This window comes from Fulvimarina uroteuthidis, assembly GCF_034321785.1.
Taxonomy (GTDB): Bacteria; Pseudomonadota; Alphaproteobacteria; order Rhizobiales; family Rhizobiaceae; genus Fulvimarina; species Fulvimarina uroteuthidis.
In genome coordinates this window covers 57,672-113,571 of the sequence record NZ_JAXLPB010000005.1, presented here as the reverse complement: position 1 = coordinate 113,571, position 55,900 = coordinate 57,672, and the positions used below count along the sequence as shown (strand labels likewise).

Annotated in this window: 59 protein-coding genes and 1 tRNA gene (2 of these 60 only partly in view); 32 read left to right on the top strand and 28 right to left on the bottom strand. The window is 63.8% G+C overall.

All coding sequences use genetic code 11. The features are described 5' to 3' along the window. Positions 1-43: the final stretch of a propionyl-CoA synthetase gene (locus tag U0C82_RS14855; protein ID WP_322188019.1), read on the top strand. The gene continues 1,859 nt to the left of window position 1, outside the view; the window shows 43 of its 1,902 coding nt (coding positions 1,860-1,902); its start codon lies off the left edge, out of view; it ends in the stop codon at positions 41-43. Positions 44-94: 51 nt separating this feature from the next. Here U0C82_RS14855 and U0C82_RS14850 read toward each other — a convergent pair whose 3' ends face one another. Beyond that, a complete protein-coding gene (locus tag U0C82_RS14850) occupies positions 95-691 on the bottom strand; it encodes a histidine phosphatase family protein (RefSeq protein WP_322188018.1) in 597 nt (198 codons plus the stop codon). 206 nt (positions 692-897) lie between these two features. Here U0C82_RS14850 and argB point away from each other — a divergent pair, with 206 nt between their 5' ends. Together argB and U0C82_RS14840 are read left to right on the top strand one after the other, a co-directional pair. Beyond that, a complete protein-coding gene (gene argB / locus U0C82_RS14845; RefSeq protein WP_322188016.1) occupies positions 898-1,800 on the top strand; it encodes an acetylglutamate kinase in 903 nt (300 codons plus the stop codon). A gap of 144 nt (positions 1,801-1,944) precedes the next feature. After that, positions 1,945-3,222 (top strand): OprO/OprP family phosphate-selective porin, encoded by a 1,278-nt coding sequence (locus U0C82_RS14840; protein ID WP_322188014.1) that lies wholly within the window; start codon positions 1,945-1,947, stop codon positions 3,220-3,222. A gap of 76 nt (positions 3,223-3,298) precedes the next feature. Here U0C82_RS14840 and U0C82_RS14835 read toward each other — a convergent pair whose 3' ends face one another. Next, complete coding sequence (locus U0C82_RS14835) at positions 3,299-4,195, bottom strand: DMT family transporter (RefSeq protein WP_322188012.1); 897 nt, start codon at positions 4,193-4,195, stop codon at positions 3,299-3,301. Positions 4,196-4,266: 71 nt separating this feature from the next. Between U0C82_RS14835 and U0C82_RS14830 the strand changes: the two genes are divergently transcribed. Then, complete coding sequence (locus tag U0C82_RS14830) at positions 4,267-4,986, top strand: pyrimidine 5'-nucleotidase (RefSeq protein WP_416186696.1); 720 nt, start codon at positions 4,267-4,269, stop codon at positions 4,984-4,986. A gap of 91 nt (positions 4,987-5,077) precedes the next feature. Here U0C82_RS14830 and U0C82_RS14825 read toward each other — a convergent pair whose 3' ends face one another. The 4 genes from U0C82_RS14825 to U0C82_RS14810 form a co-directional block, all read right to left on the bottom strand. Then, a complete protein-coding gene (locus tag U0C82_RS14825) occupies positions 5,078-5,392 on the bottom strand; it encodes a hypothetical protein (RefSeq protein ID WP_322188010.1) in 315 nt (104 codons plus the stop codon). A 236-nt stretch (positions 5,393-5,628) separates the two neighbouring features. After that, positions 5,629-7,152: a serine protease gene (locus U0C82_RS14820; RefSeq protein ID WP_322188008.1), complete on the bottom strand. Its 1,524-nt coding sequence runs from the start codon at positions 7,150-7,152 to the stop codon at positions 5,629-5,631. Positions 7,153-7,353: 201 nt separating this feature from the next. After that, positions 7,354-8,517 (bottom strand): DNA recombination protein RmuC, encoded by a 1,164-nt coding sequence (locus tag U0C82_RS14815; protein WP_322188006.1) that lies wholly within the window; start codon positions 8,515-8,517, stop codon positions 7,354-7,356. 136 nt (positions 8,518-8,653) lie between these two features. Beyond that, the gene (locus U0C82_RS14810; RefSeq protein ID WP_322188004.1) at positions 8,654-9,067 is read right to left on the bottom strand and encodes an MAPEG family protein; all 414 of its coding nucleotides are present in this window, start codon (positions 9,065-9,067) and stop codon (positions 8,654-8,656) included. A gap of 265 nt (positions 9,068-9,332) precedes the next feature. On the opposite strand from U0C82_RS14810, the gene U0C82_RS14805 reads away from it, so the two are divergent. The 12 genes from U0C82_RS14805 (at position 9,333) to U0C82_RS14750 (ending at position 21,867) form a co-directional block, all read left to right on the top strand. Beyond that, positions 9,333-9,908, top strand: a complete 576-nt coding sequence (locus U0C82_RS14805) for an NnrU family protein (protein ID WP_322188002.1) — start codon at positions 9,333-9,335, stop codon at positions 9,906-9,908. A gap of 107 nt (positions 9,909-10,015) precedes the next feature. Beyond that, on the top strand, positions 10,016-11,008 hold the full coding sequence (locus tag U0C82_RS14800; protein WP_322188000.1) for a tetratricopeptide repeat protein: 993 nt from the start codon (positions 10,016-10,018) through the stop codon (positions 11,006-11,008). A gap of 48 nt (positions 11,009-11,056) precedes the next feature. After that, a complete protein-coding gene (gene der, locus U0C82_RS14795; RefSeq protein ID WP_322187998.1) occupies positions 11,057-12,469 on the top strand; it encodes a ribosome biogenesis GTPase Der in 1,413 nt (470 codons plus the stop codon). Positions 12,470-12,684: 215 nt separating this feature from the next. Beyond that, positions 12,685-13,743, top strand: a complete 1,059-nt coding sequence (locus tag U0C82_RS14790) for a cell wall hydrolase (RefSeq protein ID WP_322187996.1) — start codon at positions 12,685-12,687, stop codon at positions 13,741-13,743. Positions 13,744-13,922: 179 nt separating this feature from the next. Further along, positions 13,923-14,558, top strand: a complete 636-nt coding sequence (locus U0C82_RS14785) for a 2-dehydro-3-deoxy-phosphogluconate aldolase (protein ID WP_322187994.1) — start codon at positions 13,923-13,925, stop codon at positions 14,556-14,558. Between the two features lie 69 nt (positions 14,559-14,627). Then, positions 14,628-14,702 (top strand) — tRNA-Gly (locus U0C82_RS14780). Between the two features lie 310 nt (positions 14,703-15,012). Beyond that, positions 15,013-16,122 carry an S-(hydroxymethyl)glutathione dehydrogenase/class III alcohol dehydrogenase gene (locus U0C82_RS14775; protein ID WP_322187992.1) on the top strand — a complete coding sequence of 370 codons (1,110 nt, stop codon included), beginning with the start codon at positions 15,013-15,015 and terminating at the stop codon, positions 16,120-16,122. 2 nt (positions 16,123-16,124) lie between these two features. Then, entirely contained in the window at positions 16,125-16,625 is a 501-nt protein-coding gene (locus U0C82_RS14770) for a GNAT family N-acetyltransferase (protein WP_322187990.1), read from the top strand. 154 nt (positions 16,626-16,779) lie between these two features. After that, positions 16,780-17,616 carry an S-formylglutathione hydrolase gene (fghA, locus tag U0C82_RS14765; protein ID WP_322187988.1) on the top strand — a complete coding sequence of 279 codons (837 nt, stop codon included), beginning with the start codon at positions 16,780-16,782 and terminating at the stop codon, positions 17,614-17,616. A gap of 162 nt (positions 17,617-17,778) precedes the next feature. Next, the gene (locus U0C82_RS14760; protein WP_322187987.1) at positions 17,779-20,106 is read left to right on the top strand and encodes a Tex family protein; all 2,328 of its coding nucleotides are present in this window, start codon (positions 17,779-17,781) and stop codon (positions 20,104-20,106) included. A gap of 283 nt (positions 20,107-20,389) precedes the next feature. Further along, the gene (locus U0C82_RS14755) at positions 20,390-20,635 is read left to right on the top strand and encodes a hypothetical protein (protein ID WP_322187985.1); all 246 of its coding nucleotides are present in this window, start codon (positions 20,390-20,392) and stop codon (positions 20,633-20,635) included. 878 nt (positions 20,636-21,513) lie between these two features. Beyond that, the gene (locus U0C82_RS14750) at positions 21,514-21,867 is read left to right on the top strand and encodes a helix-turn-helix domain-containing protein (protein ID WP_322187983.1); all 354 of its coding nucleotides are present in this window, start codon (positions 21,514-21,516) and stop codon (positions 21,865-21,867) included. 202 nt (positions 21,868-22,069) lie between these two features. On the opposite strand, the gene U0C82_RS14745 is transcribed toward U0C82_RS14750, so the two are convergent. The 6 genes from U0C82_RS14745 to U0C82_RS14720 form a co-directional block, all read right to left on the bottom strand. Beyond that, a complete protein-coding gene (locus tag U0C82_RS14745; protein WP_322187981.1) occupies positions 22,070-23,698 on the bottom strand; it encodes a molybdopterin-binding/glycosyltransferase family 2 protein in 1,629 nt (542 codons plus the stop codon). Beyond that, the gene (locus U0C82_RS14740) at positions 23,695-24,411 is read right to left on the bottom strand and encodes an XdhC family protein (protein WP_322187979.1); all 717 of its coding nucleotides are present in this window, start codon (positions 24,409-24,411) and stop codon (positions 23,695-23,697) included. Before U0C82_RS14740 ends, U0C82_RS14745 begins: the two co-directional genes overlap by 4 nt. Continuing rightward, positions 24,408-24,770 carry an XdhC family protein gene (locus U0C82_RS14735; RefSeq protein ID WP_322187978.1) on the bottom strand — a complete coding sequence of 121 codons (363 nt, stop codon included), beginning with the start codon at positions 24,768-24,770 and terminating at the stop codon, positions 24,408-24,410. Before U0C82_RS14735 ends, U0C82_RS14740 begins: the two co-directional genes overlap by 4 nt. A 108-nt stretch (positions 24,771-24,878) precedes the next feature. Then, positions 24,879-26,153 carry a vWA domain-containing protein gene (locus U0C82_RS14730; RefSeq protein ID WP_322187976.1) on the bottom strand — a complete coding sequence of 425 codons (1,275 nt, stop codon included), beginning with the start codon at positions 26,151-26,153 and terminating at the stop codon, positions 24,879-24,881. A gap of 4 nt (positions 26,154-26,157) precedes the next feature. After that, positions 26,158-27,039: an AAA family ATPase gene (locus tag U0C82_RS14725; RefSeq protein WP_322188498.1), complete on the bottom strand. Its 882-nt coding sequence runs from the start codon at positions 27,037-27,039 to the stop codon at positions 26,158-26,160. A gap of 79 nt (positions 27,040-27,118) precedes the next feature. After that, positions 27,119-27,568, bottom strand: a complete 450-nt coding sequence (locus U0C82_RS14720) for a flavin reductase family protein (RefSeq protein ID WP_322188496.1) — start codon at positions 27,566-27,568, stop codon at positions 27,119-27,121. 382 nt (positions 27,569-27,950) lie between these two features. On the opposite strand from U0C82_RS14720, the gene U0C82_RS14715 reads away from it, so the two are divergent. From U0C82_RS14715 to U0C82_RS14705, 3 genes are all read left to right on the top strand, one after another. After that, complete coding sequence (locus U0C82_RS14715) at positions 27,951-29,345, top strand: circularly permuted type 2 ATP-grasp protein (RefSeq protein WP_322188494.1); 1,395 nt, start codon at positions 27,951-27,953, stop codon at positions 29,343-29,345. 118 nt (positions 29,346-29,463) lie between these two features. After that, positions 29,464-30,456 (top strand): alpha-E domain-containing protein, encoded by a 993-nt coding sequence (locus tag U0C82_RS14710; protein ID WP_322187974.1) that lies wholly within the window; start codon positions 29,464-29,466, stop codon positions 30,454-30,456. 126 nt (positions 30,457-30,582) lie between these two features. After that, positions 30,583-31,341, top strand: a complete 759-nt coding sequence (locus tag U0C82_RS14705; RefSeq protein WP_322187972.1) for a proteasome-type protease — start codon at positions 30,583-30,585, stop codon at positions 31,339-31,341. A 161-nt stretch (positions 31,342-31,502) separates the two neighbouring features. On the opposite strand, the gene U0C82_RS14700 is transcribed toward U0C82_RS14705, so the two are convergent. Together U0C82_RS14700 and U0C82_RS14695 are read right to left on the bottom strand one after the other, a co-directional pair. Then, positions 31,503-32,246, bottom strand: coding sequence for a PspA/IM30 family protein (locus tag U0C82_RS14700; RefSeq protein WP_322187970.1), 744 nt, complete (start codon positions 32,244-32,246; stop codon positions 31,503-31,505). After that, positions 32,243-32,674 carry a YjfI family protein gene (locus tag U0C82_RS14695; RefSeq protein ID WP_322187968.1) on the bottom strand — a complete coding sequence of 144 codons (432 nt, stop codon included), beginning with the start codon at positions 32,672-32,674 and terminating at the stop codon, positions 32,243-32,245. Before U0C82_RS14695 ends, U0C82_RS14700 begins: the two co-directional genes overlap by 4 nt. A gap of 147 nt (positions 32,675-32,821) precedes the next feature. Here U0C82_RS14695 and U0C82_RS14690 point away from each other — a divergent pair, with 147 nt between their 5' ends. From U0C82_RS14690 to U0C82_RS14670, 5 genes are all read left to right on the top strand, one after another. Continuing rightward, on the top strand, positions 32,822-33,880 hold the full coding sequence (locus tag U0C82_RS14690) for a potassium channel family protein (RefSeq protein ID WP_416186695.1): 1,059 nt from the start codon (positions 32,822-32,824) through the stop codon (positions 33,878-33,880). Beyond that, positions 33,877-34,539, top strand: coding sequence for a DUF2491 family protein (locus U0C82_RS14685; protein ID WP_322187964.1), 663 nt, complete (start codon positions 33,877-33,879; stop codon positions 34,537-34,539). Before U0C82_RS14690 ends, U0C82_RS14685 begins: the two co-directional genes overlap by 4 nt. Positions 34,540-34,603: 64 nt before the next feature. After that, positions 34,604-35,005, top strand: coding sequence for a DUF350 domain-containing protein (locus U0C82_RS14680; protein ID WP_322187962.1), 402 nt, complete (start codon positions 34,604-34,606; stop codon positions 35,003-35,005). A gap of 13 nt (positions 35,006-35,018) precedes the next feature. Then, positions 35,019-35,600, top strand: coding sequence for a DUF1190 domain-containing protein (locus U0C82_RS14675; RefSeq protein WP_322187960.1), 582 nt, complete (start codon positions 35,019-35,021; stop codon positions 35,598-35,600). Positions 35,601-35,604: 4 nt separating this feature from the next. Next, on the top strand, positions 35,605-36,762 hold the full coding sequence (locus U0C82_RS14670; protein ID WP_322187958.1) for a glutathionylspermidine synthase family protein: 1,158 nt from the start codon (positions 35,605-35,607) through the stop codon (positions 36,760-36,762). 103 nt (positions 36,763-36,865) lie between these two features. Here the strand turns inward: U0C82_RS14670 and U0C82_RS14665 are convergent, their stop codons facing one another. The 13 genes from U0C82_RS14665 to U0C82_RS14605 all read right to left on the bottom strand — a co-directional run bounded on the left by U0C82_RS14665 (position 36,866) and on the right by U0C82_RS14605 (position 49,909). Then, entirely contained in the window at positions 36,866-38,092 is a 1,227-nt protein-coding gene (locus U0C82_RS14665) for a pyridoxal-phosphate-dependent aminotransferase family protein (RefSeq protein ID WP_322187957.1), read from the bottom strand. Positions 38,093-38,277: 185 nt separating this feature from the next. Continuing rightward, positions 38,278-39,129 carry a haloacid dehalogenase-like hydrolase gene (locus tag U0C82_RS14660; protein ID WP_322187955.1) on the bottom strand — a complete coding sequence of 284 codons (852 nt, stop codon included), beginning with the start codon at positions 39,127-39,129 and terminating at the stop codon, positions 38,278-38,280. Between the two features lie 105 nt (positions 39,130-39,234). Then, positions 39,235-40,206 carry a dipeptide ABC transporter ATP-binding protein gene (locus U0C82_RS14655; RefSeq protein ID WP_322187953.1) on the bottom strand — a complete coding sequence of 324 codons (972 nt, stop codon included), beginning with the start codon at positions 40,204-40,206 and terminating at the stop codon, positions 39,235-39,237. Continuing rightward, entirely contained in the window at positions 40,203-41,177 is a 975-nt protein-coding gene (locus U0C82_RS14650; RefSeq protein ID WP_322187951.1) for an ABC transporter ATP-binding protein, read from the bottom strand. Before U0C82_RS14650 ends, U0C82_RS14655 begins: the two co-directional genes overlap by 4 nt. A gap of 7 nt (positions 41,178-41,184) precedes the next feature. Then, the gene (locus U0C82_RS14645; protein ID WP_322187949.1) at positions 41,185-42,126 is read right to left on the bottom strand and encodes an ABC transporter permease subunit; all 942 of its coding nucleotides are present in this window, start codon (positions 42,124-42,126) and stop codon (positions 41,185-41,187) included. Between the two features lie 14 nt (positions 42,127-42,140). Next, positions 42,141-43,148, bottom strand: a complete 1,008-nt coding sequence (locus U0C82_RS14640; protein ID WP_322187947.1) for an ABC transporter permease subunit — start codon at positions 43,146-43,148, stop codon at positions 42,141-42,143. A gap of 152 nt (positions 43,149-43,300) precedes the next feature. Next, positions 43,301-44,896: an ABC transporter substrate-binding protein gene (locus U0C82_RS14635; RefSeq protein ID WP_322187945.1), complete on the bottom strand. Its 1,596-nt coding sequence runs from the start codon at positions 44,894-44,896 to the stop codon at positions 43,301-43,303. 111 nt (positions 44,897-45,007) lie between these two features. Next, a complete protein-coding gene (locus U0C82_RS14630) occupies positions 45,008-46,159 on the bottom strand; it encodes an Mrp/NBP35 family ATP-binding protein (RefSeq protein ID WP_322187943.1) in 1,152 nt (383 codons plus the stop codon). Positions 46,160-46,450: 291 nt separating this feature from the next. Further along, the gene (locus tag U0C82_RS14625; protein ID WP_322187941.1) at positions 46,451-46,747 is read right to left on the bottom strand and encodes a hypothetical protein; all 297 of its coding nucleotides are present in this window, start codon (positions 46,745-46,747) and stop codon (positions 46,451-46,453) included. A gap of 156 nt (positions 46,748-46,903) precedes the next feature. Then, on the bottom strand, positions 46,904-47,185 hold the full coding sequence (locus U0C82_RS14620; protein WP_322187939.1) for a glycine zipper 2TM domain-containing protein: 282 nt from the start codon (positions 47,183-47,185) through the stop codon (positions 46,904-46,906). Positions 47,186-47,420: 235 nt separating this feature from the next. Further along, positions 47,421-47,564, bottom strand: coding sequence for a hypothetical protein (locus tag U0C82_RS14615; protein ID WP_322187937.1), 144 nt, complete (start codon positions 47,562-47,564; stop codon positions 47,421-47,423). Between the two features lie 478 nt (positions 47,565-48,042). Further along, positions 48,043-48,978: an HWE histidine kinase domain-containing protein gene (locus tag U0C82_RS14610; RefSeq protein WP_322187935.1), complete on the bottom strand. Its 936-nt coding sequence runs from the start codon at positions 48,976-48,978 to the stop codon at positions 48,043-48,045. 136 nt (positions 48,979-49,114) lie between these two features. After that, positions 49,115-49,909 carry a response regulator gene (locus U0C82_RS14605; protein WP_322187933.1) on the bottom strand — a complete coding sequence of 265 codons (795 nt, stop codon included), beginning with the start codon at positions 49,907-49,909 and terminating at the stop codon, positions 49,115-49,117. Positions 49,910-50,227: 318 nt separating this feature from the next. Between U0C82_RS14605 and U0C82_RS14600 the strand changes: the two genes are divergently transcribed. From U0C82_RS14600 to U0C82_RS14570, 7 genes are all read left to right on the top strand, one after another. Further along, the gene (locus U0C82_RS14600; RefSeq protein ID WP_322187932.1) at positions 50,228-50,524 is read left to right on the top strand and encodes a NepR family anti-sigma factor; all 297 of its coding nucleotides are present in this window, start codon (positions 50,228-50,230) and stop codon (positions 50,522-50,524) included. Continuing rightward, positions 50,521-51,072, top strand: coding sequence for a sigma-70 family RNA polymerase sigma factor (locus tag U0C82_RS14595; RefSeq protein WP_322187930.1), 552 nt, complete (start codon positions 50,521-50,523; stop codon positions 51,070-51,072). Before U0C82_RS14600 ends, U0C82_RS14595 begins: the two co-directional genes overlap by 4 nt. 242 nt (positions 51,073-51,314) lie before the next feature. Next, positions 51,315-51,722 (top strand): ElaB/YgaM/YqjD family protein, encoded by a 408-nt coding sequence (locus U0C82_RS14590; RefSeq protein ID WP_322187928.1) that lies wholly within the window; start codon positions 51,315-51,317, stop codon positions 51,720-51,722. A 6-nt stretch (positions 51,723-51,728) separates the two neighbouring features. Further along, positions 51,729-52,163 (top strand): hypothetical protein, encoded by a 435-nt coding sequence (locus tag U0C82_RS14585; RefSeq protein WP_322187927.1) that lies wholly within the window; start codon positions 51,729-51,731, stop codon positions 52,161-52,163. Between the two features lie 79 nt (positions 52,164-52,242). After that, positions 52,243-52,695 carry a host attachment family protein gene (locus tag U0C82_RS14580; RefSeq protein WP_322187926.1) on the top strand — a complete coding sequence of 151 codons (453 nt, stop codon included), beginning with the start codon at positions 52,243-52,245 and terminating at the stop codon, positions 52,693-52,695. A 263-nt stretch (positions 52,696-52,958) separates the two neighbouring features. Beyond that, the gene (locus tag U0C82_RS14575; RefSeq protein ID WP_322187924.1) at positions 52,959-53,357 is read left to right on the top strand and encodes a hypothetical protein; all 399 of its coding nucleotides are present in this window, start codon (positions 52,959-52,961) and stop codon (positions 53,355-53,357) included. A 32-nt stretch (positions 53,358-53,389) separates the two neighbouring features. Further along, entirely contained in the window at positions 53,390-53,662 is a 273-nt protein-coding gene (locus U0C82_RS14570) for a DUF7218 family protein (RefSeq protein WP_322187922.1), read from the top strand. A gap of 227 nt (positions 53,663-53,889) precedes the next feature. Here the strand turns inward: U0C82_RS14570 and U0C82_RS14565 are convergent, their stop codons facing one another. Further along, entirely contained in the window at positions 53,890-55,434 is a 1,545-nt protein-coding gene (locus U0C82_RS14565; RefSeq protein ID WP_322187920.1) for an NAD(P)H-hydrate dehydratase, read from the bottom strand. 249 nt (positions 55,435-55,683) lie between these two features. Between U0C82_RS14565 and U0C82_RS14560 the strand changes: the two genes are divergently transcribed. Continuing rightward, positions 55,684-55,900, top strand: the 5' portion of a protein-coding gene (locus tag U0C82_RS14560; protein ID WP_322187918.1) for a P-II family nitrogen regulator. Its footprint extends 122 nt past the window's final position; the window shows 217 of its 339 coding nt (coding positions 1-217); its start codon is at positions 55,684-55,686; its stop codon lies beyond the right edge, outside the window.

Here is a 55,900-nt window from a genome sequence, read left to right as displayed (position 1 = left end):
CGCGTCCGCGATCGAGGCGATCGAGAAGGCCGTCAGGCGATAGAGCGCACGGTTCTGCGGTGCCGAACGACGGCGGCTGCCCAATGGGCGTCAGTCATTCGCCAATCGAGCCATGGGTTTCGATCCCGCCATCCTCGCCGATCGCGACGAGCACGATTTCGCCCGAGGACGGGTAGACGCCGGTCAGGCCGGTCACGTTGACCTGATGGGTGACGAACAACGCTTTCCTGCCCTGCGCGGTCAGTTCGCGCAGCCGCGCGACGGCCGCCTGTCGCTGCGCATCGGCCTTGTCCCGGTTCCGAAAGAACGAGTTGAGAAACGGCGCGTCCTCGACCGGGCCGACATCCATCAGCTCGGCCGTCTCGCGGCAGCGGCACCATTGGCTTGTCAGCACGACATCGATCCGGACGCCGGCTTTCCTCAGCCTCTCGCCGATCGCCCGTGCCTGTTCACGGCCTTCGTCGGACAGGACCCGCTGGGTCGCGCAGTCGCCGATCCGGAAACTTGCGGGATCGCCGGTTCCCGGCGCGATCGCGTGGCGCATGACCAGATGGACGCCCTCCCGCTGCGCGTCCGCAAGCGGTTCGGCCTCAGCCGCCGCGCCCGGCGCACAGAGAAGCGCCAGGGCAACGAACGAGGCGGTGGCCAGCCGTTTGAACGCCGATCGCCCGTTCCATCCATTGTCGCGCATGCCGCCCTCGCCGGTTCCCTCACTCGTGCGGACTATGCCGCCGAACGGCCGGGGGCGCCACCGCGAAGTCGCACAATGGAAGCCGACGGCCCGGCCGTGACTTCTGTTGTCCATCATTACGCTCTAGAAGTGCGGCGGGAACCCGGCGGCCGCGCGGTGCGGCAGGCCAGATCGGGTTAAATCGACGCACGATCAGCGAGACCATGATGACCGACGACAACGCCACGCGCGACACGGCCGAAATCCAGGCGCAGCTCCTTTCGGCAGCCCTGCCCTATATGCAGGCCTACGAGAACAAGAACGTCATCGTGAAATATGGCGGGCATGCCATGGGCGACACGCATCTCGGACAGGCCTTCGCCCGCGATATCGCGCTTCTCAAGCAGTCCGGCGTCAATCCGGTGGTCGTGCATGGCGGCGGTCCGCAGATCGGACGAATGCTCACCCAGATGGGCATCGAATCCAGGTTCGAGGGCGGTTTGCGCGTGACGGATGCCGAAACCGTCCGGATCGTCGAGATGGTGCTGGCAGGCTCGATCAACAAGGAAATCGTCGCCATGATCAATGCCGAGGGCGAGTGGGCCATCGGTCTTTGCGGCAAGGATGGCAACCTGGTCTTCGCCGAGAAGGCCACCAAGACGGTGATCGATCCGGATTCCAACATCGAGCGGGTTCTGGATCTCGGATTCGTCGGCGAACCGGTCGAGGTGGACCGGACATTGCTGGACCTTCTTGCACGGTCCGAGATGATCCCGGTCATCGCGCCCGTCGCACCGGGTCGCGACGGCGCGACCTACAACATCAACGCCGATACGTTCGCCGGCGCGATCGCGGGCGCGCTCAAGGCGGCCCGCCTCCTGTTCCTCACCGACGTGCCGGGCGTGCTCGACGATTCGAAGACGCTGATCAAGGAATTGTCCGTCAGCGAAGCGAAGGCTTTGATCCGCAGGGGCACGATTTCCGGCGGCATGATTCCGAAAGTCGAAACCTGCATCGACGCCCTGGAAAAAGGCGTCGAGGGCGTCGTGATCCTCAATGGAAAGACGCGCCATGCCGTTCTTCTGGAATTGTTGACCGAGCATGGTGCCGGCACGCTTATCGTCCCGTAACGAAAGCGCTTTTTCCATACACGCGCAAATCGCGCGCCGTTGCCGGCCTGCTACAGCCGCGGCCGGCCCCACGCCTTTAGATGACGCTCGACGAGGACACTGTCGGTTGCGATCCTGCACCCGGCTTCGGCAGGGGACGGCTGGATGCACATCGAAAACAAGGCTCGTATCGCGATTTTGCGCAGCGCGGCGGCGGCCAGGCTGGTCGCCGCCGCGCTCGCTGGCACGGCATGGCTGCCGTCGCTCGCGGCGGCCCAGTCCGCGACGAACGATGCCGGGCTGTTTTCCGAAAACGAGCGCTTCCTCCGGTTCGGATCGTCCGACCGCAACATCACGCTGGCACCCTTCATTCAGCTCGACGGCGGCTACACCGATTTCACCCCCGGCAAGGATTTCTGGGATACGTCCGACAATCTCCTGCGCCTCTATGTCTACGGCACCTACGATCAGTTCGGCGGCACCTTCGCCTATGATTTCCAGAACCGGACCTTTCCGGTTCGCTACGCATTCGTCAACTATTCCCCCACGGACCGCCTGACGTTCCAGGTCGGGCAGCAGGACGAACCGTTCTCGCTCCAGGATTATTCCGGCAGCCGGTTCCTGCCGTTCGCAACGTCAGGACAGAGCGCGGCCCTCATTCCCGGCGACAATGTCGGCGGCGTGGTGAAATATGGCGGCGACGCTTACTCGCTCGCCGGCGGCATTTTCGGCGGGGACGTCAACACCGGCGTCGATTCCGAAGGACTGGCCTTCACCGGTCGTGCCACCTGGGCCCCGGTCTACGCGCAAAGCGAGATCACGCGCGGCGGAGACGCGTCCGGCGATGGCGTCGGCACCCAGCGCGTCGACAGGCTCCTCCATCTGGGAGCGGCGATCTCGACACGGTTCGACATCGATCATTCCTTCGGGTTCTCCGGCGGAACGAACTCCACCTTGACATCGCGTTCGATCGCGGCCGGACCGAGCTTCGACGATGCCGACCAGTTGCTGCGCGGCAATCTCGAAGCCTCCATTGTGCTGGGCTCCCTGTCGATCCAGGGCGAGTTGACCGGTGCCCGGGTCGAAGGATCGTTCGACAGCGGAACCGCCCATGGCGGCTACCTCTATTCGACGTACTTCCTGACCGGTGAAACCCGCGGCTACAGCCGTTCCTCGGGCACGTTCGGCCGTGTCGTTCCGAAGAACCCGATCGACGAAGGTGGTTTCGGCGCGTTCGAGATCGGCGCACGGATCGATTATCTGGATCTCACGGATCTCTGTCCAGATGGCGGCGCCCAATTCGGCGCCTCGGCGGTCGCGAACCTCTACCTCACCAAGCGGGTGACGCTGACCAGCGATTATTCCTACACGGTCGGCACCGCCGGGCCGAACGACGGGTTGACCGTGCATGCGCTGACCGGCCGGATCCAGTTCGCGTACTGAGCGCCGGACGCGATCTCAAACACCGAGGCGGGACACGCATGCCCCCGCGCGTTGCGACCCAGCAGGCCATCCGCCATCACGAGCCGGACCGGATCAGGATCAGGACCGCGAGGATCACCAAAGCGCAGCCGAGGAGCTCCTTGCGGGAGATCGATTCCCGAAACCACCAGATCGAGGCCAGATAGGCGAAGACGAGCTCGATCTGTCCGACGGTCTTGACGAGGGCGACGGGTTGCAGAGCCATGGCGGTGAACCAGCCGATGGACGCGGCAGCCCCGCAGAACCCGGTGGCCAACGCGACTTTCCAGACCCGGAGGATCGCACGGAAGGTCGCGACTTCGACCAGAACGATGAAGACGACCATCAGGACGGTCTGCAGTGCGATGACGCAGACGAGCGTCAGGGCCGCCTGTGCGACCGGATCGGCCGTGCCGAGCGAAAGCGCCGCGCCGCGGACCGCGATCCCCGAGATGGCGAACCCGACGCCGGACGACAGGCCGATCGCAGCGGATGGCAGGGAGGACGACCGCACCATTTGCCGCAGCGTTCCACGATCACCGATCGACATTGCGGCAACGCCGAGAAGACCCACGCCGATCGCGACGAGACCGGGCAACGCCAGCGTGTCGCCGAGGATCAGAAATCCGAACAGCGCCGCAACGATCGGTTCGGTCTTGGAATAGACGGTCGCCGCCATGAAGTTGCGATAGGAAAAGGCGAGAACGAGCAGAGCCGTTCCCGCGATCTGCGACAAGGATGCCAGAAGCACGTACCAGAGAAAGGTTTCGTCGGGTGCCGGGATCGCGTAATCGACAGAGTGGAGAAGAAGAAGGTACAGACCGGCAAAGGGCAAGCCGAAGCCGAAGCGAACGAATGTCGCTCCGGTGGTGGAAAGATCGGAAGTCAGTCGCTTTTGCAGGGCGGATCGAAAATTCTGCATGAACGCTGCGGCGACCGTGATTTCAATCCACATTCTCCGTGAACCTTTCCATCGTAGCATTCAGGTTCGACGCTGCGAAATCGATGAAGCGAATTGGCCGACCCATGAGCATGACCGCCGATACCCTGCCGACAGACGCCGCAAAACCAGAAGACTTCTCGCATGTCCGCGACTGGATCTTCGATCTCGACAACACGCTTTATCCACGGCACACTGATCTGTTTTCGCAGATCGATCAGCGGATGACGACCTTCGTCGCCGATCTCCTGTCGCTGCCAAGGGACGAGGCACGCCTGGTCCAGAAGGATCTCTACCGGCGGCACGGCACGACCCTCAAGGGCCTGATGGAAGAGCGTGACATCGATCCCGACGCGTTTTTGAACTTCGTTCACGACATCGACTATTCCTGGCTCGAGCCGAACCCGGACCTCGGACTTGCGATCAAGGCCCTGCCCGGTCGCAAATTCATCTTCACGAACGGGGATCGCGGCCACGCGGAACGGGCGGCACGCCAGATGGGCCTTTCCGACCATTTCGAGGATATCTTCGACATCGTCGCATCCGATCTGGTGCCGAAACCGGCGGCCGCGACCTACGACAAATTCGTCGGCCTACACGGCATCGATCCCACGAAGGCCGTGATGTTCGAGGATCTGTCGAAGAACCTGACGGTTCCCAAAGCGCTCGGCATGAAGACCGTGCTGATCGTCCCGCGCAATTTCGAGACGACGTTCGGCGAATATTGGGAGCATGAGGGACGCGACGCCAGCCACATCGATTACGTGTCCGACGACCTGACGCGCTTTCTCCAGTCGATCCTGTAAAGGGATACGACCTGCGTTACGCTGGCCGACACGAAAACGCCGCCCCGGCAAGGCGAGGCGGCGTGAAGCAGGCCGATGCGGCGCGTCTCGGTCAGTCGCCCAGACGCGAACGGCCTTTGCTTGCGAGGCCGGCCTCGCCTTTTCGGGCAGTCTCTTCGGCCGTCCGGTTTTCGGACCCGGGCGCGGCGGGCGTGGCGCCGGCCTTGTTCTCCTCGAAGATCGCGTCCATCTGCTCGGTTTCGTAATTCGCTCGACCGGTTTTCGACAGCTCCCGATCGCGGCCGCTCTCTGCGTCGGCATCCTTGCGCGGCGTCTTGTTCCGCGTTTCGTCCTCGGCAATGTCGGCGCGCGTGTCCTTGTCCTGCTGCGAGCGCATCATCTTCGGTTCGGTGCTGAGATCGGCCATGGGTCCCTCGATGTTTTGGATCTTCTCGATAGGAGGAACCGGCGAGAGGGGTGGTTGTTCCGCACGTTCCACCGGCGTCTGGCGGAACGCCCCATTAGGGGCGGGTCGACACGGCCGCATGCGCAAGGACCCGCTCGTTGGCCGGCGCCCATCCCAGATTTCTCATCGGTGGCGGAAACGATCTCGCAGTCTGATGACGGACCGCCCGTCGGTACCGGCGAAAGGCGAGAGGATGCCTACTCGTCGAGACACAGGACGGGCACGATCGACGATTTTACGCTTTCGACCGCATCGGGGACGCTCTGCAGCCCGCCGTTTGCATCGGCGGTAACATATTCGATGTCGCTCGCGTCGAGGAAGGTGGAAACCGCGTTCGGCTGGATCGCGAAATTGATCGACTGGGGAATATCACCTGTCGCGTCGGCGATCGCCACCGCGTTGAGTTTGGCGGTCACGACACCGACGACCCGGCCCGACAGATCGACGAGCGGCCCACCCGAATTGCCCGGCTGGACCGGTGCGGAAATCTGCATGTAGCGGGGATCGTTCATCAGGCCGAGCAGCGACGACACGTTGCCGCGCGTGACGTTCAGCGAATCGGCCAGGATCGAACGCAGCGGGAACCCCAGCGCGAGAATGTCCTCGCCGAGACGCGGCTTGCCGGTCGAGATCTTCAACGGCTCCTCGAAACGTCCCTCGACTTTCACCAGAGCCAGATCGTTGTCGGCATCGACAATACGATCGACCGCCCGTCCATAGCCGCTGACGAAGACCGCATTGCAGGCGTTGACGACATGGGCGTTCGTCAGGACCCAACCATCCTTCGAAACGGCAAAGCCCGAGCCCGCCATGTCGAACGCCACGTCCGACGGATCGAGTTCCATCGCGTCGACGTCGGACGGTTCGGGCGGCATTGCGAACATGTTGGGCTGCGAGGGATCGGCATGGGCCAGTGCGAAGCGACCGTCGCGCTCGTGTGACCCCGCGCGCTGGTTCCGCATCATGGTCGTGAACGGCCGGTCGTCGCGGCTGACGAGCAGCGGCTGGCTCGGATCGGAGGCAAAGGGCTCGAAAAGCTCGGACGCGACGGACAGGAACGGTTCGACCTCGTCCTCGATCGCCGGATCGTAGGAAACCGAAAATCCTCGCAGGTCGGTCGCGTCGGTCTTGCCGACCTCGAACCGCATCAGATATTCGCGGCCCGCATCCTTGCCGAAGACCTTGAACCATTCTCCACCGAACTCAGAGCCCGTGACCGAACGCGTGTCCGTCTCGGTCAGCAGTACGTCGTAGAGGCCCTTGAGGGTCTGTCCCGATCCGGCGACGCGCACGGTCTCGACTTCGAGGCGGCCATCTTCCGACCGCCAGAGATTCCCGACATCCGTGCGCCCGCTGTCGACAACGCGGTTGAACGGAATCAGCATGCGCGACCCGCTCTTCTCATCCTCCGCGAACGCGACACCGAGGCCGTTCTGGATGGAATCGGAGAGGCCGACGAGACGTGTCAACATTTCGTCGGTGATCACGCCGTTCGGATCCATACCGTGGCGTGCCTGGAAGTCGCGGATGGCCCGCAGGGTACGCGGGCCGACGATGCCGTCGAACGGGCCGACATAGTCTCCCGCCCATGCCAGACGGATCTGCAGGCCCTGACGGAAGTCGATTTCGGTCTGGGAATTGTAGGCTTCGGCAAGACCCATGGCCTGCGCATTGACAGCGCTCAGCGAGACCGGCATCACGGCCAGACTCACCACCGTCATCAATGTCCGTGCCGCGCGCCTCATCTCGTCCCCCTGACGATCGAACTAACCTGTCCAGACAACGTGGCCGACCGGGTTTCGATCCGAGACATTTTAACCGTTTGGTAACGATACGCTTAATTATTATCAGTGAACAGCGATCCAAGGCCCGGAAATCGTTGAGTTGCGTCAGCACCTTGGGTGATGTTCACATAAGCGTGACTATAGGAGTGCAGATCGCGTCGGACCTGTCTCCTCGTCACGCAGGGGCAGGTCGCTGATCGTTTCCGCGCGCCGGGTAATCTTGGCCGTCGTGATCAGGATCTGGTCGATGTCGCGCGCCGACTGCCCGAAATGATTTCTGAGGGCACCGACCCGTTCGTCGAGACGCGCTATGTCCTCGGCGAGATGGCGGGTCTCGGCCTGAATCCGGCCCGCCTCCTCCCGGACCCGCGCATCCTTGAGGAGATTCTGGATGACCTGCACGGAAAGCATCAGCAAGGTCGGGGAGACGATCACCACCCGGGCCCTGAACGCCTTCTGGACGATATCGGGGAAGCGTTCGCCAAGGAATGCGAAGATCGTTTCGGACGGCACGAACATCAGCGCCGTATCGAGGGTCTCGCCGGCAATCAGATATTTCGAGGCGATGGCGCGAATGTGCACGTCCATGTCCCGCCGCATGCGGCTGGCGGCGAACTGCTTCTGTTCCGGGGTCTTGGCAGATGCCATCGCGGCGTAGGCATCGAGGGGAAACTTGGAATCGATCACCAGCGGGGGCGAGCCGTTCGGCATCTGGATCAGACAATCCGGTCGCTTGCCGTTCGAGAGCGCGGCCTGCATGCGATAGCCGCTGGCCGGCAGGGCGTCGGCGATGATGGTCTGCATGCGCAATTCGCCGAATGCACCACGCGACTGCTTGTCTCCCAGAACGTCCTGCAGTTTCGAGATGCCGCTTGCCAGTTCGCCGATCCGGTTCTGGGCCTCGTCGATGACCGCGAGGCGCTCACCGAGTGCCGACAGCGAGTCCTTCGTCTGCGACGTCGTCGCCATGATCGAACGGCCGACCGTGTGGGACAAGCCGTCGAACCGGCCGGAAAGGGTCGAGGCCAGTTCGCTCTGACGGCTGCCGAGCACGTCCGTCATCGTCTGGAGCCGGCCCGCAAGTTCGGCCTGCGCCTTCAGGACGGCTTCAACCCCCGGCCCCGCGCCGCCCGCCTCGTCCAGCCGGGTTCTCAGCCGCCGCGTCTGGCCGCGCGAGCGGCGCCAAAGGCCGAAGAACAACAGGGCGGACGCACCCAGCACGACGGCGAGCCCCGATACCGGGATGCCTGCAAGGGCGACATGGTCATCGGCAAGCCAGAGCGTGATTCGGTCCCAATCCATGGCTGCAGATTAGCGCGAAAAGCTTAAGGAAAGAGATCAAATCAGGAACGATTTCGCTGCGGCCTTGGCACGGAGATTCCTGGCTGCCGGCAAATTTTTTCGATCGCAGATGATTCTCCGACGGATCGCCGCGCGGTCAGGCCATGGCGACAAGGCCGAGATAGAACGCCGAGATCGCGGAGCCGATCATGGCCAGCATCGACAAGGCGAAGCCCGCCATGCGCTGCCATATGGGCGCGTTCGTCCGGGTGAAATGGTAGCCGTGCAGGAAACGGCCGATGGTCAGGGTCAGGCCGAGTGCATGCACCAGCAGCACGGGGGCGCCCAGAAGCGCCGCCAGGATGAGCGCCACGAGCGTCATCGGCATGATCTCGATCGCATTGGCATGGCCGCGCATCGCCTTTGCCAGACGATCGTTGCCGCCGGCCCCGATCAGGATCCGCTCGCGCCGGCGGATCAGGCCGATCGCCACGGTGATCCAGACGAGAATTGCGATGTTGAGGCTGCAATAGAGTGCGGCTGCGCCGAGGGCCGGCATGTCGGGCATCATGGAATTTCATCCTTTCAACAGCTGCAAAACGCCGCAAGCCGGTCGCAGCGGGGTCGGCGCGGTCCAGCTTTTCCGGCGGGTCGGGCGATCTCCGGTCCTGATCGGCGCGAGGAGAGCTGAGCTGGGCCTATCGACACAGTATCAGACCGTCTTCCGTGCATGATACACTGTCATTCCGACGAGCGGAGAAAACGTTTCGCGTGTCCTGTGCCTCGATCGCGAATGTTCGACACGTCTTTCAATGTCCGTTCAAGGAACCATCGCCATGACATGGCTCATCGCCGGTCTCGTCATCTTCATCGGAATGCATTCGATCCGCATCGTCGGCGAGGCACCGCGCGCCGCGCTCATCCGGCGGATCGGCGAACTTGCGTACAAGGGAACCTACGGGCTCATCTCACTGCTGGGGCTGATCCTGATCGGACAGGGTTATCGCGAGGCCCAGATCGCCGGCGGCGTACTCTATACGCCTCCCGCTGGCCTCACGGCGGTGACGCTCATCCTGGTGCCCGTATCGCTCGTTCTCCTGTTCGCAGCCTACATGCCCGCAGGTCACATCAAGCGGGCGGTTCGCCATCCCATGGTCCTCGCCGTAGCCTTGTGGGCGATGGGCCACCTGCTGGCGAACGGGATGGTGGCCGACGTGGTCCTGTTCGGCGCGTTCCTCGCCTGGGCGATACTCGACTATCTGGCGGCGCTCAGGCGCGCGCCCCGGCCGGTCGCGCCCGGCATTGCATCGTGGCAGGGCGACGTGATCGCGATCCTCGCCGGTCTCGGCACCACGATCCTCCTGGTCGTATGGCTTCACGAATGGCTGTTCGGCGTCGCGCCGGTCGGTTGAACGTCGATAGCCCTTCCTTGTGCGCCAAAACTTGTTAGAAGTCGCCTCAAACCGCCGGGCTGGCGTCGTGCGTGCAGTCCGCGACAATCATTTGAAAGCGTGGGGCGATGAGCGACGAAGGTTTCTTTCGCGAGGTCAGCGAAGAGTTGCGGCAGGATCGGCTGAAGTCGATCTGGACGCGTTTTGGAACGGTGATCATCGCTGGCATCGTGGTGGTCATCGTGGGCACGGCCTCCTATGTGGGCTACCAGCGTTACGCCGTGGCGCAGGCCAACAGTTCCGGCGATCGGTATCTGGCGGCGCAGGATCTCGTCGCACAGGGTGACGTCGAGGGCGCGATCGCGGCGTTCGAGAACCTGGCCGCCGACGGTTGGGGCGCCTATCCCGAGCTCGCCCGTCTGTCGATCGCCAATGCCCACGCGGCCGATGGGCGATTCGACGAGGCCATCGCCGCCTATGCGGATGTCGCATCCGACGGTTCCGTGCCCGAGGCCCTGCGCGAGATGGCGGACCTTCGGGCGGCCTATCTGCTGGTCGACCACGGCACCCTCGCCGAGGTCCGCGCCCGGGCCGAGCGCCTGACCGGCGACGACAATCCCTTGCGCTATGCGGCGCGGGACGCGATCGGCCTTGCCGCCTGGAAGGCCGGTGAGGTCGAGACCGCGCGCGATCTTTATCAATCGATCGTCGATGCGGGCGACGCCCCTGGCGGCATCACCCAGCGCGCCAGTCTCATCCTCGGCCTGATGACGGCCGGCTCCGACGGGGCCGGCGCGGTCTCTGCCCCGGCAGAACCGGCAGCACCGGCTCCGGCCGAAGACGCGGCGGCCACACCGGACCAGAGCGCGACGCCTGCACCGGTCGCACCGCCAGCCTCCGATGCGGGTGCGGCTGCCGATGCCGCACTGCCGGAGGGTGCGATCGCCGAGCCTGCCGCCCCGAACGCCGCAGACCCAGTCGCAGCGCCATCCGGCGACGGCACGACGACGGAACCGACACCGGCGCCCGCTGCGGACACGCCGGACACCGCGCCGGACGCGTCCCGGACGGGGGCACCGGCCACGCCTGACGCGGACCAGACCTCAGCACCCGCGAACTAGAACCGCTTCGTCCGATCCTTTTGCGCGGGCGAACGAAGGATAAGCCTCATGGTTTCCATCGCCATCATCGGCCGCCCCAATGTCGGCAAGTCGACCCTGTTCAACCGGCTGGTCGGACGACGCCTCGCCTTGGTCGACGATCAGCCGGGCGTGACCCGCGACCGGCGTCCCGGCGAAGCCCGCCTGCTCGATATTTCGTTCGAGATCGTCGATACGGCCGGCCTCGAGAACGCCCACAGCGAGAGTCTCAGCGCGCGCATGCGCGAACAGACCGAGGAGGCGATCCGGATTTCCGATCTGTCCCTGTTCATGGTCGATGTCAAAACAGGCATCACCCCCGAGGACAAGGATTTCGCCGAGGTCGCCAGGCGATCGGGGGCAAAGATCATTCTCGTCGCCAACAAGTCCGAAGCCCGTGGGTCCGACAGCGGTTATCTCGACGCCTACTCGCTCGGACTGGGCGATCCGGTGGCGATCTCCGCCGAGCACGGCGAAGGTATGGGCGATCTGCGCGATGCCATCGTCGAAGCCCTGGGCCTCGACCGGCTCCGCGGATATGAGCGCGAAGAGGACGAGGCGATCACCGACGTTCCGGTGTCCGAAGACGATGACGGACCGCTTCCCTACGACGACAGCAAACCGCTTCGCATGGCGATCGTCGGACGACCGAACGCGGGCAAGTCGACGCTCATCAACACGATGCTCGGCCAGGAACGCATGCTGACCGGCCCGGAGGCCGGCATCACCCGCGATTCGATTTCCGTGGATTGGGAATGGAAGGACCGAAAGTTCAAGATTTTCGATACGGCCGGTCTCAGGCGCAAGGCGCGCGTCCAGGAAAAGCTGGAAAAGCTCTCGGTCGCGGACGCCCTGAGGGCGCTCAAGTTCGCCGAAGTCGTGGTGATCGTTCTCGACGTGACGATCCCGTTCGAGCGGCAGGACCTGACGATCGTCGATCTGATCGCCCGCGAAGGCCGTGCGCCGGTCATCGCCTTCAACAAATGGGATCTGGCGGAGGATCGCCAGGAACTGACCAAGGAGCTTCGGGAGAAGACCGAACGGCTGCTGCCGCAGGTCAGGGGCATCAAGACGGTCATGCTGTCGGGCGAGACCGGCGAAGGCGTCGATCGGCTGATGCAGGCCGTCGTCGAAACGCACCGCATCTGGAACAGCCGCGTGTCGACCGCCAAGCTGAATCAGTGGCTCGATCGGACCACAGCGCACCATCCGCCCCCGGCCGTTGCCGGTCGGCGCGTGACGATAAAATACATGACGCAGGTTAAGACCCGCCCGCCGACCTTCATGCTTTCCACGACTCGGCCCGAAGCGATCGGCGCTTCCTATTCACGCTATCTTATCAATGGGTTGCGCGATGTCTTCGGCCTGAAGGGCATCCCGATCCGCCTCGGATTACGCAAGCCTCACAACCCGTACGCCTCGAAAAAGAAGCGCTCGTCCTGAAAATCGCCACGTTCTGTTAACCAAAGAACAAGATGAGTGGGGGATGTTGGAAAACATCCGGTAATGTGTAACTGCAATGTGACGGGGGCTTAATGGCATTTGGGGGCGTGGAAGGCACGCGGAACGTTCGGGGGAACGTTTCGCTCATGTCCAAGACCGCGATGTTCGCTGTTGCTTCGGTAACTGCAATGTTGGCGGCACCGGGAACAGCCGGATTGCAGGACGTTTCGGCCATCAAGGGCGGGACTGTCGAGGGATCGGGTTGGCACGCGGTTCTCGCCGACGCGCCCGTCACGGCCGGTACCGCATTCGGCATCGGCCTCGTCGCCTCGTCCAGTGTCGGAGCCACGGTCGCCGATCCGATGCGCCTCGCCAAGGAAGCGATCGCGCAGGAACTGGCGCTTCTCAGCGACAGCGACCGCATCGAAACTTCCGGCAAGTCCGGCCGCGTCTTCGAGGAATCGGTTCGCGACGTCTATCTCGCCACCGTCGCCAGATCCGGCAGCCTCGCCGACGAGCCCGTCATGGGATCCCGCGTTGCCGGCGGCACGGCCCGCATCCGCACCGCCTTTGCCAAACCAACTCAGACACCGGACGAAGCGTTCCGTGTCGCTGCAAATTTTCAGTTGAGCGGGCCGCCGAAGTTTCCTGATGGCGGCACCACCAACGACAAGCTGCTTCTCGCATCGCTTCAGCCGAGCCAGGGCCTGGCGCTTGGATATGCCTCCACCGAAGCCGGTCCGGACGGCGGCCGCGCGGCCTCCCTCTTCGAGAAGGTCCTGAAGGATCAGCCCGAAGCCTTCGTTCCGCCGATCGCGGACGACGATCATGCCTGGGCCGCCAAGACCCTTCCGCGGTCGTCCTTCTCCGCCAAGGAGCAGGAATGCCTCGCCAACGGCATCTATTTCGAGGCTCGCGGCGAGATCACCGAAGGCCAGGCCGCGGTTGCGCAGGTCATCCTGAACCGGGTCCGCAACCCGTCCTACCCGAACACGATCTGCGGCGTCGTCTATCAGAATCAGCATTGGCGCAACCGCTGCCAGTTCTCGTTCGCCTGCGACGGCATCAAGGACCGGATTTCGGACCGCAAATCCTTCGTTCGCGCCGAAAAGGTCGCGAAGGACGTGACCTACGGCAAGACCTGGCTGACGGCCGTTGGATCCTCGACCCATTACCACGCCAACTACGTCAATCCGCGTTGGGCGAGCGCGATGGAAAAGGTCGATCAGATCGGCAAGCACATCTTCTACCGCACCTTCAACGGCGGCTGGTAAGCCGTTCCGGCGCCAGGACCGCCAGCGCCGGTAAAGAACCGACCCGGTCGCTCGCGCGGCCGGTTTTTTTTTGGATCGATCCTGTCGGCCGGACAGCGCGCCACCCGGGGAACTTGCCATCCGAAGGCGTTGGCGCGCATAAGCTTTCGCGAACCCGATTCCCGATTTCGAGAGCCAAGATGCAGAACATCGATCGTCTCCTGCCGATTTTGACCGGACAGCCCGTGATCCCGGTCGTTGCCGTCGATACCGCCGACGAAGGGGTCAATCTCGCCCGGGCGCTCGCCGCAGGGGGATTGAGGGCCATCGAGGTCACCATGCGCACGCCGGCCGCGCTGGACGCGATCGCGGCGATCGTCGCCGATGTGCCGGACGCGATCTGCGGCGCGGGCACGATCCTCAATCCCGATCACTACAAGGCCGCCGTCAAAGCCGGCTCGAAGTTCATCGTCTCGCCGGGCGCCACGGTCGAACTTCTCGATACGGCACGCGACAGCGAGATTCCGTTTCTCCCCGGATCGGCAACCCCGAGCGAACTCCTGGCGATGATGCAGGAGGGCTATGAGATCCTGAAATTCTTCCCGGCCGAGCAAAGCGGTGGTCTTGCCTATCTCAAGGCGCTCGCACCGGTGTTGCAGGGGTTGAAGTTCTGCCCGACGGGCGGTGTGTCGCCTGACAATGCAAAGGATTATCTCGCTTTGCCGAACGTGATCTGCGTCGGCGGCTCCTGGGTCGCGCCGAAAGCGCTGATCAAGGCGGGCAGATGGGACGAGATCACCGCGCTTGCGGCAAACGCCGCAGGCATGGGCGCCTGACGCGCTGGCGCACCGATCGGCAAATCTCTTCTTGACGCTCGCGCGACAAAGCGCGAGTGTCGGCGCGTTGCGGGCGTAGTTCAGCGGTAGAACGCAAGCTTCCCAAGCTTGATGTCGTGGGTTCGATCCCCATCGCCCGCTCCAACCTCGAAAGACGGGTCGGCGCCGTGCCTCCTGGCTGGCCAAACGGCCTTACGGAGCCCGCATGGGTCCGACGACGCCTTCTCCCTCGCCCCCTTTGCCCTGCCTGCCCCTTCGATCAGCGCACCGAGCGAGCCGGACCGACGCGCCGCGTTCGAGCGTCGACCGTCGACCCGCGGGCGCGGACATGAGCGCTCCGGTGCGGATCACGCGCGTTCGGTGAGGCATCGAACACCCGAACGGGGATGTTCAAGCTGCCCCGAAACGGCTAGCAAGCGCCAACACCATTGCAGAGTTGAGGATACCGACTGCCATGAAAACAAGAGCCGCCGTCGCCTTCGAAGCGAAGAAGCCGCTGGAGATCGTCGAACTGGATCTCGAAGGTCCGAAAGATGGCGAGGTCCTCGTCGAGATCATGGCGACGGGCATCTGCCACACCGACGCCTACACGCTGGACGGTCTCGATTCGGAAGGCCTGTTCCCATCCGTGCTCGGGCACGAGGGCGCCGGCATCGTGCGCGAAGTCGGAAAGGGCGTCACCTATGTGAAGCCGGGCGACCACGTCATCCCGCTCTACACGCCGGAATGCCGGCAGTGTAAGTCCTGCCTGTCGGGCAAGACCAATCTCTGCACCGCGATTCGCGCCACCCAGGGCAAGGGGCTGATGCCGGACGGCACCTCGCGCTTCTCCTACAAGGGCCAGCCGATCTTCCACTATATGGGCTGCTCGACCTTCTCGAACTTCACGGTCCTGCCGGAGATCGCAGTCGCCAAAATCCGCACCGACGCGCCGTTCAAGACCGCGTGCTATTGCGGCTGCGGCGTGACGACGGGCGTCGGCGCCGTCGTCAACACGGCCAAGGTCGAACCCGGCGCCAACGTCGTCGTCTTCGGTCTCGGCGGCATTGGCCTCAACGTCATCCAGGGCGCCCGGATGGTCGGGGCGAACAAGATCATCGGTGTCGATCTCAACAATGACAAGAAGGAATGGGGCTCGCGCTTCGGCATGACGCATTTCGTCAATCCGAAAGAGATCGAGGGCGATATCGTCGCCCATCTGGTGGACCTTACCGACGGCGGCGCCGACTACACCTTCGATTGCACCGGCAATACGATGGTGATGCGCCAGGCGCTGGAAGCCTGCCATCGCGGCTGGGGCGTTTCGGTCGTCATCGGCGTTGCCGAGGCCGGCAAGGAGATTTCGACGCGCCCGTTCCAGCTCGTCACCGGCCGCGTCTGGAAAGGCTCGGCGTTCGGCGGCGCGCGCGGACGCACGGACACGCCGAAGATCGTCGACTGGTACATGGACGGCAAGATCCAGATCGATCCGATGATCACGCACACGCTGTCCCTCGACGAGATCAACAAGGGATTCGACATGATGCATGCCGGCGAATCGATCCGGTCCGTCGTCGTCTATTGAGCATGATGCCTGACGACGAAGCGGGCGAGCCGATCGAGCACGATGCGACGTCGCTCGCGTTCCGGTGGAGCGCGTTCGACGAGATGTCGGGCCGGGAGGTCCACGACCTCCTGCGGCTTCGCAATCTCGTCTTCGTCGTCGAGCAGGCCTGCGCCTTTGCCGAGATCGACGGGCACGATCCGGACGCCATCCATCTTCGCCAGTTCGTCGGCGAGACCCTCACGGGCTGCCTGCGCATGGCCGAGGATGGCACGGCGGTTCGGATCGGCCGGATCGTGACGGCAAGCCATGCGCGCGGCAAGGGCCATGGACACGATCTGATGGCGGAAGCGCTGCGCTATGCGGCAAGGCGTTTCGCGGACCGGGACCTTGTCCTTTCGGCGCAGGCTCATCTTGGCGGCTTCTACGAACGCCACGGGTTCGTGGCCGTCTCCGATCCCTACGACGAAGACGGCATTTCGCACATCGCGATGCACCGGGCCGCGACGCATGGAGCGCGGTGACACGGGCGAACGCCCCGTACGGCCCTATCCCGCTCGATGAACCGGACCGTCGGGACGCCGGGCCCCAAGTCATCGCCAGCGGCCCTCGCACACGGTTCACGGCAGCAGCCGGATCGTTCGCCAGACACTTTTTTCAAGGAGGAGAGACAGCAGAATGGAAACCGTTTCGACCAATGTCGCCCATGGCGGCACGCAGGGCGTCTACAAGCACGCCTCGAAGGAAACCGGCACGGAGATGACCTTCTCGGTGTTCGTGCCGCCCCATGCCGAGGGCGCGAAACTGCCGGTGGTCTGGTACCTGTCCGGCCTCACCTGCACCCATGCCAACGTCACGGAGAAAGGCGAGTATCGCCGTCTCTGCGCCGAACTCGGCCTGATCTTCGTCGCCCCCGACACCAGCCCGCGCGGCGAAGGCGTGGCGGACGATGCCGAGAAGGCGTATGATTTCGGGCTGGGCGCCGGCTTCTACGTCGATGCGACCGAGGCGCCTTTCGCGAAGAACTATCGCATGTGGAGCTATGTGACGCAGGCGCTTCCCGCGCTCGTTGCCGAACGTTTTCCCGCCGACATGCAACGCCAGTCGATCATGGGCCACTCCATGGGCGGACATGGCGCGCTGACGATCGGCCTGACCTTTCCCGATCGCTTCAAGGCCGTCTCGGCGTTCGCGCCCATCGTCGCGCCGAGCCAGGTTCCATGGGGACACAAGGCGCTGCCCGGCTATCTCGGCGACGACAAGGCGGCGTGGCGCAAGCATGATGCCGTCGCGCTGATCGAGGACGGCGCGAAGGTCGACGGACTTCTCGTCGACCAGGGCGAAGCCGACAATTTCCTGGCCGAGCAGCTGAAGCCGCAGCTTCTGGAAAAGGCCTGCGCGGACGCGGGTATTCCCCTTACCCTGCGCCTGCAGCCGGGCTACGATCACAGCTATTACTTCATCTCGAGTTTCATGGAAGACCATCTGCGCTGGCACGCCGAACGGCTCGGCTGAGGCGCGGGACGCGGGATGCGACCGGACGGCGGCGCCTTCGCGGATGCCGCCGTTCCGCGTCGTGCCGCCTGTGCGCGCCGTAGGGGGTTCGCCGCCAAACTGGCCGCGGGCGATGCGTCGTCGTATGAACGAATGCCAGACAATGAGACCGGGACTTTCGAGATGAGCGCCAGCAGACCGTCGATCGAAACCACGATCGCCAAGGACATCGGCGCCCGGCCGGAGCAGGTCGCTGCCGCCGTCGCCCTTCTCGACGAAGGCGCGACCGTTCCCTTTGTCGCGCGCTATCGCAAGGAGGCGACCGGCGGTCTCGACGATGTTCAACTGCGCGCGCTCGAGAGCCGCCTGACCTATCTGCGCGACCTGGAGTCCCGCCGTCAGGCCATCCTCAAATCCATCCGCGATCAGGACAAGCTGACCGACGCGCTGGCCGGTGCGGTCATGAAGGCGGCTACCCGCGTGGAACTGGAAGACATCTACCTTCCCTACCGGCCCAAGCGTCGAAACCGCGCCGAAGCTGCCCGCGAACGGGGGCTTGCGCGGCTCGCCGAGACGATTCTCGCCGACCGGTCCGTCGATCCGGACAGGCTCGCCGCCGGCTTCGTCACCAAGGAGGTTCCCGATATCAAGGCTGCGCTCGAGGGCGCGCGCGATATCGTCGCCGAAGGCCTTGCCGACAATCCAGCCCTGATCGGCGAGATCCGCCGCTATCTGATGGCAAAGGCCGTCCTGCGCGCCCGCGTCGTCAAGGGCAAGGAGGAGACCGGCGCCAAATTCTCGGACTATTTCGACCATGAGGAGAAATGGGCCACGGCCCCCAGCCACCGGGTGCTGGCCCTCCTGCGCGCGCAATCGGAAGGTGTCGTCGGCGTCGATATCGAGGTCGATGCGGACGATGTCTCGCCGGTCAAGCCGGTCGAGGCGACGGTCGCCCGGCACGCCGGCATCCGCACCTTTGGCGGAGGCGCGGCCGACGAGTGGCTGATGGGCGTCGTGCGCTGGGCATGGCGCTCCAAGATCCGGCCTCACCTGGCGACCCAGTTGATGAGCTCTTTGAGGGAGAACGCCGAGGGCGAGGCGATCCGGGTCTTTTCCCGGAACCTCAAGGATCTTCTGCTCGCCGCCCCGGCAGGCGCCAAGGCGACCATGGGTCTCGATCCCGGCATCCGCACCGGTGTCAAGGTCGCCGTCATCGACGCCACGGGTCGCCATGTGGACAGTGCGACGGTCTACCCGTTCCAGCCGCGCAACGATGTCGCCGGCGCGTCGGCGACCCTCACCAGGCTCATCGCCAAACACGGCGTCGAATTGATCGCCATCGGCAACGGCACCGCGAGCCGCGAAACCGAGCAGCTCGCCACCTCCATCATCGCCGCCCTTCCCGGCAAGAAGCCGGTGAAGGCGGTCGTCAGCGAGGCCGGGGCCTCGATCTATTCGGCCTCGGAACTTGCTTCGAAGGAAATGCCCGAGGTGGACGTTTCCATCCGCGGCGCGGTCTCCATCGCCCGGCGCCTGCAGGACCCGCTCGCCGAACTCATCAAGGTCGATCCGAAGGCGATCGGCGTCGGCCAGTACCAGCACGATGTCGATCAGGCAAAGCTCTCCAAGGCGCTCGACGGCGTCGTCGAGGATGCGGTCAACGCTGTCGGTGTCGATCTCAACACCGCTTCGACCGCGCTGCTCTCGCGCGTTGCCGGGCTTGGACCGTCGCTTGCCGAAGCGATCGTCGCGCACCGCGACCGCGACGGTTCCTTCGCCTCCCGGCGCACGCTTCTCAAGGTTCCCCGCCTCGGCCCCAAGGCGTTCGAGCAGTGCGCGGGGTTCCTTCGGATCAACAATGGCAAGGAGCCGCTCGATGCCTCGGCCGTCCATCCTGAAGCCTATCCGCTGGCCCGCAAGATCGTCGCCGCCGTCGGCAAGGACGTCGCTTCGGTGATGCGCGATCCGACCGCGATGAAAGCGATCGACGCGGAGCGCTTCGTCGGCGACGGCTTCGGGCTGATGACCGTGCGCGACGTGATCGCCGAACTCGAAAAGCCGGGACGCGATCCCCGACCTGCCTTCAGAACGGCCGCCTTCCTCGAAGGCGTCAACGAAATGTCCGATCTGCAACCCGGCATGATGCTGGAGGGGACTGTCACCAATGTCACGGCCTTCGGCGCATTCGTGGATATCGGCGTCCATCAGGACGGGCTCGTCCACATATCGCAACTCGCCGACACGTTCGTGAAGGACCCATCCGACGTCGTGAAGGCGGGCCAGGTGGTGATGGTTCGCGTCGTGGAGGTCGACACCAAGCGCAAGCGCATCGCGCTCTCCATGAAGAAGAACGCGGGCGAGGCACCGGCCGAACGCGCGCCGCGCGAGCGCGGTGCGCCACCTGCGGCTTCGAACCCGCCGCCTGCCCGCGACGCAAGCCGCGGGGCCGGCGGAAAGGAACAACGCGGCGCCCTCGGTTCGGCGCTCGCCGACGCGTTGAAACGCCGCTGAAAGCGCCCTCGCCCGCGTCCCGGCCGGCGCGATCGCACCTGTGCGAAGGGCGCCGGCGCCGCCCGGCTGCCGATTCGCGAGCCTCGATGGAACGCGGCGGCGAAGCCTTTCGGGCCGTTCCCGAACCGAGAGCCTTGCATTCTGTCGCCAAACTTGAACGTGGTGATGATATCAGCCGGGTTCGGAACAGCGATCGCGCCCTCCCGATCGCTTCGTCGCCGAACCCCGTCCGAACGGGCCCCGCGGCTCGGTTTGGACCCCTGCCACCGATGCGAGCGTATGAATGACCGAGAAGACCTATTTCATCGTCCAGGCGTTCGAGAAAAAGGGTCGGCGGCTGGTCGCCGCCCAACCCACGCAATGCCGGTCCGAGGCCGAGGCGATCGGCCGGGCGGAACGCGACGCCAGACGATTTACCGGCGTCGTCGCATTTCGACAGGTGGCGGACGACGAAACGGGAGAGGTGGTCGACGAACCGGTCTTCCTCGCCCGATATGGCGATTTGCCTCAGGAACTCAGCGACGAGTGAGGGCCGCCTTCCGACCGGCTCCCCTTCATCGGTCCGATCGGCCATTCCGGCATAAGCCGCGGGGCCGCCGGGACGGCGCGATGGTGTTCGACTGTCGCCGGGTTGTTCGGGTCGTAAAAACCAGTGAGTATACCGTGGCTTAACTTGCGGACAGGTCGGAAAGATCAATGCAGGGATTTGTACTTCAAATATCGAACGTAAAAGTGGGATTTTTCGACGAATGACGTCGATTCTGTGTTTTTCGTGGTGTGGGGAAGCTTGAAATACGCGCCGTCGATTGCCTGTCTCCCCTGCGTGCATTTCTTTTGATCAACTGAACGTTACCAGATGATCGTTCCCCATGCGCTGTTTCCCGCATGGCAATCGGTCCTTGCGTGAAAACCAAGGCTGCCCACAGCTCCTTCGGACGGTCCCATCTTCGCCGGAATCGGCTCGTCACGGGTCGTTCCGCAACGCGTCGGAAAATCCAGCTGCTGTGCCGGAAAGCACGCCGCCCCCGTATGACGGGAAAATTTCCTCTATATTGCAATGGGTTCCAGGACTGCTGCCAGTGCGATGGGTTCGGGCGGTCGCTTGGCGGGATGCGAGATGCGAAGCCGGCACCGGAAACCGGGTCGATGGAGATGAAGGCGGCCCCCACCGTTGCAGGGTCCATGCTGCATTACATCCTAAACAATGTTATGATCTAAACAAAAGCTTCCGATGTCGCTGCGGCTACTTTAAACAGGCATCAGATCGCGGTAGCGGTGCTACTCTATTGCACCTAACTATGGTAGCGTAAGTCCTGCATACCGATCATGCGGCTCTGCCGGTTCCAGGGGGGCGATTGGCTGACGCCGAGCCATCGTGCGGACCGTAATAAGAAAAAGGAATAAACCATGTACGACACCAAAGCGGCATCGCATATCGACAAGAGCGTGGGCGCAAAGATCAAGCTTGGCCGGCTGATGGCCGGCCTGTCGCGGGAGAAGCTCGGGGTGCAGCTGGGGATCAGTTGGCAACAGATCCAGAAGTACGAATCGGGCGCCAACCGCGTGTCCGCCGGTCGATTGCACCAGATCGCCCATATCTTGAGCCGCGAGATCCAGTGGTTCTTCGACGAGGCGGACAACGATCCGAGCGATATCGGTCCGAGCCCCCGCGACATCGGCATGGCGCGCAAGTTCAACAAGCTTGCGACGGATCGCAAGAAGGCGCTCGAAGCGCTGATCGACGAGATGGCGCGCCCGTAATCGGCTTGCGCCTTCGGCGGACCCCTTTGCGCGACGCAGCCCTTGCGTCGCCAGATGGGCCGCGACCCTATCCGGTCACAGCGCAACGTCGTGACCCGTGCATCGCTTTCGCGAGACGAGCGGGCATGACGAAGGCTGCGGCCGGATCGTCCGAGACGGGTGCGCGCGGACATCTTCGATCGGCACGCCCGGCAGCAAGACGTCAGGCGTCGTGCCCCGTTCCCGCAAGACGCATCTGCGCCCTGTGGAACTGGTCCGGCGTATCCGTATCGAAACTTGCCCGTTCTCCCAGATCCACCATCCTGATCTGGGCGGACAGTCTGGCCAGAAGCGGTGCGGCACCCGTATCGCCGTCCAGTCGTGCGATCTCCTCGGCAAACCGCGCCGGAATGATCACCGGGTTGCGGCGCTTGTCTCCATCGCACGCGGCGACGATCGAGCGTCCCTCATCGCGTTCGAACGCGGCGATCAGCTGATCGAGGTCGTCGCCGGTCACAAGCGGCTGATCGGCGAGCAGGACCAGAATCCCGTCCGCAGCACCGGCTGCCTCGAACCCTGCCTTGAGCGAGCTCGACAGCCCCTCCGCATATCCGGCGTTCACCACGGGCTCGAAGGCGAGGCCTGCGAGCGCGGCTTCGACATCGTCCCGTCGATGCCCGAGGACGACATGGACCTTCGATGCCCGGGAGGCCGACAGGGCGGCGGTAACCGCGTGCCGGACGAGCGGCACGCCGGGACGGATGTCGGACAGGAGCTTGTTGTTGCCTTCCCCCATCCGCCGCGAGCGTCCGGCCGCCAGAACGACGATGTCGACGGCAACCGGGCGGGTCCCCTGCGATGCCTGACGCGGCCGCGGCCGCATCTCGATTTCGGCCAGCAGACCGCCGACGCCGAACCCCTGAAGCGTGGCCGCGTTCACGGTCTCGCCGGCGAGCAGACGGTCGAGGACCCAGTCGAAGCCGTTCTCCTTCGGGCTGCGCGCGCAGCCGGGCGCTCCGATGATCGGCCGGCCGGCGAAATGTCCCAGCAGCAGCAGATTGCCGGGATCGACCGGCATGCCGAAATAGTCGATCTCGCCGCCGGCCATCTCGATCGCGCTTGGAATGACGTCCCGGCGGTCGATCACGGCCGACGCGCCGAACACGAGGATGAGATCACTCGCCCGGGCCCCGGAAATGGCTTCGGCGAGAGCATCGACCCGGTGCGGAACCCGCAATTCGTGCGCGAGTTCCGAACCCGACTTGGCAAGACGCTCTTTGGTGACGCGAACGGTCTTGTCGAGCATCTTGACCGACGTGGCGGGAAGCACCGTCTGGATCAGCGTGACGCTCCGCGCGGCGAACGGCGCGACGGACATCGCCGCAGACAAGGCCAGCAATGCCAGCACCCGCTCGATCGACGATCCGGCCACCGCCAGCGGAATGATCTTGATGGTCGCGATCATCTGGCGTTCGCGGACCGCCGCGCCGTCGGGCAGGGTGGCAAGCGTGATGCCGGGATCGACCCCGTTGAGCGCGTCGACCAGGGCGCGATCCGGCCGGAAGATGCCGGCGCATGTCGCATGGATATTGACGCGGCCCGTGGCGGCCAGGCCGACGTGAAGGTTCGGCCCGGCAAGCGCGTCGGCAATGCGTTGCGCGGCCGCATCCTCGCCGACATCGCCGTCGTCGAGCCGGGCGGCAACGATGCGTTCGATCCCTGCGGCCCGCAATTTTCGGACATCGCCCGCTTCGAGGCGCGCGCCCTTCTTCAGATCGATCGTGCCGTGCCGTGTCGCATGGGCGAGGATCGCGCCTTCGGCATCCTCAACGTCGATTTCCCCGAAGATCATGAGGCCGGCTGCTCACCGCGGCGCGCCGCGAACATCTTTCGCTTGCGGAACGCCTCGATGATCGCCGCCATGATGGCGACCGCGATCTCGCCCGGCGTGGCGGCTCCGATATCGGCACCGATCGGCGCGTCGATCCTCGCGAGCATCGCGTCCGTGAACCCCGCCTCCTTCATGCGCTCGATCCGGCGCGCATGGGTCTTTCGGCTGCCGAGCGCGCCGATGTAGAAACAGCCTGCATTGAGCGCTTCGATCAGCGGGCCGTCGTCGATCTTCGGATCATGGGTGATCAGGGCGATCGCAGTGTAGGCATCCAGGGGCCGCTCTTTCAGAATCTTGTCCGGCCATTCGGCGCTCAGATCGATGCCCACAAAACGCTCCGGCGTGGCGAAAGCGGTCCTCGGATCGATGATTTCCACGTCGTAGCCGGCAAGCCGAGCCATCGGCGCGAGCGCCTGACTGATGTGGACCGCACCGATCAGGACGATCCGCGCAGGTGGCAGATAGACATTGATGAACGCCTCGCCGCTCGCCGTCACCGCCATGCCGGACTTGCCCGATCGAAATGCCTTCTCGATGATGTCCGCCAGCGGATCGGCGCCGATGTCCGATTCCGCGACCAGCCGTTGGGCGCCCGAGCCGAGTTCCGTGACCGTCACGACGGCGCGGCGTTCGGCGCGTGCCGCGTTGATCCCTTCGACGATTTCTTTTCTCATGCGGTCACCGGCTCGACATAGACGCGTATCCGGCCGCCGCAGGACAGGCCGACGCGCCATGCGGTCTCGTCGGCGACGCCGAACTCGAGCATCTTCGCCTTTCCGCTCCCGATCACGTCCATCGCCTCGGAGATCACCGCTCCTTCCACGCACCCGCCGGAGACGGAACCCTCGAAATTGCCCTCGGCATCGATAACGAGGTGGCTGCCCGTGGGCCGCGGCGCCGAACCCCAGGTCTCGAATACGGTCGCGAGTGCGATCCTGCGCCCCTCGCCCACCCAATCGGCGGCCGTCCGCAGAACGTCCAGAGGTCCCGGTGCCCGCGCCTTGCTGTCGGCCATTTCCGTGTCGGCATTCATGGCACCACCTCGCCTCGATCGATCGTTCCGGCATGCGCGCATCGCATGCCCTCATCCGCACCATCTAGGTTCGCGCGCGCGTTTTTGGAATGGCGGCCGTGTCCGCAATCAGGCGGTGCCGCCGGCCGGTACCGCGCGCAGCCAGGCTTTCGGATCGTTCTCCGGCCGGTGGGCGTTCGACAGAACCGCACAGAGTTCGGCCATCGCATCGATCGAATGCACGGCACGAAATTCGTCGACGTGCTCAAGCATGGTTCGCACGCCTTTCGCGCGTGCGGAGAAGCCCTCGAACCGCAGCAGGGGATTGAGCCAGATCAGTCGCTTGCAGCTCAGATGCAGCCGCTGCATCTCCGTGCCGAGATCCTGTGCGCTGTCGCGCTCCAGCCCGTCGGTGATCAAGAGCACGATCGCGCCCTGCCCCAGCACACGGCGGGACCAGTCCCGGTTGAAATGGTGCAGCGCCTCGGCGATCCGCGTGCCGCCCGACCAGTCCTTCACCTGATCGGCGCAATCGGCAAAGGCCTGGTCCGGGTCCTTCCGCCGCAGCTGCCGCGTGACGTTGGTGAGACGGGTTCCGAACAGAAAGGCATGGACACGTCGGCGCTGCTCCATGATCGCATGCAGGAAATGCAGAAAGATGCGACTGTACTGGCTCATCGACCCGGAAATATCGGCAAGCACGATCAGCGGCGGATGCACGCGCCGCGGCGTCCGGTAGCGCGGCAGGAGAAGATCGCCTCCGGTGCGCATGGCGCTTCGCATGGTCGCGCGCGCATCGATCGTCGCGCCTCGCATGTCCGGCTTGAACCTGCGGGTCCGGATCGTGTCCTCAGGCAATCTCAGCGCGGCAATCGCCTTTTGCGCGGAGCGAAGTTCGGCCGCCGACATCTGCGCGAAGTCCATGTCGCGCAGAACCTCGTTGCCCGAGAACGTCATCGAGGCATCGATCTCCAGTTCGGGCTTGTCCTGCTGCGTCGTCCGCTCGTCCTGTCCTTCAAACAGGGAATCGGCCGCGCGCTGCGCGCCGGCCCTCGGCTTTTGGCGGTCGGACTGACGCGGCGGCGCCTTGGGCGAGAACATGGCGATCATCTTCTCGATCAGTTCGCGCGAACGCCAGAACAGCCGGAAGGCCTCGTCGAACACGGCGCTGTCTTCGCGCCGCGTGACGAGGGTCGCGTGGAGCGTCCAGTAGAAATCCTCGCGCGAAGCAAAGCCGCACGCCTTCGCGGCCGCGATCGCGTCCAGGGTGGCCGAAGGACCGAGCTTCAGGCCGGCTCGACGCAGGGCCCGCGCGAAATAAGCGATATTGTCGGCGAGCCGCCCGTCGGGATCGGCCTCGAGAAGCAGGGGCGCGTCGGGCGTTCCGTTCGTCTCCCGGCCCATCGCGCTAGGCCCTCGTCGCGAGGTCGCGCTTGACCGCGTCGAGAATGCGGGCGCTTTCGCCCTGCTGCAGGCGCTGGATGTCGTCCTGATATTTGAGGATGACGCCGAGCGTGTCGGAGACGTGGCGCGGATCGAGGGCGATCGCGTTGAGTTCGGTCAGGGCGTTCGCCCAGTCGATGGTCTCGGCGACCCCGGGTGCCTTGAACAGATCCGTCTCGCGCAGTCTCTGCACGAAGGCGACCAGCTCCCGCGCCAGGTCCGCGTTCGCGTTTGGCGCCTTGCGGCGGACGATCTCCAGCTCCCGCTCCGCCTCCGGGTAATCGACCCAGTGATAGAGGCACCGACGCTTGAGGGCATCGTGGATTTCCCGCGTACGGTTCGTGGTGATGACCACGATCGGCGGCTCCGGCGCACGAATCGTGCCGAGTTCGGGGATGGTCACCTGATTGTCCGCGAGAACTTCGAGGAGGAAGGCCTCGAACGCCTCGTCGGTCCGATCGAGTTCGTCGATCAGGAGAACCGGAGCCCGTCCCGGCTCGCCCTCCATCGCCTGGAGGATCGGGCGGCGGATGAGGAATTCGTTCGAGAAGATCTCCGATCGCGCGGCGTCCCGGGAGGTGTCGCCCGAGGCCTCGCGCAGGCGGATCTCGATCATCTGGGCGGCATAGTTCCACTCGTAGAGGGCCGAGGAGATGTCCAGGCCCTCGTAGCACTGCAGGCGGATCAGCGGCCGGTCGAGGCCCTTGGCGAGCACCTTCGCGATCTCCGTCTTGCCGACGCCGGCCTCGCCTTCGAGAAAAAGCGGCCGCCCCATCTTCAGCGCCAGGAACAGCACCGTGGCGAGCGGACGATCCGCGACATAACCCTCGCCCTCGAGCAGGGTCATCGTCGCATCGATCGAGTCCGGCAGTGATTTCGTCACGGTCAGTCCGCCCTTGGGGTTGGTTTACGGGTGCTCGCCGAGGCTAGAGGGAATGCCAGTTCCGGTCGAGATAGATCAGCGACGTGGTGCCGATCTCCTTGGCGATGCCGACCACTTCGCCGATGATGATGCGGTGGGTCGCGACGATCTTCGTCTCGATCAGCCGGCAATCGAAGGCCGCCGACGCGCTGTTCAGGATCGGCGCACCCGTCTCGACGGTCGACCAGTCGTCCATCGCGAACCGGGCATCGGCATCGAGACCGCCCTCGCCCGCGAACGCCCGCGCCAGCTTCTGGTTCTCGGCGCTCAGCACGTTGAGCGCGAAACAGCCATTGGCTTCGAAGCGCTCGTTGAGCGGGCTCGACATGTTGAGACAGACGAGCAGCGTCGGCGGATCGGCCGAAACCGAACAGGACGAGGTCACCGTTACGCCGCGCCGTCCGGCGGCGCCATCGGTCGTCACAAGGCAGACTCCGGCCGCGAAACGGCGCATGGCGGCGCGGAAATCCGTCGGATCGATGAGTGATGTCGCTTCCAGCAACAGGAGAGACCCCGTGATCTGAGTTCAGTGTCGAGACCGCGCAAATAAGGCTTTCCTTCGCAAAAAGCACCGGTCGCAGACATAGAATTTCGCACAGCCGCCACATCGCCGGGCGCTCGGCCCCGTTCGGTCCTGCGCTGGAGCGCGGGAGACGCGCGGCCCGACGCAAGCGGGACGGGAGCCTCACGGCTCATTCGAGCGGCAAAAAACGGCATCCTTGTCACTTGTGGGAAAAAAAGGAGCAGGCCTCGGCCTTGTTCGTTCGCGCATACGCTTTCTATAACGGATTATGAACCAACGACCCATGGAGCCCGCTGTGCCACCGTTCGACGAGATGCTGCTGCCGAAGGACGATGTCCGCCAGCCCTACGAACGCTTCAATCGTTGGTTCAAGGAACAGGACACCCACGAACTCGCATCCAAGGCGACCGAGGCGGAAACCTTCTTCCGTCGCACCGGCATCACGTTCAACGTCTACGGCCAGCAGGAAGCGGCCGAACGGCTCATTCCCTTCGACATGGTTCCGCGCATCATGTCGAAGGGCGAGTGGGACGTTCTGGCCGCCGGAATCGAGCAGCGCGTGGAGGCGCTCAATCTGTTCCTCCACGACATCTATCACGACCAGGAGGTGGTGAAGGCCGGCATCCTGCCGGCTCGGCTCCTCGAAAACAACGAAGCCTTCCTGCCGGAGATGATCGGCTTCACGCCGCCCGGCAACGTCTACACCCACATCATCGGCACCGACATCGTCCGCACGAGCGAGGACCAGTTCTACGTTCTCGAAGACAATGCACGCACCCCCTCCGGCGTGTCGTACATGATCGAGAACCGCGAAACGATGATGCAGATGTTTCCCGAACTGTTCGCGCAGAACCGGGTCAGGCCCGTGGAGACCTATCCGCACCATCTGCGCCGTTCGCTCGAAGCCGTCGCGCCGCCGGCCTGCACGGGCAAACCGCGTGTCGCCGTCCTCACGCCCGGCAGCTTCAACTCGGCCTATTTCGAGCACTCGTTCCTCGCCGACCAGATGGGCGTCGAACTGATCGAGGGATCGGACGTCGCGGAGATCGATGGCCGTATCCAGATGAGGACCACCGAAGGCTATGTTCCGATCGACGTGATCTACCGCCGCATCGACGACGCCTTTCTCGATCCCAGAGCCTTCAATCCAGATTCGATGCTGGGCATTCCCGGCATCATGGACGCCTACAAGCGCGGCGCGATCACCATCGCCAACGCCCCCGGGACCGGAATTTCCGACGATAAGGCGATCTACTCCTACATGCCGGAAATCGTCGAATTCTTCACCGGAAGGCCGGCTCTTCTCGAGAACGTGCCCACCTGGCGCTGCGCCGAGGAAGACAGCCTCAAATATGTCCTCGACAATCTGAAGGATCTCGTCGTCAAGGAGGTTCACGGGTCCGGCGGCTACGGCATGCTGGTCGGGCCGACCTCGACCAAGGCGGAATGTGAAGCGTTCGCCCGCAAACTGCGCGACGACCCGCACAACTATATCGCCCAGCCGACGCTGGCCCTGTCGACGGTTCCGATCCTCGAGAACGACAGGCTGGCACCGCGCCACGTCGATCTTCGCCCGTTCGTTCTGGTGTCGGACAAGATCCGGATCATTCCGGGCGGGCTGACGCGGGTCGCCCTCAAGGAGGGCTCGCTCGTCGTCAATTCCAGTCAGGGCGGCGGCACCAAGGATACCTGGGTTCTTCGCGACTAGGGCCTGCCGATGCGAGGCCGGTCTCCGGCCCCTTCCGGCAGGCGCTTTGAAAGACAATGCTCAGAGACGGCGGTCGACAGCTTTTCACCAGGCGCCGCGAGATAAGGAAAGACACCCTATGGCACTTCTCGGACGCACCGCGAACGGTCTCTTCTGGATGTTCCGTTATATCGAACGCGCCGAAAACATGGCGCGTCTCGTCGATGCGGGCTCGCGAATTTCCATGACCAACCTGTCGGCGGAAACCGACGAGTGGGAATCGATCCTCGTCTCGGCCGGCGTCGAAGGGTCCTACAAGGCCAAGCACGGTGCGCCCGACGAAGCCAAGATCATCGACTTCCTGATCCGCGATCAGGACAATCCGTCCTCCATCCGATCCTCGATCGACACCGCGCGCATGAACGGGCGCATGGTCCGCACCGCGATCACCCGCGAAGTCTGGGAAGCGGTCAACGACACCTATCTCACCATCAAGAACGCCCTCGCCTCACCCATCAACCAGCGTTCGCTGCCGCAAATTCTTGACCTGGTGAAGACGCGGTGCGCGCTGATCCGCGGCGCGTTCTTCGGCACCATGCTGCGCACCGAAACGTTCGATTTCTGCCGTCTGGGGGCCTATCTCGAGCGCGCCGACAACACGGCCCGGATCCTCGACGTCAAGTACTGGATGCTCCTGCCCGAGCACTCGTCCATCGGCTCGGCTCTCGACAACTATCAGTGGGCGTCGATCCTGCGCTCGGTCTCGGCGCATCGCTCCTATGCCTGGGAATACGATGCCAACTACACCGCGCCCAACATCATCGATTTCCTGATGCTGAACAAGCGCATGCCGCGTTCGCTCGGCCACTGCTACCACATGCTGCGCGAGGCCATGTCCTACCTCGATCAGAACACCGATGCGCGCAATCCTAGCGCCAAGCGGGTCAACGAGATCTACGATCGCCTGTCGGCCCTGACCGTACGCGAAGTGCTCGACAGCGGCCTGCACGAGTTTCTCGAAGCGTTCATCATCGACAACAACTCCGTCGCCGCCCTGATCGCCGAGAACTACCGGTTCTATCCGGATGTGTTCCCGAACACCGCGTCGCAATCGCAGATCCAGACCGTCTGACGCTGGTAACGAGAATGTTATCAGAACATATCGACAGCGTGGCAGCGCCGTAATTGCAGGGGTTGCAACGCTCCGCGTAAGGATCTTCCGCCAAGGTCAGGCGGAATCGTTTGGCGGAGAAACAACATGACTTACTGCGTCGGCCTTCTCGTGGACTCCGGTCTCGTCTTCATGTCCGACACACGCACCAATGCCGGCATCGACAACATATCGACCGTGCTGAAGATGAAGACCTGGGAAGTGCCCGGCGAACGGTTTCTCTGCCTTCTCTCGGCAGGCAACCTTGCGACCACCCAGGCCACCATCTCGCTTCTCGACGAACGCACTCTCGCCCCGTCCGAACGCGAACCGGCCATTCTGACCCAGCCCAGCATGTTCCAGACCGCCAAGCTGATCGGCGAGACCCTGCGCGAGGTGATCACCGGCTCGTCAGGCCCGCAATGCGCCTCGCCGATGTTCTCCGGGTCGTTCATTCTCGGCGGCCAGATCAAGGGCACGCCGCCGCGGCTGTTCAACATCTATTCCGAAGGCAATTTCGTCGAGGCCGGCGAGGACAATCCGTTCTTCCAGATCGGCGAGCATAAGTATGGGAGACCGATCATCATCCGAACTTATGAGCGGACGATGTCGCTTCCCGAATGCGCCAAGCTTCTCATGGTGTCGTTCGATTCGACCCTTCGGTCCAATCTGTCGGTTGGCCTTCCGCTCGACCTGCAGTTCTACGAGCGGGACAGTTTCGCATCCGGACTTCGCACGCGCATCACCGACAAGGATCCGTACTACAAGACCGTGTCGGAAGGCTGGTCGGATGCGCTCAAGACCGCGTTCGATGCGCTTCCCGATTTCGTCCCGGAGGCCTGGGCCGAACATACGGAAGCTGCCTAGAGCAGCGGTCCGAAGACCGATATCGATCTTCGGAAAGCCCAATGCGTGACATCAAAGAGATCGCCAGGGGACCCATGCGTGTCAACGGACGCACGGGTGCTCCGGCCAGACCCGCCGCGCCGCGCCGGACACAGATCGCCCGACGCATGGTCGGGGCAATCTCAATCGGGCTTGCGATCGATCGCCAGCGGATCGCGCGATTGGCCGATGGCGGGTTTGGAGTCGCCCATCAGCTGCGCCAGAACATCGTCGGCCGACGAAGACCCCTTGCCGCCGATGCCGGCCGCGGCAAGCTGGCGGTCGAGATCCGACCCGGATTCGAGTGCCGCGAGTTCCTCGCCCGCTTCGATCCGGCCCCGCGTCTCGTCCTGCCGCTTGCGGATCCGTTCGAGCGAATCCATCGCATTGCCGAGCTTGGAGTTCACGCCGGACTGGGAATGGGCGATCGCCGACTGCGCCTTGATGAGCGATTCGTTGGCCTTCACATTCTCGACTTCGCGGCGCATCTGCTGAAGCCGATGCTCCGTATCCTGGATCGCGCGCATCATCTGGGTCTGGCTGACCTGCATGCGCTCCAGTTCGCCCTCGTCGCGGTGGATTTCCTGACGCACGGTGGCGATCCGATCGGCCAGGCCGCGCGCGAGATCTTCGCGTCCGGCCTGCAGCGCGGCGCGGGCACTGTCCGTATCGCGCTGCTCCTTCTCGCGCGCTTCCTCGATCTTGCGCGAGAGGCGCTTGTTGGACGCCATGATTCCCGCAAGGTCGGAACGGGCCCTGCGCAGCGAATTGTCGGCGTCGCGGATCTCCTGATCCAGGATGCGAAGCGCCTGCTTGTCGGCGACCTGCTCGGCCGCTTCGTTGGCTCCGCCGCGAACCGCCGTGAATAGTTTACCCCAAACGCTCATCGGCCGAACTCCCCGTTCTTCCACTCTTCGATCATGTTGGCTGCATCGACCGCGTTCTCGGCGAGCACGGCGACCTCTTCGATCATCGCATGGGCGCTGGAGCGCGCCGACAGCGACCCGAACAATTCGTACCATTCGTCGCCGTCGAAGGACGCGATGCCGAAAGTCGAGAGCGGAACGAGCTTGTGCGTCGAAAGGATCATCCGGTCGAATTCCTCGCGCCGCGGCACGTCCGCGACCTTCACCAGGATGACGCTCGCAAGCACCTGGTCGCCGCTGGCCGTGACGAGGACGTCGAGATCGCCCTTCTCCTTGAGGGTCACCCGCATCACGTCGGTGCCCTCGACGATGGAGACGTCGACGTCCCCGAGTTCGTCCGGGTCGGAGGCGAAAAGTTCGGTGAGACTGGCGAGATTCCAGGGTTCCAAGATGAAAGAGCCTTCCTTGCAATCGGTTTGACGTCGGTTTTACATCAGCACCCGGGGCTTCATCAATCGAGGCCCGCAGAAAACGGACGCCGCAGCCCCGGAAGAGCCGCTCCGGGCAAGATGGGGTGGCGCACCAAAGGAAACGAGATGCCGCTTTTCATGAAGTTTGCGCGACACGCCTATGTGGCGCTCGCAGAACTCACATGGGCCGCGGTTCTGTTCCTCTTCATCGCCCATCTGGCTTTGTCCTACGGCCTTCTGCGTCTTGCGGGAGAGACCGGTCTTACCGGTGACGTTTTCACCTACATCTACTATTACGGTGTGACCGCGACGACCGTCGGTTACGGTGACCTGTCGCCCGGCGGAATGCCCGGCCGCATGCTGGCGACATTCTTCGTCATCCCGGGGGCGATCGCGATCTTCACGGCGGTCCTCGGAAAGCTGCTGACGGGCATAAGCGGGGTCTGGAGGAAACGAATGCAGGGTGCGGGCGATTATTCCGCGAGAACCGGCCACATGCTTGTGCTGGGCTGGCAGGAGGGCATGACGCGCCAGCTCATGACCATGCTGGCGAGCGAGCGGACGGACGCCGAGCCCCTGCCTGTGCTGCTTGCCCGCAGCCTCGAGGAAAACCCGATGTCGGAGACGATCGATTTCGTCAGGTCCGAACGCCTGGCCGACCCGGAGGCGCTCGAGCGCGGCGGCATCATGGGCGCGCGCGGCGTGATCGTGCGCGGCGAGAACGACGACGAGACGCTGGCCGCGGCGCTCGTCGCCGCCACGCTCAATCCCGCCGCCCACGTGGTGGCCCATTTCGAATTTCAGCGCACCGCGGACATCGCCGCAAGGCAGGCCTCGAAGATCGAGACGATCACCTCGCTCTCGCCCGAGTTGCTGGTGCGCGCCGCTCGCGACCCCGGCTCGTCGCAGGTCGCCAAGCTGCTGCTGTCGGCCGGCACCGCCGACACGGCCTTTTCCATGGACATGCCGGAAGGCCTCGCGCCGCTCAGCTACGGCAAAGCGTTGATCGGCCTTCGGGCCCGGTGCAACGCGACCCTCGTGGGGATCGGCCGCAACGGCAAGGTGGATCTCAACTGCCCGGACGATGCGGCGATCGGCTTCGGTGACACGATCTACTATATCAGCGACCATAGGCTCGATGCCGGGTCGATCGACTGGAACGCGATGGAAGGCGGCGGACGATGATCTTTTCCCTGTTCGGCAAGAAGACCCCCGAGACGGAACTGCCGGCCGAAGTCGGCCCCCTGGGCATCCCGATCGGCGGTGCCCTGGAGCTCGATCTCCTGTCCCTGGAAGCCGACGCGTCCGCGTCGCAGCCGGGCATGGCGCTCCCGCATGGCGGGACCTTCGTCTGCGTGGCCTATGGCGAGGCGCGGCTCGATGCGAACACGGTGCTGTCGCGCTACTATGACGATGACGACCGGCTGCTGCAGGTCCTGTCCGCCAGCGGCCGCTTCGGCGATGCGATCGACGATATCAGCATCTACCATCCGTGGGACAGCGTCGTTCCCGCCGGACAAAGCGAGTGGGACCGCTGGGTGGGCGCGAGCGGCATGGTCGGCGAGGCCCGCTACGATGCCGACGGCGTCGTGTTCGACCGGTTCTGGGGCGAGGGCGAGGAACGCGCCGATCTCGTCGAGTTCGTCGAGGACATCGACGACGGCCGGCAGAAGCGCGCGATCCACCAGACCTGCATGCTCTATTCGCGTCCGCTCGGGCGGACGCGCGAGATGCTGCTGATCAATGTCGAGCGCGAGCTCTCCGCCGGCTCGGCCCGCCAAGGTGGCTCGATCGAATTTCTGCTCGGCTATGGTCTTGGCGCCGCCGATGTGAGACGCGTTTGAAACGAGACAATGAGGATCGCGCGCGCCACGGATGCGCGGCGACCGTGAAAGCACTGGAGAGACGATGTTCGGTTACGTTGCGGGCCTGCCCAGTTTCCTGGCCTATTTCATTCTTGGCCTGGTTCTCTACGGCTTGTTTGCCGCCGTCTACACGGCCCTGACCCCGCACAAGGAGATCACCCTCATCCGCGAGGGCAACATGGCGGCGATCCTCGCCTATCTCGGCGCGATCATCGGCTTCGGGATCGTGCTCTCCTCGGCGGCCGAGAACTCGGTCGCGATCGTCGATTTCATCATCTGGGCCATCGTCGGCGTCCTGGCGCAAATTCTCGCCTTCTTCGTCGCATCGCTGACCATGACCAAGCTGCACGAGCGGATCACCAGGGGCGAGCTGGCCGCAGGCGTGTGGAGCGCCGGCAATTCCATCGCCATCGGCCTGCTCAACGCGGCTTGCATGACCTACTAAAAGAGGATTGAAGATGCGCAAGCGCAAGATCGGCTCACATCCCCCTCTCCTCGCCCTCGGCACGATCGCCGCGACCGGCCTAGTGCTCTCGGGCTGCGGAGAGGAACCGGCGACTGACGCCGTGTTCAACACCCCCACGGAATGCGCCTCGTCGGGCGTCGATCTGGAAATCTGCGAGGCGGAGTACCAGCAGGCCCTGCAGCAGCACCTGTCGAACGCCCCGCGTTTCGACGGCCAGGCAGCCTGCGAAGCCGAATATGGCGAAGGCCGCTGCCTCGATGCGGGGCAGGTCGCCGACCAGCAGGGGGCCAACAATGGCGGAAGCGGATCGTTCTTCATCCCGTTCATGACGGGCTATCTCGTCTCTTCCGCGATCGGCAATCTGGCGAGCTACGCCGCGTACCGGAACTATCGTTCGTCGCCTTCGTACAACTATTCCTCGCCGATCTACACCAATCGCGCCGGGCAGACCGTGACGAGCGCCGTTCGGGACGGGCAGCGGATCTCGCGTCCGGTGAACGTCAACACGCGCACCGTCTCGCGCTCGGGCTTCGGTGGGCGCTCGACCTCGCGCGGCGGCTTCTTCGGCGGATGATCGATTGAAAAGGATCACCCTTCCCGAACGTGAGGACTGGCGCGCGAAAGCCGAGGCCGTCGGCTTCGGCTTTCACGAAATGTATGGCGAACCCTACTGGCTCGACGATGCGGCCTATGTGTTCTCGCTGGCCGAGATCGCGGAGGCGATCGAGGATCCGAGCGCCGAACTGCACGTCATGTGCATGGAAGTCGCCGCCGACGTCATCCGCGATCCGGCGATGATGACGAAGCTTGCCATCCCCGAGCCGATGCAGGAACTCGTCCGGACCTCGTTCGAGACCGAGGAGCGCCACCTCTACGGCCGTTTCGACCTCGCCTATGACGGCACGGGACCGGCCAAGCTTCTCGAATACAATGCGGACACGCCGACCTCGATCTTCGAATCGGCCTATTTCCAGTACAACTGGCTCACCGACAACATCGCGCTCGGCTCGCTTCCGGAAGACGCCGACCAGTTCAATACCATCCAGGAAACGTTGGTCGAGGCGTTTCGCGCCTTTTCCAACGAGCCGATCTTCCACTTCGCCGCCTATACCGAAAGCGACGAGGACCGGGGAACGGCCGCCTATCTGATGGACTGCGCCATCCAGGCCGGCCACCGCACCGAACTTCTCGACATTCGCGAGATCGGCATCGATGCGGAAGAACGCTTCACCGATCTGCAGGACCGGACGATCGAACTCTGCTTCAAGCTCTACCCGTGGGAGGACATGCTGCGCGAACCGTTCGCCGAGCATCTCGGCCGCTCGGGCACCCAGTTCGTCGAGCCGCCATGGAAGACGATCCTGTCCAACAAGGGTCTCCTTCCGCTCCTGTGGGACCGGTTTCCCGGCCACCCGAACCTTCTGCCCGCCTTCTTCTCCGATGATCCGCGCGCCGACGCGTTGCAGAACGCGGTGCGCAAGCCGCTTCATTCGCGCGAGGGCGAGAACGTGACCTTCATCGAGGCCGGTCTCGTCACCGAACGGTCGGACGGCGATTATGGCGACGGCGGTTTCATCGTCCAGGAGATGACGAAGCTGTTCGAAAGCGAGGGAAACCACGCGGTCCTCGGCACCTGGATCGTCGGCAACACCGCCTGCGGCCTCGGCATGCGCGAAGACCGGAGCCGGATCACGCGCAATCTCTCGCGCTTCGTGCCGCACGCGATCATCGGCTGAGGGTCGTCGCCGACCGTCCCCGGCGACCTCCACCCGTGGAACGCACGAAGCCGGCGCCCCCGAGGGACGCCGGCTCTCGTCATATCTCGTTTTGTCGCGCTGCTTACTTCAGGTTGCTCTTCAGTTCGGCGACGGCTGCGTCGACATCGGTCTTGTGGTCGTAACGGTTCAGCATATCGCCGAAGCGCGTCACGATCTCGGTCAGTTCGCTCTCCTTCAGGAGATTGAGGATGCCGACGCGGATCTGGACGGGCTCGGACAAGGTCGGCCAGATGCAGAACTGCTCTTCGCGGCACGTGTTGACGAAATCCTTTTCCTGGCCGCGCAGCTTCTCCGGCAGGTCGAGGACGAGCAGGCTCGTCATGTTGGACGTGACGTTGCAACCCATCTTGACCAGCGCCGCCCTCAGGGCCTTCTCGGCCTTGCGGTAATGCTCGGCCCGCTGCAGCATGCCGTCTTCGAGCACCATTCGCAGCGCTTCGTGGAACGAGGCGACCGCATAGGGCGAATGCGTGCGGTGATAGCTGCCCTTCTCGACGTCCTGACCATCGACGATCGCCCAGTGGCGGGCTTCCATGATCGGATGGTGGACGAAGGAACGCGCCCCGACCTTCTTCAACTCTTCGATGTACTGGTCGGAAAAGGTCACCGGCGCATAGGTCAAGGGCAGCGCCATGACGCCCTTTTGCGGACAGGAGGCCCAGCCGTGAATGCCCGGGAAATCGTCGGCGCGGAACTCTTCGATGCCGAGGGAGGAGACGGCATCCACGAGACCCATCACGCCATGCTCGACGCAGGCATCGCTGAAGCCCTTGATGTCGTTGATGCGGCCGGAACCGGTCTCCCAGTGAGCCATCGCGGCCCATTTCGGCTTGTGCTCGGCCAGCGCCTCGGCGACGATTTCGCCGGTGACGGACTGGCCATGCGGCACCTTGACCGTGATGACCGAGGCGGCCTTCGGATCGGTGGAGTTGGCGCGCAACTCCTCCTCCGTCGCGCCCTTCATGCGGACCGACAATTCGTCGATCCCGGAGAACGTCCCGTTGACGAAGAGAACGATCTTCTCGCCCGGATGGACGACGCTGAACATCATGTCGAGCGCGGACCAGCCCGTGCCGGCGACGCCGAACGTATGGACATTGTTGGTGCCCCAGATCTCGCGAAGCATCTTCTTGGCTTCGATCATGCCGCGAAGCACGTTCGGGTTCATATGGTCCGCAACGCCCTGGTGATAAAACGCATCGAGAACGCGCTGCGACGTATTACCGGGCCCAGGACCTGCGGCGATGGTGTTCGGGATCTTCAGTTCCGGAAACACTGGTGCATTCATTGTTTGGCTCCTCCCATTCGTTTCATCATGCTGTTTCGACCGGCCGATCCGAACCGCCGTTCGTCCTTCGACACGCGTGGTCAAAGCGCCCTGCCACCAACATAGGCCGTCCGCCCCCAACGGACCCACACCCGAAAGACGACAAAAATCCTACCCGCACTGGCAACGGTGCCGCCCTCCGGCGGCTACGCGTCCTTTTCCCCCAGGCGCGTCAAGGCGATGCGGGATGCGATGGATTGAACGGCATGGATCAGCGACTTGAGCATCTCGCCGCCCTGCGCGTAGCTCGGCGGCGCGAGATTGCTCGGCCGCTGGTCGGCATGCATGGTCTTGGCGCCGGCAAACCCGCCGTTCTGGCGAACCGCGATGGCGAACCCGCTGTTCGTCTCGACATATTGGAAGGCCTGGAGATCGGACGCGCCGTCGCCGACGAAGATCATCTGGTTCGGCGGCACGGCGAGATCCTCGTCCGCAACCGCCTTCGTCGTCGATTCGGGTGCGTTGGATCCCTTGATGCTGAGCCCCTTGGACAGGGCCTGCATGTAACGCGCCTTTTCCGGATGGGTCAGCCCGCGCTTGATGAAGACGGCTTCGCCCCTGTCGTCGAAGTGCAGGGACGAGCCCCAGATGCGATCGAAGCAGTCCTTGATCGCGGTGTGCTCGATGAGGTCGACATAGCCCGACGAGATGACGGTGAAATCCACCTCGACCCCGGGCGCGATCTCGCGCGCGGCGGCCCGGATCCGGTCGGGCATCAGCGTGACTTCGTCGTAGAGACGGATCGTTCGGCCTGCGTCCCGCAACGTGTCACGGGTGAGCGGGCGTCCGTTGTCGCGGCCCGCCTCGATCAGGGCATAGGCGCGGGCGTTGATCGAATCCCAGGTGTTCGAATCCAGAGGTTCCCGGTAGCGCCGATGCCATTCGTCGACGTCGAGGCCCATCGCCGCGACGATGACGTCGAGGGAGGACTCCGCCAGCGTCTTGTCGAAATCGAACGCGAGCGCGATGCGGTCGTGAAGCGGCCGTGTGATCTGCATGAAGGGTCCTCGTCATCGAAAGCTGTCGCGTTCGAAGAGAGGGCCGATCGGGATGGCTGCAAGTGCGCCAGAATGCCCTTCGCGAACCGGTCCGACGCGGACGGTTCAGATCCGTCCTTCCTCCACGGCGAAACACGCGACTTTCGTCGGACCGTGCTCCGTCAGAAGCGGCCGCTCCGTGCGGCACCGCTCGTTGGCGTAGGGGCAGCGCGGATTGAACGAACATCCCGGCGGCGGATCGAACGGCGACGGGAGTTCGCCGCTTAGCCGGATTCGTTCGCCGCGCTCGTTCGGGTTCGTGGCCGGCGTCGCGGAAAGAAGCGCCTTCGTATAGGGGTGCCTGGGGCCGGCATAGAGCGCTTCCTTGGGCGCGATCTCCACCGGGCGGCCGAGATACATGACCAGCACTCGGTCCGCCACATGCCGGACCACGGACAGATCGTGGCTGATGAAGATGTAGGTGAGTTTCAGCCCATCCTGGAGATCGGCCAGAAGATTGAGGACGGCGGCCTGGATCGAGACGTCGAGGGCCGAGACCGGTTCGTCGAGAACCAGGATCTTCGGATCGAGGATCAGCGCGCGGGCGATCGCGATCCGCTGGCGCTGGCCGCCGGAAAACATGTGCGGATAGCGATTGTAGTGTTCGGGCCGCAGCCCGACCTGGCTCAGCATCGCCTCGGCCTTCTCGCGGCGCTGTTGGCCCGAAAGGCTCGTATTGATCTTCAAGGGCTCGGTGATGATCGCCCCCACCTTCTGGCGCGGATTGAGCGCGCCATAGGGGTTCTGGAAGACGATCTGCACCGTCGAGCGCAGGCGTTTCGCGCCCTCCGAATGGCCGGCGGATATCGAGACGCCATCGATGATCAGTTCGCCCTCGGTCGGCTCCTCGATCATGGTCAAGATGCGCGCCAGCGTCGATTTCCCGCAGCCCGATTCGCCGACGATCGCGAGGGTCTCGCCCTCCTCGACGGTGAAACTCGCCTCCTTCACGGCCTTCAGTCCGAGCGGCTTGGCAAAGAGGCCGCGCCGGACTTCGTAGACTTGGCTGAGATTGTCGGCCGATACGATCACGCTCATGCGGCTTTTCCGGCGGTATTCAGGGGATAGTGGCACAGCGCTTCGCCGAGCGCGGCGCTCTGGTGCGGCGGTACGACCGTGCGGCAAATGTCGTCCGTGCGGTCGCAGCGGGGATTGAACAGGCATCCGTTCGGCCGGTCGCCCTGCCCCGGCACGACGCCCGGAATGGTCGGCAACCGGTCGCCGGTCGCCCGCTCCGGGATCGCCGACAGAAGCGCCGACGTGTAGGGGTGATGCGGCTCGACGAACAGGGTTTCGACGGACTGGCGTTCCACCTGCTGGCCGGCATACTGCACCACCACCCGGTGCGCGGTTTCGGCAACGACGCCCATGTCGTGGGTGATCAGGATCATCGCCATCTTGTGATCCTTCTGGAGATCCACGAGAAGGTCGAGGATCTGCGCCTGGATCGTCACGTCGAGCGCCGTCGTCGGCTCGTCCGCGATCAGAAGCTTCGGATGGCAGGCAGTCGCCATCGCGATCATGACGCGCTGGCTCATGCCGCCCGAGAGCTGGTGCGGGAAGGCCGAGAGGCGACGCTCGGGCTCGGGCAATCCCACCTGCTCAAGAAGCTCGATCGCCCTTCTGTGGCGGGCTTTCCGGTCAAGGCCCAGATGAATCCGCAGGCTTTCCTTGATCTGGTAGCCGACCGTGAAGCACGGATTGAGCGAACTCATCGGCTCCTGAAAGATCATCGACATTTCGGCGCCGATCAGCCTGCGCCGTTCACGCGCGCCGATCGCCCGCATGTCGTGGCCCTCGAAGGCGAGCGCATCGGCCGTCACGGTGGCCGAGGGCGGCAAAAGCCCCATCAGTCCCAGCATGGCGACGGACTTGCCGGACCCCGATTCTCCGACGATGCCGAGGATCTCGCCCGCCTCGACCACGAGATCGAAGCCGTCGACGGCCTTGAAGGGTCCAGACGCGGTGTCGAACGTGACGGACAGGTTGCGGATGGTCAGAAGCGTCATCCGGTTCTCAACTCCGCTTCATTTTCGGGTCGAGCGCATCGCGCAGACCGTCGCCGATGAGATTGATGGCGAGCACCGTGATGAGGATGGCGAGACCGGGAAAGGTCACGACCCACCAGGCGCGCAGGATGAACTCGCGGGCTTCGGCCAGCATCGTGCCCCATTCCGGCGTCGGCGGCTGTGCGCCCATGCCGAGGAAGCCGAGAGCGGCCGCATCGAGAATGGCGTTGGAGAAGGAGAGCGTCGCCTGGACGATCAAGGGGCCGAGGCAGTTGGGAAGGATCGTCACGACCATCAACCGGATCGGGCCGGCGCCCACCACGCGCGCGGCGGTCACATATTCCCGCTGCTTCTCGGCCATCACGGAAGCGCGTGTCAGACGGACGAAATGCGGTTGCAGCACGAGTGCGATGGCGATCATCGCATTGGTGAGGCCGGGGCCCAGCACGGCGACCAGCACCAACGCCAGCAGCAAGGAGGGGAAGGCGAGGATGATGTCCATCATCCGCATGATGACCGTATCCACCCAACCGCCGACATATCCTGCGATCAACCCGATCGAGATGCCTGCGGAAACGGCGACGATGACGACGACGACGCCGATGAACAGCGAATATTGCGATCCGTAGATGATGCGGGACAGGACGTCGCGCCCGACGGCGTCGGTGCCGAGAAAATAGGTCCACTGGCCACCCTCCTGCCAGGCGGGCGGCAAGAGGAGCGCGTCCCGGTTCTGCAGGATCGCCGAGTGCGGCGCGATCAGCGGTGCTGTGAGCGCGACGAGGACGACGATCGCGAACACGACGAGGCCGACGACGGCGCCCTTGTTCTCCGAGAAGTAGAACCAGAACTCCGAAAGCCGCTGCGTGCGGACGGATTTTTCCGGCTCGCGGTCGCGCACGCCTGCGCCGACCCCCTCGCCGCTTTCCTGGGCTTCGACATGACTCATCGCACCAGCCCTTTCTAGCGCGCGCGAACGCGCGGATTGACGACGCCGTAGAGCAGATCGACGATCAGATTGACGAACATGATGACCAGGGCGATCAAGAGGAGCCCGCCCTGGACGACGGGATAGTCCCGGCGGAAGACGCTATCCACCATCCATTTTCCGATCCCGGGCCAGGAAAAGATCGTTTCGGTGAGAATGGCGCCCGCCATCAGCACACCGATCTGGAGACCGATCGTGGTGATTACGGGGATCAGCGCGTTGCGCAGGGCATGGACGCCGATGACCCGGCGCGGCGCCAGGCCCTTGGCACGGGCGGTGCGGACATAGTCCTCGCTCAGAACCTCGAGCATAGCCGAGCGCGTCTGCCGCGCGATGACCGCCAGGGGAATGGTGGCGAGCACGATCGAGGGCAGGACGAGATGGGAGACGGCCGACTTGAACGCGCCCTCCTGCCCCGAGAGCAGGCTGTCGATCAACATGAAGCCGGTCGTCGCGGGAAAATAGTAGAGCAGATCGATCCGCCCGGACACCGGCGTCCATTGAAGTATGCCGGAGAACAGGATGATCAGCAGCAGACCCCACCAGAAGATCGGCATGGAGTAGCCGACGAGCGCGGTCCCCATGGTGATCTGGTCGAACCAGGAGCCGCGTTTGACCGCGGCGAAGACGCCCGCCGGCACACCGAGGAGAACCGCGATGGTGATGGCGGTCAGGGACAGTTCGAGCGTTGCCGGGAACAGCGTGAAGAACTCGCCCGCGACCCCGCGCTTCGTCACGATCGACGTACCGAAATCACCGGAGAACAGCCCTATCAGATAATCGAAGAACTGGAAGACGATGGGCTGGTCGTAGCCGAGCTGCGCCATGATCGCGGCATGGCGCTCGGGGTCCATCACCCGCTCGCCGGCCATCATCGCGACGGGATCGCCGGGCAGCAGGCGGATGAAGGAAAACGCAACGATCGCGACGCCGATGAACGTCGGCACGAGAACGAGAATGCGTGACAGGAAGAATCGCAGCATGCGCGGAATCGATCGTCTTTGGCAAAGGGCTTCGAATGGACGAATGACCGGCGTGCGGCCTTGCTCCGGTTCAACGAAGCAGCGGACGAAACATGACGTTCCGTCCGCTGTCATATCAATCCCTTAGATCAGTTCGATCCTTTGGATCAATATCACTCGGCGATGTCGACATCGTCGAAGCGGTGATAGCCGAGCGGATCCTGGACGAAGCCCTTCACCGTATTGCGCATCGGCATCACGACCGTCGAATGGTCGATCGTCAGCCAGGGCGCTTCCTCTTTGAAGATCACCTGCGCCTGCTCGTAGAGCTTCGTGCGCTCCGCCTGATCGGAGGTGGTCTTGGCCTGCGTCACGAGCTTGTCGAATTCCTCGTTGCACCATTGGGCGCGGTTGTTGCCGCCGACCCCGTCGCAACCGAGAAGCGTATCAAGGAAGTTGTCCGGGTCGCCATTGTCGCCGGTCCAACCCAGCATGGCGGCGCCGTCGCGATCCTTCGCCTTCGACTTCTCGAGATATTCGCCCCATTCATAGGAGACGATCTCGGCGTTCACGCCGACCTTCCGGAGGTCCGACTGCATCAGTTCGGCCGCCCGGCGCGCGTTCAGCATGTAAGGCCGCGAGACCGGCATGGCCCAGATCTTCATGGACAGGTCCTCGACCCCGGCTTCCTCGAGCATCTTCCTCGAAGCCTCGGGATCGTAGGGATCGTCCTCGATCGCATCATTATAGGACCACATCGTCGGCGGGATCGGGTTCTTCGCGGGGACCGCCGCGCCCTGGAAGACCGCGTCGATGATGGCCTGCTTGTTGATCGCCATGTTGAGGGCCTTGCGCACCTCGACCTGATCGAAGGGTGCCTGGGTCGTGTTGTACGCCATATAGGCGACGTTGAGACCCTCCTGCTCCATCACGGTCAACTCATCGTTGGCCTTCATCGCTTCGACATCGGCGGCGTTGGGATAGGGCATGATCTGGCATTCGTTCGCGGCCAGCTTCTGCGCGCGCACCGAAGCTTCCGTCGTGATGGCGAAGATCAGGTCATCGAGCGGCTGCTTGCCGGCCCAGTAATCCGGATGGGCCTTGTAGCGAATGACGGCGTCCGGCTGATAGGCGACGAACTGGAACGGGCCGGTGCCGAGCGGCTGCTGATTGAGCAGTTCCATGGTGCCGTCGGCTTCGAGCTTGTCGGCATATTCCTTCGACATGATGGAGGAGAAGTCCATCGCGAGATCCGCGAGGAACGGCGCCTCCGGCTGGGACAGGACGAACTTGACCGTCATGTCGTCGACCTTCTCGATCGATTCGATCAGGTCCGGGAAGCCCATGCTGGAGGCGTATTCCCAGCTGGCGCCCGCAACATACTGATTCCAGGGATGGTCGGCGTTCAACTGGCGTTCGAAGGAGTAGATGACGTCGTCCGCGTTCAGGTCGCGCGTCGGCGTGAAGAAGTCGGTCGTCTGGAACTTGACGCCCGGACGCAGCTTGAACGTGTATTCCGTGCCATCCTCGGAAATCTCCCAGGATTCGGCCAGGCCCGGCTCGGTCTCTGTCGACCCGTGCTTGAACTCGACGAGACGATTGTACACCGTCCGCGACGAAGCGTCGAAGGTCGTACCGGCCGTATAGAGCGCCGGGTCGAACCCTTCGGGAGAGCTTTCCGAACAGTAGACGAGGGTCTTGGCGGAGGCGGCGGAACCGAGCGCGAGTGTCAGTGCCGTGGCGGCGAGAAGCCGGGTCATCAGTTTCATGTGACGAATTACCTCTTGTCGGGAATCGAAAGCAGGGTTCCGTGCCCCGCTTCCGTTCCGCTTATCCGATATGTTTTTTAACGACGGCGCAAGAGGCGAAGCTTTCGACACTCAGTCGAAGACGATCGTCGGAGACGTCGTGTGCTGGGTATCCTTTTCCAGACCGGCGAGCGCACGCGCCGCCATGTCCCGATAGAGTTCGGCGTGTGGCCCGTCCGGTTCCGCCTGGACGATCGGAACGCCCTCGTCCGACCGGACCCGGATGTGCATGTCGAGGGGCATTGCGCCGAGGAACGGGACATCCTGCTTGGCCGCTTCAGCCTCAGCGCCGCCATGCCCGAAGATCTCGTAGCGCGTCCCCGTATCGGGCGCGATGAAGTAGCTCATGTTTTCGACGATACCCAGAATGGGCACGTCCACCTTGCGGAACATGGTGATTCCGCGGCGCGCGTCGATCAGGGAAAGATCCTGCGGCGTGGAGACGATGACCGCACCGGCGAGCGGCACCTGCTGGGCCATGGTCAGCTGCGCGTCGCCCGTGCCGGGCGGCATGTCGACGACCAGAATGTCGAGATGGCCCCATTCGACCTCCCGCATCATCTGGTTGAGGGCCGATACCACCATCGGACCGCGCCAGACCATCGCGGTTTCCTCGGAAACCAGAAGGCCGATCGACATGACCTTGATCCCGTAAGCCTCCAGAGGTTTCAAAAGCCGACCGCCCGCCGATTCCGGCTTGCGATCCGTCAGGCTCAGCAGGCGCGGCATGGATGGCCCGTAGATGTCCGCGTCGAGAATCCCGACCTTCAGGCCGAGATCGCGAAAACCGAGAGCCAGATTGACCGCCGTGGTCGACTTTCCGACGCCGCCCTTGCCGGACGCGACCGCGACGATCTTGTCGATGTTCGGAATTCCCGGTTTCGTCGCACGGGCGGGGGCGCCACGCGGGGCCGGCGGCGGACTCTGACGGCGCGCCTCGATCGGCGCGGGCGCGGCCGACGGTTGTCCGGCCTGCTTCTCGGCGGTGAGGGCCACCATCGCCTTGGTGATCCCGTCGAGCTGCTCGACATAGCGCTCCGCCTCAACCCGGAACGGCTCGAACGCTTCGGCATCCTTCGCCGGAACCGTCAGGGAAAAGAACGCCTTTCCGTCCGCGACGAAAATATCCGAGACCATCTTGCGCGACACGACGTCGGCGCCCCCGTCGGGCGTCTTCATATCCGCGAGGATGGATCTTATCGTCGTCTTGATGTCGTCCGTCACGAGGTCACAGGTCCTTCTACGATTCCACGTTCTTGCGAACGCAGATATGCTGTCCTCGGCCGAACGCAAATGCTTATCTCGTGACCATCGAACCGCGATGGCCGGTTTCGGCGAAAGCGGACGCGCGTCGTCTCCGCGACCCCACTCGACGCGCATGACCGGAATATGCCCGGTGACAGTGCGGTCCGAAGATGGTGAATCTTAGCTTTGGAGCGGTCCGGCCTGGCGCTTTCGTGCAGGCCTTGGCCGGCGATAAGCCGAACCGAGCGGGCTCCGCCTCCGGCGTCAGCTTCAGAGAGCGAAATCCTCTGGACAGTTGGCCTCGAACCGCCGTGTCGACCCGCTGCGCTGCCAGATGCATTGTCCGGGCACGTTTGCCGCGGCACCGACGAGCCGGTCGCCCTGTGCAACCTCCGGCTCCGGGATCGTTCCGAGCCGGTAGGGTCTGACGCTGGCATCCTCCAGGCCGAAAACCGCGCCGAAGACCGGAGAGCCGCCCGGTCCCGAACAGCCGCTCACCGCGGCGCAGGCGAGAATTGCCAGCCCGACCGCCGCGGGCCTGCAAAGGGCGCTTGAAAAGAGTGTCACGATCGCAATCATCCCTGCCGCACGGTGCGCGATGAACGGGCCGGCCACGATCGGCCGTCATCGCTCATCTCCAACGCCTCATCATCGCACCCATCACAAACACAAAAAAGCCGTCGGCGAAACCGACGGCTCTCTGAATGCGGAAGTCTGAAGGCCTCAGTAACCCTGCGGGCAACGATAGACGTTGCCGTCGGAATACTGGCAGTAGCCCTGACGGGTCTGCGAACGACCGATGACGTTGCCGGCCACGGCGCCGCCGGCCGTGCCGATCGCGGCACCGATGAGGGTCGATTCGGTGTTGCCGCCGATGGCCTGACCTGCAAGCGCACCCACGGCACCGCCCGCCAATGCGCCGCCGCCGGTGTAGCGATCTTCCGTCGTGCAACCCGCAGCTGCGAACGAGAGGGTCAGTGCGGCGACTGCAAGCATCTTTTTCATGAAGCGGTTCTTTCCTTTGATGTCCTGCAATGCGGACAGTGGCGTTTCAGGTGAGTGTTACAATAGACCTTTCGTCGTGGTCCAGCCAGTCCAAAACGTCAATCAGAAGGGGATAACCCAGACAAACCAAGGTGGTGACGACCAATGCTTGAACAACACGACGCGTGACGCCTCACTTCGGGCGAAGCGTACTGAAGCCATTGTCTTGCTGAACGCGGAATGAACCGGTCCCGCGTCAGCGCGATGCGACCAGCTGATCGGCGTCCTGTACGATATCGATGTCGAGCTTGCCGTCGCGGGTGACCGACCATTCGAGCGACGCCGACTGTTCGAGCGCACCTTCATCGACGGCTTCGCAGGCACCGTACAATTTCGGCATCCGGGTATCGGCCAGTTTGATCTGCAGTCCGAGATCGCGGCGACAGTCCTGGATCGATTCGTATGCGGGCGCTGGGACGGGCACTTCGCGGCAAGATGTCACGTCGGCCGAACATCCGACCAAAAGCATGAGAGCTGCAACATGTTCCATGTGGATTCTCCGTGTTGCTTACTAAACTCGGATCAATCACCTTGGTTCCGTTGGTAAACGGCGCGCGTACGCAAATTTCAATTCGTCAAGGCCGTTCGGATCGATTTGCACACTGCCCAGATGGCGGGACGCGCTCCGTACCGCCGTTCGGACGGATCAAGCATAGGATCGGGCATGGGCCGGTGCCGAACCTACCTTGCTTCCAGGCGGGCCTCGACGCAGAGCGACAATCCGGTTGGCGCTGCGGGACGTCGACGAGACGGAATCTGCATTGTGCGGCGCGGGGATGCGGGGCGGACAAACCCGATGATCAGGGTCCGGCCGCCGATCAGTGGCCGCTCGTCTCGTTCGTCAGTTCGAACTGCGCGTCCGGGATGACGAGACGGTAGAGCACACCGTCCGGCTCGTGGGTCAACTTGGCCGTCCCGCCCACGGCGTTCGGAACGATCCGCTCCAGCGTCGCCGTTCCGAACCGCGGATCGCGGTTCTGGCGAACGCGCGGTCCATGGCTCTCCTTCCAGATGAGAGCCAGATCCCTGTGATCTTCGATGGTCTCGAACTCCGTGGTGATCTCGACCTGTCCCCCTGGCACCGAGAGCGATCCGTAGGAGGCGGCGTTCACGGCCAGTTCGTGGAGGGCAAGGCCGACATGGAGCGAGGCGGTCGGCGAAAGGTAGACCGCGGCCACATTCGACTTGATCTGCTGGTTCCCGTCCGGCGCGTAGCGCTCGACCTGGAGATTGATCAGTTCGTCGAGCTGCGCGCCGCGCCAGTTGGTGTCGGTGACGATATCCTGCGAGTAGGACAAGGACTGGATACGGCCCCTGAACCGGACGAGAAATTCGGGAACCGTCAGCGAATGCCGGGCTGTCTGGCTCGCCAGACTCTGGATGATCGCGAGCAAATTCTTGGAGCGGTGGGACAATTCGCGCAGCAGCGTCTTCAGCGTATCCTCGCGCCGCTTGCGTTCGGTGATGTCGATCGACGTGCCGAGAATTCCGCTCACCTCGCCATTCTCGTCCCGGTCGACATCGAGCTGTATGTCGTACCAGCGCACGGTGCGCGCACTTTCATGCAGGAACTCGAACCGGACGGGCTCGGCGTTCGCAAGAACCCGGCGCTTGATTTCGATCGAGTTCTCCAGGGCCGATGAAGCCAGGACATCGTGATCCGACATACCTTCGCGAACGTCGCACAGCCAGGTTTGACCCGGATTGCAAACCCACGAATAGCGAAGATCCTGGTCCTGTCGGAACACGGACATATCCGTGTTCTCGACAGCTTTCATGACCTTAGCTGCCAGCATTAGACCACGCCTGAACTCTGGGACCTTCGACGAATGCCACCGTTGGCATCGCAAAGCTCGTTGTTAAAGTCCGGGAAGAGTCCCGGGCCACGCATTACGCCGCAACTCTGCGGTCACTCTCGAAGAACAGGGCCTGGCTGATCAGCGCCTTCACCATGTCCGGATTGAACGGTTTCGTGACAAGGAACGTCGGTTCCGGACGCTCGCCCGTCAAAAGCCGCTCCGGAAATGCGGTGATGAAGATGACGGGCACCGACACATGCGAAAGAATGTCGTTCACGGCGTCGATGCCGGAACTGCCGTCGGCCAGCTGGATGTCGGCCAGAACCATGCCGGGCTGCTGCTGCTCGAAAAGCTTGATCGCTTCCTTGTGGGTCCGGGCAACGCCGGTGACCGAATGGCCGAGGCCCTCGACCATCTGCTCTATATCCATCGCGATCAGCGGTTCGTCCTCGATGATCATGATGTTGGTCGAGACCTGCCGACCGATGTCGGCGCTCGCCTGGCTGATCAGCTTGGAAAACTCCATCTCGCTCTTTCTCAGAATGTCCGCGGCCTCGTCCGTCGTGAACCCCTCGACGGCGACCAGCAGAAATGCCTGCCTAGGCAACGGAGATATGGCCTTGAGGTTGCGTGACGCATTCTCTTCCCAGGCTCCGCTCTGCGTATCGTCCTGAATGTTGACGTCGAGCGACTGCCACAGGGACGAGAACAGCTTGTACAGCGAGATCCGCGGCGACTGGTCGTCCGGGAAAATGTCCGGATCGGCGATCAGCGCTTCGAGGACCGCCGCAACATAGGCATCGCCGCTCGTCTGCGAACCAGTGAGCGCCCGGGAGTAGCGCCGGAGGTAAGGGATATGCGGTGCAATGCGGGATGACATCGACATGAAAACTCCCCTCGTGTCGATTGAATTGAGGTTTGAGCGGTCGCATGACGGCGATCGGCCGAAATGCTTCCGTCAGGCCGACGCCCCTCGAACGGAGGATTGCTGCGGTCCTGCCTATTTATGGGGCCTCGTTGCGCGATGTGAAGTGGCACACGGGAATTCGACATCGCACAAGCGTCGGATTCCAACACGGAAAACGAATCCCCTTGAGCATTTGCGCGACGCTCATATGTGGATGACAGCGAGATCTCTTTTCTTCCATGCAATAAGGGAGCATCCGCCCAACTTCATTCCGGCTTTGCGTGCGCGCACGACGACATGATCGGTGACCCCGCAAATGTTCCGCACGAGAAGCACCATATGAAAGACATGCCAGGATCGACCATGGAAGAACGTAACGTCGACAGGGACAGGCCGAGTGCCGGTGACAAGGATAAAGTGGACTCGAACCAAATGAATCTCGCACTACCCAACGCGATCGGGGATCGTCTGAGAGCCTATTATGACGACGTGGCCGCCGCGCCCGTTCCAGATCGTTTCCTCTCTCTCCTCGACCAGCTCGACGAGGCCGAGGCGAAGCGAAAACGCGAGTCTGACGATGAGGACTGTGAATGACCGTCGAAACCGATTTTCGTCGCGAACTCATCCAGGTCATACCGAACCTTCGTGCGTTCGCGGCATCGCTCGCCGGCTCGTTCGACCGGGCCGACGATCTCGTCCAGGAGACGTTGGTCAAGGCGTGGGACAAGCAGCACACGTTCCAGCCAGGGACGAACCTCAAGGCATGGCTTTTCACGATCCTACGAAACGAGTTCTATACTCAGATGCGCAAGAAGGGTCGGGAAGTGCAGGATGTCGATGGCATCCATGCGATGCAGCTCGCCGGCCATCCCGAGCAGCAGGGTCACCTCGACCTCCAGGATTTCCGCAAGGCCCTCGACATGTTGCCCGACGACCAGCGTGAGGCTCTCATCCTGATCGGCGCCTCCGGATTCTCCTATGAGGAAGCGGCTGAGATCTGCCATTGCGCCGTCGGCACGATCAAGAGCCGCGTCTCGCGGGCGCGGACGCGCATCGGACAGATTCTCCAGATCGACGGCGATGGCGAGTACGGGCCGGACTCGATCACGTCCCAGATCATCGGCGTCGCGCCCGCGGCGTGATCCTGGTCGGCCCATCCGGATCGGACCCGGATGCGGGGTTCCGGTCGACGCAGCCAGCGCCTCTCCTCCGCCATCATCGGGACGCTTGGCCGGACCGATCGGACCTTGGGCAAAAAGGTCGGTAAAAATCGATCCGAGCACCGCGCGCGCCGGGAACATTCGCGGGCGTGAGCGGTTAGCAGAGCAGCAGAACACACGACCCCACCGGGTTTCTGGTGGGTGCATTCTCAGAAAGGGAAAACATGGCCTCGGACACGACATCCTCCACGCTCGGAACGAGCACACCGACTGCTTCCTCGACGGGCGGCACGACAACGTCTGGATCGTCGTCCAAACCGACCGAATCGAGCGCTGCCAAGCGCGGGGATCGGGAAGAGCTGGAAGCGCAGATCTCCAAGCTGCGGGAAGACGTGTCCGGTGTGGCCGAATCCCTGAAGGCGATGGCGAACAACCGGTCGAGCAACGCCAAGAATCAGGCCGCCGCGATGCGCGACGAGTACAAGGCCAAAGGCGAACGCTATCTTCAGCAGGCGCAGGAAGCTGCCGACGACCTCGAGGAACAGGTCAGCGACCGCATTCGCGAAGAACCCATCAAAAGCGTTCTGATCGCCGCGGCCATCGGCTACCTCTACGCTCGCATCTTCCACTAAGCGGCCATGTGGTTCATTCTCGCGAAAATTTTTCAAGGCGAACTGGGCATCTATTTCGCGAGGCTGAAGCGTCTTGCGATCCTTTATGTGATCATGGCCATTTTCGGCATTCTGCTCCTGGCCTTCCTGATCACCGCCCTTTTTGTCTACGTCGCGACGCAGATCGGCCCACTGAACGCGGCTTTGATCGCGTCCGGGCTGTGTCTCGCGGTGATGGTCGGCTTGTGGATCACGACCATCGTCGTGAGACGACGGCCCGAGAAGCGGGCTCAGGATCGCATGAAACGCGACATCGCCTCGGTCGCCGGCACCTCCGCGCTGGTCAACCTTCCCAAGATCTTCGCGATGGCCCGCAAGCGGAAGGCTGCGGCCTTTCTGACCCCGGTCGTCGCCTTGGTCGGGTTCGGTATCTGGCGAATGCTGCAGGGTGACGGGGACTGACGAAGTCGCGTGTCGGCATCTGGACGAGGGCGCGCTCACGGTGCGCCCTTTCTTTTTTCAAACATGAGGTTACGCGGACATGAGCTCTGTTAAAATCGGATATGAAACCTGGGTTCTCATCGCCGACGGGGAGAAGGCCCTCTTCCTGAAGAACCTTGGGGACGAAGAACTTCCGAACTTCGAGATACAGCGCGTCGAGGAACAGGAAAACCCGTCGGACAGCGACCAGAGCGCCAACAGGCCGGGCCGTGGCCGAGACGGTGGCAAGGACAATCCGCACAGCTCGGCCTTTCAGGATACGGACTGGCATGAACTCGCCAAGGACCGGTTCGCCGCCGAACTCGGCGAAATCCTCTACAAGATGGCTTACCGCAAGCGCTTCGACCGAATCGTGCTGGTCGCCTCTCCGTCGACGCTGGGCGAGCTTCGCGGCCAACTCCACAAGGAGGTGAGCGACCGCGTCGTCGGAGAAGTTGCAAAGGATCTCACCAACCATCCGATCGGCAAGATCGAAGACATCCTGACGAACTGATCGGGGCGCAGACCCCGTCTTGACCAAGGCCCGGCACGCTTGGAACGCGCTGCCGGGCCTTCTTGCGTCGACTGCCGTCCATTGCGTTGCGGTTCACCTCGAAGACCGGCTCGTAGACGCCGCCTTTCCATCCCGGGACCGCCGGTCACAAAGGTCAGGGCTGTGCAACCTTTCCGCCACGAGCGAACTTGATCTTTCAAATCAAACATTGCGACGGCGCGACCCGTTGGCCGCCCCGGCGCACAAGGCGAGGACATAAGAGCATGGCGAACGACCAGACCCGCACGGAAGCCAACATCCTACCGATCGATCAGGCTATTGGCGGCGATGCCGATACGCAGGGCATCGCCCAGCCGGTGACGCAGGCCGAGATCGACGACGTGCTCAACAACCCGACCCTTCCGATCGAAGAGCGTCAGAAGCGCCTCGAAGAGATCCGCGCGCGGATCGGATCGCGGGAGAACGCCGATCGCGGCGACGACATGTCGGCGATCGAGATGCAGATCAGCGAAGCGCTCGGCCTGCTGGCAGGCGGCGGCCATACCTATGCAACGGCGGAGAGCGTCGGCATGGATCCGGCCAGCCGCGCGGACGCGCGCTCTCCGGACGATGATCTCAGCCTCGGGCAGCCCGATGCGGCCGGCACGCGCGAACCGAAGTAAGATCCACCACCACGAGAACCGGACCACGAACCATGGCCGACAAGCAGCATGAACAGAACCCTTCCCTGAAAGATCCGGATCTCTACGAGGATCTTCGCCGTCAAGGCCATTCGAAAGGCAAGGCAGCCGCCATTTCGAATGCGCAGGCCAATCCCGACATGGAGCCGTCGAAGAAGGGCGGAAAGGCACCGGCCTATGAGGACTGGACGAAGGACGAACTCTACGACCGCGCCCAGGAACTCGACATTGAGGGGCGGTCGGGCATGTCGAAGGACGAATTGATCGAGGCCCTGCGCAACAACTGAAAGCCCAAAGCCGCGCCTTCCGGGTCGCGGCTCTGATCCCATCAGGCGGATCGCCGTCTGCGAGCCGGGAGCATTGGCGGCGCGGATGTCTTCCAACTGACACCGCGCCGCGTCCCGGCCCCTGACCCCTTCTTTCTCGAGGAAAGAGCACGCGAAGGCCCCGTCCGCGTACCTCGCGAACGTCCTGGCGCTTTCCGAACGCCTGCCTGGGCGGGCATCGGTCCGCTTTATGCGAGAAGCTCGGCAAACATTGCGGGCAACTGTCCGGCAAGATCTTCCGCGATGAGACCGGGCCCGAAGAGTTCGGCGGACCGTCCGTGCATCCAGACCCCGGCACAGGCCGCCTCGAAGGTGGGCGTGCCCTGCGAGAGCTGGGCACAGATCATGCCTGTCAAAACATCCCCCGTCCCGGCCGATGCAAGCCAAGGCGTGCCGTTGGCGTTGATCGCCGCGCGTCCATCGGGCGCGGCGATGACCGTATCGCGCCCCTTGAGGACGACGACGGCACCGGAGCGCACCGCCGCCTCACGGGTCCGGTCGAGCTTCGACAGCGATCCCTTCGCCGCAAGATCGGGAAACAGACGCTTGAACTCTCCCGCATGGGGCGTCAGGACAAGGTTTGGGCCGCCCTCGCCTGCTTGGCCGAGAGCTTCGTCGAACAGCTCTTCCGGCCGATCGGCGAACGACGATATCCCGTCGGCGTCGAGAATCAGAAACCGGCCGGCCTTCAGGATCTGCGTGGCATACGCCCGTGCCGTCCCGCCGACGCCGAAGCCCGGACCGAGAACGAAGGCCTTCAAGCGGCTATCGTCCAGATGCCGGGCAAGGTCTCGTTCGCCGTCGCATCGCTCGACCATCACCGCGGTCACCTGCGCCGCGTTGACGAGGATGGCGCCTGCCGGTGAGAAGAGGGTCACGAGCCCGGCACCTGCCCGCAGGGCCGCGCCCGCGGCCAGCCGGGCCGCACCGGTCCGCGATGCGGAGCCGGAAAACACCACCGCGTGCCCCCGGTCGTATTTGTGGCCGGCGTCGACCGGCAGGCTCAAATCGGCACGCCACAGCGCCGGGCGGTTCACGAACTGTCGCGGCGCGATCGTCTCCAGGACATCGGGCGCGATCCCGATCTGCCGCACATCGAGGACACCGCAATGGGAGCGTCCGGGTTCGAGGAAATGGCCGGGCTTCGGCCGGAAGAACGTCACCGTGCGGTCGGCCGTAAACGCCTTGCCCAAAACCGCTCCGCTCCTGCCGCACAGACCGGACGGCAGGTCGATCGCGAGAACCGGGACCCCTGCCCGCTCAACCGTCTCGATCAGATTCGCGATTTCCGCATCCAGGGGCCGCGATAGTCCGGCACCGAAAAGACCGTCGATCACCAGTGCGCAACCGTCCCCGGTGAACGCGCCCAACGGTTCTACAGAACCCCGATAGGCCGCAGCGGCCCACGCCGCGTCGCCTGCGAGCCGATCGATGTCGCAGACCGAAAAGACCACGACGTCCACCCCCTCGCAACGAAGCGTTTCGGCCGCGACGAACGCATCGCCGCCATTGTTGCCGGGTCCCGCAAGACAGGCGACCCTGACGCCGTTGCCGCCGCCGCCCGGACCGCCGAGCATCGCCTGCGCGACCTCGGCGACGGCGCGCCCCGCAGCCCCCATGAGGGTCCGGCCCGAGATTCCGCCTGCGATCGTCAGCCGATCGGCCGATGCCATCTCGTCCGGCGTCAGGAGGGCGACGTCGTAAGGCCCGGAGGCAATCGGAGCGTCGGTCATGATCGGGTCTCCAGCTTCAGTACACTGTCGGCACGCGCGTTCGTCCTGGCTTCGAGATAGGGCGAGAAACCGGTCCGCAGGACCTTGATGGCCGAAACTTGTCGAATTCGGTTTCGAACTGGCCGGCGCGGCCGTTGCGACTACTTCCCTACGCGCTGCTATCCATGCCATGCTCCGACGCGCATTCCACGCGAGCGTGGAAGGATGGGCGCGCGTCCGCGCCGAAGACTAGAAGCTAGGGGAATCTCGATGAAAAAGGTGGAGGCGATCATCAAGCCGTTCAAGCTCGATGAGGTCAAGGAAGCTCTCCAGGAAGTCGGACTGCAAGGCATTACCGTCACCGAGGCCAAGGGCTTCGGCCGGCAGAAGGGTCATACGGAACTCTACCGCGGTGCCGAATATGTCGTCGATTTTCTTCCAAAGGTGAAAGTGGAACTCGTGCTCGGCGACGATGTGGTTTCCAAGG

Bases quoted from the DNA above. Each gene is read 5' to 3' on its own strand.
- U0C82_RS14850 (WP_322188018.1), bottom strand. From the start codon at position 691: ATGCGCGACAATGGATGGAACGGGCGATCGGCGTTCAAACGGCTGGCC.
- argB (WP_322188016.1), top strand. From the start codon at position 898: ATGACCGACGACAACGCCACGCGCGACACGGCCGAAATCCAGGCGCAG.
- U0C82_RS14840 (WP_322188014.1), top strand. From the start codon at position 1,945: ATGCACATCGAAAACAAGGCTCGTATCGCGATTTTGCGCAGCGCGGCG.
- U0C82_RS14835 (WP_322188012.1), bottom strand. From the start codon at position 4,195: ATGTGGATTGAAATCACGGTCGCCGCAGCGTTCATGCAGAATTTTCGA.
- U0C82_RS14830 (WP_416186696.1), top strand. From the start codon at position 4,267: ATGAGCATGACCGCCGATACCCTGCCGACAGACGCCGCAAAACCAGAA.
- U0C82_RS14825 (WP_322188010.1), bottom strand. From the start codon at position 5,392: ATGGCCGATCTCAGCACCGAACCGAAGATGATGCGCTCGCAGCAGGAC.
- U0C82_RS14820 (WP_322188008.1), bottom strand. From the start codon at position 7,152: ATGACGGTGGTGAGTCTGGCCGTGATGCCGGTCTCGCTGAGCGCTGTC.
- U0C82_RS14815 (WP_322188006.1), bottom strand. From the start codon at position 8,517: ATGGATTGGGACCGAATCACGCTCTGGCTTGCCGATGACCATGTCGCC.
- U0C82_RS14810 (WP_322188004.1), bottom strand. From the start codon at position 9,067: ATGATGCCCGACATGCCGGCCCTCGGCGCAGCCGCACTCTATTGCAGC.
- U0C82_RS14805 (WP_322188002.1), top strand. From the start codon at position 9,333: ATGACATGGCTCATCGCCGGTCTCGTCATCTTCATCGGAATGCATTCG.
- U0C82_RS14800 (WP_322188000.1), top strand. From the start codon at position 10,016: ATGAGCGACGAAGGTTTCTTTCGCGAGGTCAGCGAAGAGTTGCGGCAG.
- der (WP_322187998.1), top strand. From the start codon at position 11,057: ATGGTTTCCATCGCCATCATCGGCCGCCCCAATGTCGGCAAGTCGACC.
- U0C82_RS14785 (WP_322187994.1), top strand. From the start codon at position 13,923: ATGCAGAACATCGATCGTCTCCTGCCGATTTTGACCGGACAGCCCGTG.
- U0C82_RS14775 (WP_322187992.1), top strand. From the start codon at position 15,013: ATGAAAACAAGAGCCGCCGTCGCCTTCGAAGCGAAGAAGCCGCTGGAG.
- U0C82_RS14770 (WP_322187990.1), top strand. From the start codon at position 16,125: ATGATGCCTGACGACGAAGCGGGCGAGCCGATCGAGCACGATGCGACG.
- fghA (WP_322187988.1), top strand. From the start codon at position 16,780: ATGGAAACCGTTTCGACCAATGTCGCCCATGGCGGCACGCAGGGCGTC.
- U0C82_RS14760 (WP_322187987.1), top strand. From the start codon at position 17,779: ATGAGCGCCAGCAGACCGTCGATCGAAACCACGATCGCCAAGGACATC.
- U0C82_RS14755 (WP_322187985.1), top strand. From the start codon at position 20,390: ATGACCGAGAAGACCTATTTCATCGTCCAGGCGTTCGAGAAAAAGGGT.
- U0C82_RS14750 (WP_322187983.1), top strand. From the start codon at position 21,514: ATGTACGACACCAAAGCGGCATCGCATATCGACAAGAGCGTGGGCGCA.
- U0C82_RS14745 (WP_322187981.1), bottom strand. From the start codon at position 23,698: ATGATCTTCGGGGAAATCGACGTTGAGGATGCCGAAGGCGCGATCCTC.
- U0C82_RS14740 (WP_322187979.1), bottom strand. From the start codon at position 24,411: ATGAGAAAAGAAATCGTCGAAGGGATCAACGCGGCACGCGCCGAACGC.
- U0C82_RS14735 (WP_322187978.1), bottom strand. From the start codon at position 24,770: ATGAATGCCGACACGGAAATGGCCGACAGCAAGGCGCGGGCACCGGGA.
- U0C82_RS14730 (WP_322187976.1), bottom strand. From the start codon at position 26,153: ATGGGCCGGGAGACGAACGGAACGCCCGACGCGCCCCTGCTTCTCGAG.
- U0C82_RS14725 (WP_322188498.1), bottom strand. From the start codon at position 27,039: ATGACCCTGCTCGAGGGCGAGGGTTATGTCGCGGATCGTCCGCTCGCC.
- U0C82_RS14720 (WP_322188496.1), bottom strand. From the start codon at position 27,568: ATGCGCCGTTTCGCGGCCGGAGTCTGCCTTGTGACGACCGATGGCGCC.
- U0C82_RS14715 (WP_322188494.1), top strand. From the start codon at position 27,951: ATGCTGCTGCCGAAGGACGATGTCCGCCAGCCCTACGAACGCTTCAAT.
- U0C82_RS14710 (WP_322187974.1), top strand. From the start codon at position 29,464: ATGGCACTTCTCGGACGCACCGCGAACGGTCTCTTCTGGATGTTCCGT.
- U0C82_RS14705 (WP_322187972.1), top strand. From the start codon at position 30,583: ATGACTTACTGCGTCGGCCTTCTCGTGGACTCCGGTCTCGTCTTCATG.
- U0C82_RS14700 (WP_322187970.1), bottom strand. From the start codon at position 32,246: ATGAGCGTTTGGGGTAAACTATTCACGGCGGTTCGCGGCGGAGCCAAC.
- U0C82_RS14690 (WP_416186695.1), top strand. From the start codon at position 32,822: ATGCCGCTTTTCATGAAGTTTGCGCGACACGCCTATGTGGCGCTCGCA.
- U0C82_RS14685 (WP_322187964.1), top strand. From the start codon at position 33,877: ATGATCTTTTCCCTGTTCGGCAAGAAGACCCCCGAGACGGAACTGCCG.
- U0C82_RS14680 (WP_322187962.1), top strand. From the start codon at position 34,604: ATGTTCGGTTACGTTGCGGGCCTGCCCAGTTTCCTGGCCTATTTCATT.
- U0C82_RS14675 (WP_322187960.1), top strand. From the start codon at position 35,019: ATGCGCAAGCGCAAGATCGGCTCACATCCCCCTCTCCTCGCCCTCGGC.
- U0C82_RS14665 (WP_322187957.1), bottom strand. From the start codon at position 38,092: ATGAATGCACCAGTGTTTCCGGAACTGAAGATCCCGAACACCATCGCC.
- U0C82_RS14660 (WP_322187955.1), bottom strand. From the start codon at position 39,129: ATGCAGATCACACGGCCGCTTCACGACCGCATCGCGCTCGCGTTCGAT.
- U0C82_RS14655 (WP_322187953.1), bottom strand. From the start codon at position 40,206: ATGAGCGTGATCGTATCGGCCGACAATCTCAGCCAAGTCTACGAAGTC.
- U0C82_RS14650 (WP_322187951.1), bottom strand. From the start codon at position 41,177: ATGACGCTTCTGACCATCCGCAACCTGTCCGTCACGTTCGACACCGCG.
- U0C82_RS14645 (WP_322187949.1), bottom strand. From the start codon at position 42,126: ATGAGTCATGTCGAAGCCCAGGAAAGCGGCGAGGGGGTCGGCGCAGGC.
- U0C82_RS14640 (WP_322187947.1), bottom strand. From the start codon at position 43,148: ATGCTGCGATTCTTCCTGTCACGCATTCTCGTTCTCGTGCCGACGTTC.
- U0C82_RS14635 (WP_322187945.1), bottom strand. From the start codon at position 44,896: ATGAAACTGATGACCCGGCTTCTCGCCGCCACGGCACTGACACTCGCG.
- U0C82_RS14620 (WP_322187939.1), bottom strand. From the start codon at position 47,185: ATGAAAAAGATGCTTGCAGTCGCCGCACTGACCCTCTCGTTCGCAGCT.
- U0C82_RS14615 (WP_322187937.1), bottom strand. From the start codon at position 47,564: ATGCCGAAATTGTACGGTGCCTGCGAAGCCGTCGATGAAGGTGCGCTC.
- U0C82_RS14610 (WP_322187935.1), bottom strand. From the start codon at position 48,978: ATGTCCGTGTTCCGACAGGACCAGGATCTTCGCTATTCGTGGGTTTGC.
- U0C82_RS14605 (WP_322187933.1), bottom strand. From the start codon at position 49,909: ATGTCGATGTCATCCCGCATTGCACCGCATATCCCTTACCTCCGGCGC.
- U0C82_RS14600 (WP_322187932.1), top strand. From the start codon at position 50,228: ATGATCGGTGACCCCGCAAATGTTCCGCACGAGAAGCACCATATGAAA.
- U0C82_RS14595 (WP_322187930.1), top strand. From the start codon at position 50,521: ATGACCGTCGAAACCGATTTTCGTCGCGAACTCATCCAGGTCATACCG.
- U0C82_RS14590 (WP_322187928.1), top strand. From the start codon at position 51,315: ATGGCCTCGGACACGACATCCTCCACGCTCGGAACGAGCACACCGACT.
- U0C82_RS14585 (WP_322187927.1), top strand. From the start codon at position 51,729: ATGTGGTTCATTCTCGCGAAAATTTTTCAAGGCGAACTGGGCATCTAT.
- U0C82_RS14580 (WP_322187926.1), top strand. From the start codon at position 52,243: ATGAGCTCTGTTAAAATCGGATATGAAACCTGGGTTCTCATCGCCGAC.
- U0C82_RS14575 (WP_322187924.1), top strand. From the start codon at position 52,959: ATGGCGAACGACCAGACCCGCACGGAAGCCAACATCCTACCGATCGAT.
- U0C82_RS14570 (WP_322187922.1), top strand. From the start codon at position 53,390: ATGGCCGACAAGCAGCATGAACAGAACCCTTCCCTGAAAGATCCGGAT.
- U0C82_RS14565 (WP_322187920.1), bottom strand. From the start codon at position 55,434: ATGACCGACGCTCCGATTGCCTCCGGGCCTTACGACGTCGCCCTCCTG.